Here is a 57,671-nt window from a genome sequence, read left to right on the forward strand (position 1 = left end):
ACCTATTTGCCCGAGATGCATGAGATATTTACAGATGCCAAACCGTACTATAATACGGACAACGAAAAATCGTACGTTCATAAAGCTTACCAGCATTGCATTAACATCTCGATAGATTATGGGGTGATGGAGAAAGCCAATAATGTTTATGTGCTGCCATCGGAGTTTGGCTGGAGCGACTTAGGTACCTGGGCCTCTATTTATGACCTTGCCGAAAAGGATTATGTAGGCAACGCTGTTATCCCATCAGAGAAGGTGATCATGTATGACTCATCCAACTGTATGGTAAACGTACCTGGCGAAAAGCTGGTGATACTGAAGGGATTGCATGACTTCATCGTAGTAGAATCCAACAACACCCTGCTCATTTGCCCCCGCGACCAGGAGCAGAATGTAAAACAGGTTGTAGCTGATGTGAAAAGCAAATTTGGGGCAAAGTATATTTAGGTTTTTAGTAAGTAGTTGATCTATTTAATCTTAATAACTAAAGCGCTCTTTCAATCAATCTACTCGCTAAAATTTAATAGCTTTGCTAAATGCCTGCACCAAAAAGCGGGATAAAAACAATATATGACTATTACAGAAACCTCCATTGAGGGGCTTATAATTTTAACGCCACGAGTTTTTAACGATGACAGAGGTTATTTTTTTGAATCGTTTAATGCTGATACCTTTAACAAGGTAGCGGGTTACACAGTTAATTTTGTTCAGGATAATCAATCGTTTTCAACAAAGGGAGTATTGCGGGGTTTACACCTGCAAAAGGGCGAGCACTCACAGGCTAAACTGGTTAGGGTAACACAGGGCGAAGTTCTTGATGTGGCTGTAGATTTGCGTAAAGGATCTGCAACATATGGCCAGTGCCAAAGCGTTTTGCTCACTGCCGAAAACAATCATCAGCTTTTTATCCCCAGGGGCTTTGCTCACGGATTTATTGTGTTTAGCAATACCGCTATTTTTCAGTATAAATGTGATAATTACTATAATAAACAGGCCGAGGCCGGCTTACATTATGCCGACCCGACACTGAACATCGATTGGCAAATGAGCTCCGATGAGTTGAATGTATCAGAAAAGGATCAGGAACTGCCTTTTCTGAAAGATATAGGCGACCTGGGTTTTTAAGTAAAACATGATCATGCAAAATAATATTATAGTATTTGGAGCATCGGGGCAGTTAGGGAATTGCCTAAAAAAGATTGCAATTGATAGGGGAGCAGATCACATTCATTTCCTGCCCGAAGATGAAGCAAATATACTTAGAGAAGACCTTTTGGTTAACGTATTTGAAAAATACAAACCAACATTTGCCATAAATTGCGCCGCGTATACAGCCGTTGATAAAGCCGAAGATGAGGTAGATTTGGCCCGAAGTATCAATAATACCGGAGCAGCTAACCTGGCAAAGCAATGCAATGCATACGACTCGACACTGATCCAGATCTCAACAGACTTTGTTTTTAAGGGTGATACACCTTATCCTTTAAAAGAAGATGATATTGCTGAACCTATAAGTGTATACGGCCTTACCAAATTGGAAGGTGAACAGGCTATAGCAGCAATTTTAAAAAAATATTATACCATTCGTACCAGCTGGTTATATTCTGAGTATGGCAACAATTTCACCAAAACCATGTTAAAATTGGGTGCCGAGCGGGATTTGCTGAAAATTATTGCAGATCAGGTAGGTACACCAACCTATGCTATTGATTTAGCTGGTTGTATACTTGATATTGCAGCATCAGGCAATGAAAGCTACGGTGTTTATCATTACAGCAATGAGGGTGTCACCTCGTGGTATGATTTTGCCAAAGCAATATTTGATATTTCAGAAACACAGGTAAAAGTATTACCCATTCGCACTTCAGAGTATCCAACCAAAGCACAACGTCCCGCATTTTCTGTAATGGATAAAACTAAGATCAAAACTACTTTTAATATCGAAATCCCCTACTGGAGAGATAGTTTGGCGGCTTGCCTGGAAAACCTAAGTCAATAGCCTACTAAAGAAAACCTGTAATTTATACAGCGATAAAAAGATAAAGCCCGACTTGAAAATAGCCGGGCTTTATCTTTTATCAGGAGCTGAGAAGATACTATAAAAGTATGGTTCCTGCGGCAACAGTTTCATTTGTGGCTTCATCAACCAATATCAGCGATCCTGTAATGCGGTTTTTGCGATACTCATCAAAAACAAGGGGCTGCGTGGTACGCAGGCGTACACGGGCCATTTCGTTCATTTTGATATCTCCGGCATTTTCCAGCTTTTCCATTGTATTGATATCCAATTTGTAATAAACCTCTTTTATAATGGCCATTACTTCGCGGGTAGTATTTTTAAGGTGATACTTAGCACCCGGGCGTGGCCCGCGGGTGCCCATCCAGCATAGCATAACTTCAAGGTCCTGGCTTACCTGTGGTTCGCTGTCATCTTTTATTATCATATCGCCACGGCTTACATCAATATCATCCTCCAAAGTAATTGAAACCGACATGGGTGCAAAAGCTTCCTCAACCGGACCTGAATAGGTATCGATAGTTTTAATTGCCGAGGTTAAGCCCGAAGGCAGAACGGTTATCTTATCGCCCGGTTTAAAAATACCACCGGCTATACGGCCTGCATAGCCCCGGTAATCGTGATATTCTGCAGCATGCGGGCGAATCACCGTTTGTACCGGGAAACGTGCATCGGTATGGTTTTCATCACTGCCAATATGAATTGTTTCTAATGTGTGCAATAAGCTTTCGCCTTTATACCATGGCATATTCACCGAGTCGTTAACTACGTTATCGCCTTCCAGTGCGCTGATGGGCACATAACGGATATCGGTAACATCAATTTTGCCGGCAAATGCATTGTACTGCTCAACCACCTTATTGTATGCTTCTTCCGAATAATCAACCAGGTCCATTTTATTAATGCAGACGATGATATGAGGAATTTTTAATAGCGAAGCGATGAACGAGTGTCTGCAGGTTTGTTCAACCACGCCTTTGCGGGCATCTATCAATACCAAAGCCAGGTTGGCGGTTGATGCACCGGTAACCATATTACGGGTATATTGAATGTGCCCGGGGGTATCTGCTATAATAAATTTACGTTTTGGTGTAGCAAAATAACGGTAGGCTACATCAATGGTGATACCTTGTTCTCTTTCTGATCTCAAACCATCGGTAAGCAATGAAAGATCGATATGCTGTAACCCTTTTCTTTCGCTCGACTGTTTTACGGCTTCCATCTGATCCTCAAAAATGGATTTGGAGTCGTAAAGCAATCGTCCTATAAGTGTGCTTTTTCCGTCATCTACACTGCCGGCTGTTGTAAAACGTAATAGTTCCATAATTCAATGTGTGTCGCCTTTAGGCACCCCACGCTATATTTTAGCTAAAAAGCTGATTGATCAATTTAAAAATAACCTTGTTTTTTCCTGTCCTCCATTGAGGTATCTGAGCGTTTATCGTCGCTGCGATTACCACGCTCGGTGCTGCGGGTGGCTGATACTTCGGCTACAATTTTCTCTAAAGTATCCGCCTCAGATTCAATACCACCTGTAATAGTAATATCTCCAAGTGTACGGAAGCGCATTAGCTTATTCTCTATAAACTCGCCATCACGCAGCGACAAAAACTCTGATGCAGGCAGCCATGTACCATCACGGTAAACTGCGTTGCGGTTATGCGCAAAGTATAAAGAAGGGATATCTATATTCTCTTGCAGAATGTAGTTCCAGATATCCATCTCGGTCCAGTTACTTATCGGGAAAACCCTGAAATGTTCGCCCATACGTTTGCGGCCATTAAAAATATTCCACAATTCGGGGCGTTGGTTCTTTGGGTCCCACTGGCCAAACTCATCCCGATGCGAAAAGAAGCGCTCTTTTGAACGGGCTTTTTCTTCATCCCTGCGGGCGCCCCCAATGGCAGCATCAATTTTATTATGTTCAATGGTATCTAATAAGGATACTATTTGCAGCTCATTTCGGCTTGCATTAATACCGCTTTCCTCAACCGCACGACCTTTATTTATAGCTTCCTGTACCGAGCCTACTATTAGTTGTACACCAAGTTTTTCAACCAGTTTATCCCGAAACTCCATAGTTTCCGGAAAATTATGCCCCGTATCAATGTGGATAAGCGGCATAGGTATTTTAGCCGGCCAAAATGCTTTTTGGGCCAGGTGAGTAACAACGATGGAGTCTTTACCGCCCGAGAACAGTATAGCAGGACGATCAAACTGTGCAACCACTTCCCTTATCACGTAAATGGCCTCCGATTCTAATTCCTGCAGATGAGTAAGATAATATTTATGCATGGTAACCTTAAATCCGCTAAATCTACCTAAATAGTAGGGTTTAGCAATAAAACTGCAATATTAGCAATTTTTATGCTAATGTTAAGGCTATTAAGTAGAATTTAACCTCAAAAATTAAGCTGATACAGAATATGCTCCGTTGGATAAATTATGAGCAATTATTAATAGCCGCATAAGTATCAACGTTATATATCCACCAATCGTTTAAAAGTGTAGTAGTTTATTACGATGTATACATTATACCATAATATTACAAGTTATAATGAAAAATAATTACTTTTAAAAAATCAGTATATACATACATTTGAATTTATGAAAGGGATCATTTTAGCAGGCGGATCGGGTACAAGGCTTTATCCAATTACGAGGGCAATAAGTAAACAATTAATGCCTATATATGATAAGCCGATGATTTATTACCCGTTGTGCGTTTTAATGCAGGCTGATATCCGGGAAATACTCATCATAACAACCGCCGAGGATAATCACGGTTTTAAGCGTCTTTTGGGAGACGGGACTGAATTGGGATGCAAATTTGAATACGCCATACAAGAAAAACCAAACGGGCTTGCCCAGGCTTTTGTAATTGGTGAGAAATTTATCGGCAACGACAAGGTCGCCCTTATTTTGGGAGATAATATATTCTATGGCACCGGTTTTAATGAACTAATACGCAGCTTTAATGATGTTGATGGAGCAGCTATTTTTGCTTATCACGTGGCCGATCCTGAAAGATACGGCGTTGTAGAGTTTGATGAAGATTTTAAAGCCTTATCTATTGAAGAAAAGCCGGTTAACCCTAAATCAAAATTCGCAGTACCCGGATTGTATTTTTATGATAACAGCGTGATCCAGATAGCGAAAGATCTGGAACCGTCGCCGCGCGGCGAGTACGAAATTACGGATGTAAACAGATTTTACCTGGACCAGGGTACTCTGCATGTTGGCGTAATGGATAAAGGTACCGCGTGGCTGGATACAGGTACTTTTGATTCGTTGAGTGATGCTACAGAGTATGTGCGGGTGATAGAAAAACGTCAGTCGACCAAAATTGGTTGTATTGAGGAGGTGGCTTATCGTCGTGGTTTTATTAACGATGATCAGTTGAAAGTGCTGGTGCAAAAATATTTGAAGAGTGGCTATGGCGCTTATCTGCAAAGTTTGCTGCCTTAAACTCAGGATCCGGTTTTAACGGTTTCGATCATTTTATGGATTACATCCGGCTCTCCGGCATTAAACCAAATAAATGATTTATCTTTCCTAAACCAGGTGAGCTGCCTTTTGGCAAAGCGCCTGGTATTTTGCTTAATCATTTCAATGGCTTTTTCCTGGGTTGATTTGCCATCAAGGTAATCAAAGATCTCGGAGTACCCTACTGTGTTTAATGCGTTTAAATGACGATGTGGGATTAAATCTGTTACTTCTGCCAATAAACCTTGTTGCATCATGATATCTACGCGATCGTTAATACGTTTATACAATATTTCGCGGGGGAGGTTTAAAGCCAGCTTTATTATATTGAACGGGCGTTTATTAACTGTGGATTGCCTGTAAAAGGATATGGGATTGCCCGAACTTTCAAAAACTTCCAATGCCCTGATGATACGTTGAGGGTTACTTAAGTCGACCTCTTTATAATAAACCGGATCAGCTGATTTTAATTTTTCCTGCAGATAGCCTATTCCTTTTTCTTCCAGTTCGAGGTTTAGCTTTTCCCTTGTATGTGGATCGGCGGTTGGCAGATCGTCAAAACCTTCACAAATGGCTTTGATATAAAGGCCGGAGCCGCCTGCCAAAATAACATGATCATGCGTTTTAAAAAGTTCATCAAGTAAAGCAAGCCCTTGCTTTTCAAAGTCGCCAACCGAAAACGCCTCGTTTACAGAATGTGAATCTATAAAATAATGTTTAACCTGGGCTAACTCTGCCGCACTGGGTTTTGCCGTACCAATACTCATCTCCCTAAAAAACTGCCTTGAATCAGCCGATACCACAACGGTATCATAATACATTGCCAGCTCAATTGCAGCTGCTGTTTTACCTACAGCTGTAGGGCCGGCAACTACAATGAGTGTTTTGGGAGTGGAATGGGGCATGGGTAATTATGCGGTAAAAAAAATGTCATTACGAGTTAAGATACCGAGACTCTAAAGGAGGGGGTGACAAATCGGCGAAAGACTTACGAAGTTTTTAAAACTTCGTAAGTCTGGGGTTTTACAACTTGTCATGGGGCGGAACGAAGCATTCACCGCACTGACGGGTATAAATATCTTATTAACTTATATTAATAATCATCACCATCGCGGTGTGGTTTGTCATCATCTTCAAAGCCCTCATCATCTCCAAATTCACCGCCGAATCCGTCATCTTCTTCCTCTTCGGCTTTTTCTTCGGGCAGGTCTGCATCAACATCTGTAACTTCCGAGAAGTCTTCGGTATCCTCAGGATTAAATGCCATCTCATTTAAAAAGTCGAAGTCTTCGTCAGCGGCAGCAGCTACCGTGGGCGTAAATACGTTACCAAACTGTTTAGGTGCTTCACCAACTGATTTAATTACGGCCGGATAAGTAGTGCCCGGTGTATCATTAAGAATGATCTTCATTAATTCTACGTGAAAATCAAACGGACGATCAAAATTGAAAGTGTAGTAAAATTTTTGGTGCGGATCATCGATAAAGCTTAACAGCTTTACATTACTCATCAGCGATACGCCACGGTCCTTCCTTTTTTGATTGGGCAGATAGGTTATTTCTTCACCTTTCATCCACTGATCATTGCTAATATAAAACGATGAAGGAAATTCGGGATTATAGCCGGTTGACTGATGTATTGCGCGGTGTAAATCTTCGAAGGTTTGATTCGATTTTACATCAATCTCCCGCATCACATCATCATAATCTTCGAAAGTAACCCTGAACCTGTATAGTGCCATTATTTTAGTAAATTTTTAGTGGGGACAAAAATAGTGTTTTAATTTAATTTTGAACTTGCCACAACTTTTAAGCCAATTTCTAAACCTTTGATAATTGTGTAGTTAATGGCAGCTTCGCGCGTATTCGGAATCTCACCTTCTAATATGGCTTCGCGGATCTGATTTTTGATAATTCCTACCTCACGACCCTCTTTTATACCAAAAAGCTGCATAATATCTATCCCGGTAACCGGTGGCTGCCAGTTTCTTATGCTATCGCGCTCCTCAACATCTTTTAATTTTTGCTGAACAAGCTCAAAATTGTTACGGTATTTTTTAACCTTATATTCGTTTTTTGTGGTAATGTCTGCTTTACACAACAACATCAGGCCATCAATGTCATCACCTGCCTCAAAAAGTAACCTGCGTACCGCCGAATCTGTTACGATAGATTGCGATAACACAATTGGGCGTAAATGCAGCTGAACGAGTTTTTGCACCTGCTTCATTTTTTCGTTAAGCGGTAGTTTTAACTGTGCAAATATTTTAGGCACCATACGCGCGCCCCTATCTTCATGCCCATGGAAAGTCCACCCGTGACCAGGCTCAAAGCGTTTGGTGGCAGGTTTGGCTATATCATGTAATATGGCGGCCCAGCGTAACCAAAGATCGGTAGTGGTTTCACAAATGTTATCAAGCACCTGCAGGGTATGGTAAAAATTATCTTTATGACCTTTGCCATCAATATAATCAACCCCGTAAAGGCTGGTCATTTGCGGGAAGATTTTGTGCAACAGCCCGGTATCAAACAAATAATTAAACCCGATTGACGGCACAGGCGACAGTATGATCTTATTAAGTTCGTCGGTAATACGTTCCTGGGATATGATGCTGATACGATCGGCATTATTTTTAATGGCGGCCACGGCAATATCGTGAATCCTGAAATTAAGCTGCGACGCAAACCTGATGGCCCGCATCATACGCAGCGGATCGTCGGAGAACGTTTCGGCAGGGTCAAGCGGTGTCCTGATGAGTGTTTGTTCCAGGTCGGCCAAACCGTTGAATGGGTCAAGCAGCGTACCAAAGGTATCGGGATTGAGAGAAATGGCCAGTGCGTTAATTGTGAAATCGCGGCGCTTTTGATCATCCTCCAAAGTGCCGTTTTCCACTATGGGCTTGCGGGAGTCCCGGCGGTATGATTCTTTGCGGGCGCCTACAAATTCAATTTCCAGGTCGCGGTATTTGAGCGAAGCTGTACCAAAATTTTTGTAGATTGCCACCTTTACTTTGAGTTTAGCACCCACCGCTTCGGCAAACTCAATGCCATTACCAATAATTACAATATCAATATCTTTTGAGGGGCGATTTAAAAAAATATCACGAACAAAGCCACCAATAGCATATACCTGTACATTGTGTTGTGCAGCAAGTTTGGATATAACAGAAAATACAGGATGCTGCAGGTGTTCTTTCATAGGAAACTCTAAATTCTAAGGGCTAAATCCTAATTTTTAGGTTTTAAAGCAAAGTGCAAAGGTAAGGTTATTTAAAATTTTAAGAAGCTGTCTGAAATAAATAAATCGCCACGGGTAAGTACACTAACAGCAATGATGAGCTGGTGTTAAGTTAACAACAATCTTAACTTTTGATGCTACCTTCTGATAAACTCAAAACGGCCATCCGGAGCCAGCTTCATAATGGTTGATGGATTTTTGATTTCCTTACTATGCTGATCAATGTTAACCACATAATCAACACCATCTATGATCTCCTGGTCAACCTGCGAAAAGTATTGAGGAGAGGGTTTGCCGCTGATATTGGCAGATGTGGATACCAGTGGCTTACGCAGGCGTTGTATCAACTGCTGACAAAACTGGTGACTGGTTACCCGTATAGCTATACTACCATCGGCGGCTATCAATGATGGTGAAATATTTTTGGCGCCGGGCATTACCAGGGTTAAAGGGTTTTCGGCGTATTCTATCAGGTCGTAAGCCAGGGGATTTACTTCTTGTACATAGCTCTCCAACTTGTTTTCGGTATCCAGCAGAATCACCATGCTTTTAGCTTCATCGCGCTGTTTAAGGCGATAGATCTTTTTTATAGCTTCAGTATTGGTAGCATCACAGCCAATGCCCCAAATGGTATCTGTAGGGTACAGGATAATGCCGCCTTCCTGCAGCACTTTAAAAGCGTTGGCAACTTCGTCTCTAAGCATGATCTATATATTGGCCTAAATTGTTCATAATTTCAAATTCGTTAAGCATTTCCATGCATTTGGGTACGTTATAAAGCTTGCAGGTATTGCGTACACAAGGTTCGCAGGTTAGTTTAGCATAACGTATTATGGATAAGTTTTGTTTATTGTATGGTGCGGTATTATGCTCGTTTCCGGCACCAAATAATACTATAACAGGTGTGCCCACGGCGTTGGCCAAATGGGCCGGCCCCGAATCTGTGGTTAATAAAGCCGCACTCCCGGCCATTAAGCTGCACAAACCGGGCAGGTTGGTTTTACCCGCATAGTTTTCAAGCCGGTCGGCATTTTCCGCTCCGGCAATCAGCTGGTTAACAAATTCAGATTCCTTTGGGGAACCTATAAGGCAAAATATTGTACCCGTAAAGGTGTTGGTTAAAGTATTGAGCAAATGTCTGCCTTTATCAGGCGGCATCCTGCGCGATGTAGCCTCAGAGTTAAAATTGACCAAAACACGGTTGGTTTGTTTTGGGGTACTTAAAGCCGGTATTAGCTCAACGTGTTTGTGCCGGATAGTTTCATCCGTAAACTGCTCAAGCAGATATAAATATTCATCAACCCGGTGAAGATTATCAGGTTTTTTATAAGAATTGGTAAGCAGGAAAAAACCGCCCTCTTTATCAAAACCAATTCTTTTTTTTGCAGATGTGGCCTTACCCATAACTAATGAAGAAAGGGAATGCGGCAGGTTAAAAAACAGATCGTATTTTTCTGCACGCAGTTTTTTACCGAAGCGATAAACACCTGGCAGGCCGCTGTATTCCTGCTTTGAAAAAAGATGGATAGTGGTTATTCCGGGAATAAGCGGGACTAAATTGCCCAGTTCGCTTTTAATGATAACATCAACCTGTGCTAAAGGATAAAGCTGCCTCACTGCGGCAATGAATGCGGTACTCATTACCACATCGCCAAGCCAGTTAGGCAGCCTTATCAGTATTTTCATTTATTGAGTTGATTATGTGAATGATTGATTAAGTGAATGGTTGCGTTATTGGATCTTTTCAAAATCTAACCACTCACTTACCCCAACTTAATCAACTAATTACTAAACAGCAACGTTGTTTTCCCTTAAAGCATCATTAAGGGACGTTTTTTTATCCGTTGATTCCTTGCGGGTACCAATGATTAAAGCACACGGTACCTGGTATTCGCCGGCGGGAAATGTTTTGGTATATGAACCCGGTATAACCACCGAACGTGCCGGTACCCGGCCCTTATATTCAACCGGGGTTGAGCCGGTAACATCAATAATTTTTGTTGATGCCGTTAAAACCACGTTTGCGCCTAATACAGCCTCGTGTTCAACATGTACGCCTTCAACCACAATAGCTCTTGAGCCAATAAAGCAATTATCTTCTATAATAACCGGGGCAGCCTGCAATGGCTCCAATACGCCACCAATACCAACACCACCACTTAAGTGTACATGCTTGCCAATTTGCGCACATGAACCTACAGTTGCCCAGGTATCAACCATGGTACCTTCATCAACATACGCGCCTATGTTTACATATGATGGCATCATGATAACACCTTTGGCCAGGTAAGCTCCATAACGGGCAATACCATGAGGTACCACACGAACGCCGGTTGCTTTATAGTCGGTTTTTAGTTTCATTTTATCATGAAAAACAAAAGGACCAACTTTAATTTCTTCCATACTGCGGGTTGGGAAATACAATACCACGGCTTTCTTTATCCACTCGTTTACGTGCCAGCGTGTACCTATCAGTTCGGCTACGCGAATCTCGCCTTTGTCTAAACGTTCAATAACGGCTTCAATGGCATTAGTATAGTCATTATAATTTAGCAGATTCCTGTCTTCCCAGGCATCTTCAATCAGTTTTTTAAGATCTTGCATTGATGAAATTAACTTTTGGCAAATTAAAGGAATTTTAAGGAGAATTGTTTGAATTAAGGTGAATGTGTTTGAGTAAAACCGGCAACCCGGTATTATTACCACCTAACCTCTTCCTGATTATGAACGCAATGTTCATTTCCTGCATTTTTATTGGCAATATCATCATTGCTGGTTTTTGTAATTGAATTTTCAGTATATCAGTGTTGGATATGCAGAATGCCTTTACCATAAATTCATCAAAAAAGACCTTCAAAACTGGTTGGATAAGCAGCGCTAATTTTTAGCGGATTGATTAGTTTTGTGCTATCCTGTAAAGTTATCATTCGATATAGCTTAATTGGGTCAAACAAAGACGATGGCTAAAAATTATAATTTTTATAAAGACATATTATTTGGAGTTGCTGTTGGTGATGCATTGGGAGTGCCTGTTGAATTTAAATCAAGGGAGGAAATTACTAAAAAACCTGTAACCGATATGATCGGTTACGGAACTTATAACCTACCGCCTGGTACATGGTCTGATGATAGTTCACTTACATTTTGCCTTGCTGATGCTTTAACGGGTGGTTATAACCTACAGGATATTGCAAATAACTTTGTAAAATGGCGCTATAATAATTTTTGGACGGCCCGGGGAAATGTTTTTGATGTTGGTATAGGTACGCAACAAGCTATTGAACGGGTTGTTAAGGGAGTAAAACCCGATTTGGCCGGTAGTTTTGATTCATGGTCAAATGGCAATGGGGCACTTATGAGGATTTTGCCTCTGCTGGTTTATATTAAAGATTTGCCTATAAACGAACGTTTTGCAATAGCAAAAGATGTTTCGTCGGTTACCCATGGACATATCCGTTCTGCAATTGCCAGTTTTTATTACCTTGAGTTTGCTCGGAAATTGCTAACGGGAAATGATGCGCATAGTATCTATCATGAAATAAAACATGAGGTATCATCGTTTTTGGATTCAACAAAAATTAACCGGGATGAGATCAAACTGTTCAATAGTTTATTGGTGGATAATATTTACGAACTTTTAATAACCGACATTAAAAGCAGTGGGTATGTTCTGCATACACTTGAAGCAAGTATATGGTGCCTGCTTACTACATCAAACTATAAAGAAGCTGTACTTAAAGCTGTAAATTTGGGGCTGGATACAGATACTACTGGTGCGGTTACAGGGGGACTGGCAGGATTATGCTATGGGTTTGAAAGTATCCCCGAAGAATGGATACTTAAACTTGCACGTAAAAAAGATATTGATGATTTAGCTGATAGATTGGCTAAAAAATTTGAGAACAATTAATTAAGCAATGCCCGAAAAAGAAAAATTAAGAATAGATAAGTACCTCTGGGCTATCAGGCTTTTTAAAACCCGTACCCTGGCTTCTGATGCCTGTAAAGCCGGGCGGGTAAAGCTGGATAGTAAGAATATCAAAGCATCGTACGAAGTAAAAATCGGCGATACTTACCAGGTATCAAAAGGACCTGATCGTAAAGTAATTAGGGTTACCGGCCTGCTCGAAAATAGGGTGGATGCTAAAAAGGCTATTGATTATTACATGGATATAACCCCGGTTGAGCAAACCCAGGCCTTTAAATCCATGTTTCACGCCCCAATACTTAAACGCGACCGCGGTGCAGGTCGGCCTACTAAACTCGACAGAAGGGAAATTGATGACCTGAAAGATAACTTTTTTGAGAGCGGAGAAGAAGACGAATAATTTGAAAATTCGGTTATTTGAAAATTTGAAAAAGAGAAGACTGGCATCTGAAATTTTCAAATTGCCTCAATATTTCATCTTATTTTCCTCATCCTGCCAAAGTTTAAAAACAGCAAGGGCTTCATTACGCAATAATTGTACAAACGGAAGTTTGCGGTTGGCCATGGGGCTTCCCAGCTCATGATATATTGCATGGTCATCAAAACCTATTTCAGCTGCATCAGCTTTGGTGTTGGCGTAGTAAACCTTATCAATACGGGCCCAGTAAATAGCGCCCAGGCACATAGGGCAGGGTTCGCAACTGGTATAAATTTCGCAGCCCGACAGATCGTAAGTGCCAAGCTCCTGGCAAGCCATGCGGATCACTGAAACTTCTGCATGAGCGGTTGGATCATTAGTAGGCACAACACGGTTAGCGCTGCGGGCCAGGATCATGCCATCCTTGGTGATGACAGCACCAAAAGGGCCACCCATGCCTTGCTTAACATTATATTCTGACAGCTCAATAGCTATCCGCATAAATTTTTCGTGCGCCATGTTTTTCATATTCCTCTAAATTAAAAAACCTCAACCGAAGTTGAGGTTTTTATAAAAATATTTATAATTTGAAAATGTGATATTTTGAAGATTTGAAAATGATTTTTCCTAAGAATTTTCAAATTAGCATATCTTCAAATTTTAAAATCGAAATTATTTTTTCTCTTTCGCGTAGGCGTCGTTAAGTCTTTTAATTACATCGCTGGTAACATCTAATGACGGGTCGCCATATAATACAACCGGGCTTGCTTTTGAATATAGCAATACCAATCTGTAGCCTTTTTCTTTAGCATAAGTTTTGGTAAACTCAGCAATTTTATCGTATTGTTTACTGCTTTCAGTTGCCTGCACATTTTGAAACTCGGCGGTAGCGTTTTGCTGGTAGCCTTGTAATTCCTGTTGCTTGCGTTGTAAACGTTGCTCGGTTGCCTGGCGCTGATCTGCCGGCAAAGTAGCCGCACTTTTTTGATACTCTGCAACCTCACGCTGAAAAGCCTGGCCTTTGTTCTGTAAATCGCTTTGAGAAGCTTTTCCTTTTTCTTCCAGGCGCTTATTCATATCTTTTGTGTACTCGTATTTACTTAATAAAGTATCAGAATTGATATAAACGATGGGTTCTTTACTGTCACTTACAGCAGAGGTAGCAGCGGCCGGTTTATCGGCAGTTTTATTTTGGTTACAGGCGGCTATGCTACCTGCAATTAATATCCCGAAGGTGAATTTTGTTAAAGTTGAAACAGTAGTTTTCATTATCTGACGTAAAAATTAAAAAAGTTTGACAAAGATAAACTTTCATTGCAAGTATCCTAATGGATGTGCAGATTAACTTCGTTGAGGGCTTCGCCGTTTTAGATTTCAGATGTGCAGATGAAGGGGGGAGATGTGCAGATATGAAGATTTCAGATGTGCAGATGAAGACACTGCGGAGCGGTACTGAAAGTGTTGCGTTGTTGCGTTCGCAACAGGTGAAACAGTAAAAAATTGCATCTATTTAGCAATCAGCAAATTACGAATTGTCATAAAACAGAAAACGCAACAAAACCGCAACAGTAGCCGCCATATCACCATTTTAACAATTACATAGCCTCACCTGCTACACATCTGAAATTTGCATATCTGCACATTAATACCTCATCTGCACATCTGAAATTTGAAATCTGCACATCTATCCAAACCTCGCTTTTTATCCACAATTATTCGTTAATCCCGGCTATTTTTCGTACTTTTGAAGGTTGTTGTACTAAATAAATATGAGCGAAGAAAATCAGGACAAATCCAATTATTCAGCAGATAATATACAGGTATTAGAAGGTTTAGAGGCGGTACGTAAGCGTCCGTCCATGTACATTGGTGATACAGGCGTTAAAGGTTTGCACCATTTAGTATATGAGGTAGTTGATAACTCTATTGACGAAGCCCTTGCCGGCCACTGCGACACAATAAAGGTTTTTATATTAAAAGATAACTCGATAAGGGTTGAAGATAATGGTCGTGGTATTCCAACTGCGATGCACACTAAGGAGCAAAAATCGGCTTTAGAGGTAGTAATGACCGTGTTACACGCCGGTGGTAAATTTGATAAGGATACTTATAAGGTATCGGGCGGTTTACACGGTGTGGGTGTTAGTTGCGTTAACGCGTTGTCTATCCATCTTACTGCGCTGGTTTACCGGGAAGGTAAAATCTGGACGCAGGAGTACTCAGAGGGAAAACCTTTATTTGATGTTAAAACCATTGGCGAAACGGATAAAAGAGGTACTACCATCATCTTTAAACCGGATGCTACTATATTTAGCCTTACCACCGAGTATAAATACGATACCCTTGCCGGTCGTTTACGCGAGCTTTCATTTTTAAATAAAGGTATCCGCCTAACGTTAACCGATGAGCGGATCCCTAATGAAGATGGCTCTTTGCCAACAGAAGAATTTTATTCTGAAGGTGGTTTGCGTGAGTTTGTAAAGTTTTTGGATGGCACACGTACAGCTATTATCCCCGATCCTATTTACCTTGATGGTATTAAAAACGGTATCCCGGTTGAGCTTGCTTTTCAATATAATGATACTTACTCTGAGAATGTTTTCTCATACGTAAATAACATCAATACCATTGAAGGTGGTACCCACGTAGCCGGTTTCCGCAGGGGGTTAACCCGTACTTTAAAAGCATATGCTGATAAATCGGGCTTGCTGAAAAACATGAAAATGGAAATTACCGGTGATGACTTCCGCGAGGGGTTAACGGCCGTAATTTCGGTGAAAGTTCAGGAGCCGCAGTTTGAAGGACAAACCAAAACCAAGTTAGGTAATAACGAGGTTATGGGTGCTGTGGATATGGCTGTAGGAGAGATCCTTGGTAATTTCCTGGAAGAAAACCCTAAAGAAGCCAGGCTGATTGTTAATAAGGTAATATTGGCCGCTACTGCCCGTGCTGCAGCCCGTAAGGCCCGCGAACTGGTGCAGCGCAAGAGTGTGATGACGGGATCTGGCTTACCGGGTAAATTATCTGATTGTGCCAATAATGATCCATCGCTGTGCGAACTATACCTGGTTGAGGGTGACTCGGCAGGTGGTACTGCCAAACAGGGCCGCGACCGCGAATACCAGGCTATTTTACCTTTACGTGGTAAGATACTTAACGTGGAGAAAGCCATGGAGCACAAAATTTATGAGAACGAAGAGATCAAGAACATGTTTACCGGCCTTGGCGTTAGCCGCGGTACACCTGATGATGATAAAGCGCTTAACATTACCAAACTGCGTTACCATAAGATCATCATCATGACGGATGCGGACGTGGATGGCTCGCACATTACAACCTTGATCCTTACCTTCTTTTTCCGTTATATGAAAGAATTGGTAGAGGCCGGTTATGTATACATTGCTTCGCCGCCGCTTTACCAGGTTAAAAAAGGTAAAGAGTTTGAATACTGCTGGAATGATGTACAACGCGATGCCGCTGTACAACGCCTTAAAGGTGCTGGTAAAGAGGATAGCGTACACATACAACGTTACAAAGGTTTGGGCGAGATGAACGATATCCAGCTTTGGGATACTACCATGAACCCCGCCACCCGTACACTTAAACGTGCTACTATCGAAAACGCTGCCGAGTGCGACCATACCTTCAGCATGCTGATGGGTGATGAGGTTGCCCCACGCCGCGAGTTTATTGAGCGTAACGCTAAGTATGCCAAGATAGATACATAGGAGCCCCCCCGGCCCCCTGAAAGGGGAGTCAGCGGACAAATATGCAAGTAAACAAAAAGCCTTCCAGATATGGGAAGGCTTTTTTGCTTTAATTCAAAATATCTGCAAATCAAAAGGCTCCCCCTTTAGGGAGTTTGGCGGCAAGATTTTAAATTTATATACATAATTTTGTTATGCATATAAATAATTTATACATTTGGGTATGAGCACAAACCCATTGTTAAAAGGCACCTTGCAAACCATTATTTTAAAACTGCTGGAAGACAATGCCGAAATGTATGGTTACGAAATTACCCAAAAGGTAAAGGAAGTTACCGCCGGCGAGATCCTGCTGACCGAGGGGGCGCTTTACCCGGCTTTGCATAAGCTGGAGGCTGATGGTTTCCTGGAAACTTTTACCCAGGTAGTTGATAACCGGGTGCGCAAATACTATCGCCTTACCGAAGAGGGAGGTAAAGAGGTTACCAGCAAACTTGATGAGGCTCGTTCGTTCATTGACCAACTGCAGACGTTGTTAAACCTTAAACCTGCTTTGAAATGATATCAGGACAAGAGCTAAAATGGATTGATACGCGTATGGAAATATGCGACATTAAATACCAGGAGATTTATGATGAGATCTTGGATCATGTTATCACGGCCATTGAAGAAAAACGTAAAGCGGGTGACCAGCAGGATATTAAATGGCTGTTTCAGGACGTAATCGACGAGCATTTTAAGGGCTTTTTTGGGATAGAAAAACTGGCTAAAGAACAGGAAGACGTATACAGGCAAGGTATGCAAAAACTTTGGCTGCAAAGCGCTAAACAATATCTTACATGGCCAATGTTGGCTTTTATAGTATTGGTATTGTTGATCAGCTTAAAGCTACCTGATATACGGGTGGTAAAAATTTTCTTACTATTAGGATGCTTACTATTGGCTTTTTCGCCGGTAATATATGCCTACTTGTCGTTGCCCGGTAAGTTGAATACTGTTAAAGGAAAAAAGTCGCTTTTGAGGTCACAGCTCATAACTAAAACGCAAATACCCGCGTTTTTGCTCAACGGAATGATCTATTTGCCACAGCTCTTTTTTATATTTAATAATGGGGCCGAAAATTGGAGCGTTTTTAAACATATCCCGTTACCAGTTTACATTACTATAATGATGTTTTTTGTGGTATTGAATTTAACAGCCATACGCTTTTGCAGGAAGGTGGTAGCGACCAAAGCCATAACATAACCCAAACAATAGTACAATCAAACCTTAAACCGTCTTTAAAATGATATCGGCAGAAGAATTAAAATGGATTGAAGAGCGTATGAAAACATACGAGATTAAATATGGAGAGATTTACAATGAAATTCTTGACCATATTATATCTGCTATTGAAAAAAAGCGTGTGGATGGCCACAACGGTAATATTGAAATCCTGTTTCAGCAAGTGGTTGACGGTCAGTTTGGCGGGTATGAGGGCATAGCAAACCTGGCGATGAACAAGGAAGACGTCTACAACCAAAACATCCAAAACCTATGGTGGCAAAGTTTAAGATACTATCTTACCTGGCCTATACTGGGGTTTACAATTGTAGTGCTATTACTAAGTCTTAGGCTACCGAATACGGAGCCGGTAAAGTTGTCAATGCTGATGGGGTGTATGTTGCTGGCCGGTTCGTCCGTTATCTATGCACATTTTTCGTTGAAGGAAAGGGTATTGAAATCTGTAGATAGCGGCCAACGCTTTTTAAGGCTCCACTTGATTAAAAAGGCAGCAACATCATTTGGCTTGCTTAATTGGCTGCTCTTTTTTTTGCCGGCCTATGCTGTCGACTATTTACATCCAATAATTCTGATGATGGTAATGATGCTGTACATATTGTTAAACCTTGCCGCTATACGCTTTTGCCAGCAATTTAAAACGTTAAAACCTATATCCCATTAATATGAAGCCAAACACCTGCCAGGACGAATTATTAAGCAGTTTCAATTTTATGAGTAACCATTGGTGTGGAGCTGTTTTTAGTTTATGCCCTCGCCTTTTTTAAATTAAGCAGGGCAGAATTTAAAGTGAAGGTGACCAAATAACAGTTACTATACTATTTTAAAGTCCTGCCTTTTTTAACGCGGGGCTTTTTTAGTTTAATAACCTGTTTACCATAATCAATCACTGCTTTATATTTCATCAGGATATCGCCGCCTAAAACGCCCAATACCTGTGGATGCCCCATTTGGCTATAGGCTATGTTAATGGTAGACAGATCTAAAACAGCCACCTCAAAATCATCTAACAATACCTTACCTATATACATGCCTCTGATGAGGGCGGTAAATGACTGCATGGTGTTGGTACCTAAGCCCGTTGACAACCGATCGCTTTCCAGTATCGATGTGGTTTCACTTGCTTCGGCCAGTATGGATTGGTCAAACGCGGTTTTGGATGCCCCGGTATCCACTACCATAATAAAAGCTTTGCCAAACAGGGTCACTTCTATCAGGGGATGAAAGCCATCGTCGTGCAGGTCGATGATCTGGAGGGGAATGGATGTCATAATTGTAGATGTGCAAATTATAGAGATGTGCAAATATGCAGATTACAATCAGCGATTCACAAATGTGTTAATTCATTAATTAAAAAGGATAACCAATGGCTAAGTTAAACACGGCATAGCGGGTATTAAAATTCCAGCGTTGACCATTTGTAGCGTATGGCGAGCGGAGTGGGTAACCAAGGTCTGTACGCAGTACCAGTACAGATAGGTCGAAACGTAACCCAAAACCGGCATCAACTGCAATATCATTCAAAAAATCTTTGCTGAAAGCGGCACCCTTTCGTCCGCCACTGTGCAACAGCCATATGTTACCTGCGTCAACAAACAATGCGCCACGCACTATGCTAAATAATTTTGGCCGATACTCCACATTGGCTTCAATTTTTATATCACCCGATTCATCAGGTAAAAAGTCGCCCCTGTTAACATTCACACTTGTGGCCGGGTTATATGATCCCGGACCTATTGAACGCGCCTGGAAACCGCGCAAGCTGTTCGGTCCGCCTATAAAAAACTGCTGGCTGTACGGTAACTGGGTGGAGTTGCCATAAGGTAAGCTAACGCCAACTATCAAGCGGCTTGCAAAGGTGCTGTTGGGCCCGGTTTTATGGAAAAACCTTATCTCGTTCTCCAGCTTAACGTATTGGTTAAATACTGCGCCAAACAACTTTTTTACTTTGCCTGCGGTAGTATCGGCACCGGTAACTAAGCCATATATATTGTTTGATAAGCCAACCTTACCATTGTAGTATAGTGTATTGGTTCGGTAATCTTCGGTAGTATTGGTAAAGGTGTAACCATAGCTTGGGCCCAGCGTAAACTGCTTGTCAATAACATGCTGTAATGCAGGGTTTGGGGTATTTTTGATACTATCCTTATAAAGCTGCGATACACTTTCGGGGTTTACAAATGATAAATTGAAGATGTTTAACTCATGACTGCGGTGAACATTCTCTTTCCACTGGTAACCAAACGATGCGTTAAACGAATTTAAGGTATATAGCTTTTGCCGGTTAACCAATGTATATCCCAATGTTAAGTTGGTACGCGGAATATAAGCGTTATCGGCTTTTGGATATATGGGGCTGATGAATCTTGGCCACGATATCGTGGTGGTGATACCGGCCTGGTATACATTAAAGCCGTTATTGTTACCGCCCAATTGCACATCTGTACTACCAAACAAGGTTATGGCTAAAGCTTCGGCACCTTTAAAGGCATTGCGATGTTTCCAGTTAAGGTTTACCTGCGTACCGGTGTAGTTGGCTGATGTAGTACGGCCCAGGATTTCCAGCTGTAATGATTTTTTTGGGTGTGGTGTTAAAAAGTAGTATACATCCAGCTTTGGCGAGTCGGGTGTTACATCCTCAAACCTGTTTTTTACAAATTTGTATGGCCCCAGGTTAATAAAGCGGTTTAAAGAGTTGTTATGGGTAGTACGGTTATATACGTCATTAGGGCGCAATAAAACCGTATTGGCAAAAGCATAACTGCTGATGGTTTTTCTTCGTTCAACAACGTTATACCAACGGTATGGCTTTGCTTTATCCATCATGAGCGAGGTATCCCTTAAGGAGTAACTTGGGTACACATAAATATTCCTGATGGTATAAATTTCCTGCGCCCTTTCTGCTATAGTATTTTTAACGGCCACAAAAATATCAACCTGGTGGCCGGCGATAGTACTGTCAACCTTCATGATCAGGTCCTCGGGTGCAAAAAAGTAAAAACCTTCTTCTTTTAACCGTGCATCTATCCGGATACGTTCGTTTTTAATTACATCGAGGTTGTAGTTTTCACCAGGTTTTAATAAGGTTTTAGCAGCTGTTCCGGCTATTGCGGTATCGATGCTTTCATAACCTTGCGGAAAGGTCACCTTCCTGATTTTGTATGCCGGGCCTGCCTGGGCGGTATAAACAGCTTTGGCCGTTTTACGCTTACTCACCGTATCGCCGGTAACCTGTGCCTGGAAATAGCTTACATTTTGTAACCGGTTTTGTAGTATGCTGCTGTTTTTTTCGAGGTCTACAGCGCTTACTAAAACAGGTGGTTCCCCAAATTTGGTGTTAAGCCAGTGAGCCAGTCCCTTGGTTTTTTTTGTCCTGGTTATATTATAGATATACAGTTTTACCCTCAAATCCAATATAGATCCGTTGGGAAGCGGCCTGAGTAAAGCTTCCAGATTATTGCTTAATGCTTCTTTATCGCTTTTTTTAATGTCTTTATCCGCAATTTTTACCTCTCCACCTGTATACAATTTCTGACCAGGTAGCAAATATTTGGTATTACTGCATGCATTCAGCAAAACAGTTAATATCAGTATATATCTTAAATTTCTGATCATGGGCTTAGCTTGTAGGTGTATTTTGTGCTTTTTGCGCAGCCGCTTTATCGGCGGCCTCTTTAGCTTTATCTTTTTCTTTTTGCTCCTGCCTGTATTTGCGGCGCATTTCCTTTTCTTCTTCGGTACGCTTGCGGAAAATCTCCCTGAAACGGTTATAATCAACCGTTAGGGTAAATCCTAAACCGGTTTCAACTATTTGGCCCTGTATCACAATAAACTCATCACGACGGTAAGCCCGCAGTGTATACCGGCCATCTTTGCTCAGTTTATAACCTACAGATACATCACCTGCTATATTAGTAGCTTTTTGCCCCTGCTGGTTACCCTCCAGGTTAAAATTATTACCAACGCTTACGGTAAGCCTGTCGTTAAGGAAGCGTTTAGAAAGACCTATGTTCAGATCTGTTCTGTTGGTTGCCGTGCCCGACGAGTAATCCTCGCCGGATGTTAATCCGAAATTCAAATCAACCCCCTCTATCAGGTTACCTGCCAGTTTGTTCAGTTGGTCTGTTAGCAAACCACTCACACTATTACGAATGGCGCCTTCAACACCTCCGCTACCAACTTTACTTTGCAGTGGGTTATCGCCAATAAAATGCCCTAATACCAATACCCCAAGCACTTGTTTATTCAGCTCATTAGGGTCCTGCCTTACCTGGCCCAGGCGGGTGTTCACGGTATTAACTACAGAGGTAGGTACAGTATAGTTGCCATCAGGAAGTACAATATCAAAGCTGATTTCAGGGGTAAGCAGTTGATTCTTCAGGCTAAGGTTAACGTTGAAGGGGAGTTTTTGCTTATACATGGTAGAGTTGTCTGTACCTGTAAGCTGGTTTTCAACCAGGTCGATAGGGGGCACATTGGCCACATAAGTAGCGGTCAGATCGATATTGGCGCTGGTTGGGTCGCCCGTCCAAACAATAGTACTTCCTTTTTTAAAGTTGAATTTACGTTTTTGAGCGGCGTATGACAGGTTATACGAGCCGGAGTTAACCACATAAGTACCTGTAAGGTTTATTTTCCCGCTTGGGTCTATACCGCCGTTTAGGTTAGCTTCGCCTTTCAGGTGAACAATATCACCATTACGTTCGTCAACCACAATGGTAAAGGCGGCATCTTTATCAATTTTTATATTGGCAGATACATCAAGCCCGGTAATATCCGATTTCCTGAGGGAGTCCAGTTGTTTTGCCAGCAATATAGAATCCATTTTGGGCGCGTTTTGATCTATAAATTCAACTACTCCTTTCCTGTCTTCTATCCCCGGATCGGTAGTTGGCAGTACAAACGTCATGTCGGTTTTAGGGTTTACTGTCAGGTTAGCATCCACAACGGGTTTCGCCATATTTCCGCGGATCCTGATGCGGCTATCTACATAAAGCTTACCGTAAAACAGCTTATTATCGGCCTGGGTAGAGTTAACAGCCCTGAAATTGGTAGAGTTGATATCAAGCCCGAAAGCGAAATCGGAATATGTTTTGGTGTAAACGCTACCGCTCACAACCGCCTTATTCCCCGTTGAATCAACCAAAGTAAAATCATTAAAGCGGATGCCCTCATCATTAAACGTGATACTCTCTTTCGGCATCCTGAAGTAGGAGTTGAGCATGGCTACATTAAAACCAACCGTATTAAAGTTTATATCGCCCCTTACGGATGGTGCATCGGTAGTTCCCGTTATTTTTAACTGCCCGGTAATATTACCCGATGCGTTACGCAAGCTGCCAAAGCTAAAACCTTCAATGCTTTTCATGCTCAGGTTAACTATATTCAGGTTCATATCAAACCTGCTTTCGGGTGTGGTATAATACATCCCATCCAGGTCAACCTGGTTGCCTTTACCGGTAATGCTCATATTGGCGGCATAGGCATTGTTGGTTTGGTTATTTACCTTTAGGGCGATGTTGCCTACCGTATCCCCTTTAAAATTAAAATCGTTTATGTTGATGGCAGCTGTAAATGCCGGGGAAGCCTGGAAGTTGCTTACTACAGCGTCGCCATTAATGGTACCGCCAATTTGCAGACTGTCCTGTTGGGCCATTTTAGTAAGTGCTTCTATTTTAAAGTTGCTGAATTTAATATTAAGCGGACTATTAAATTCCTGCGTACTGCTGTTAACGCTAAATACCTGGTTGTTGTTGGTAATAGCAAAGTTATGTGCCATGATTCCTTTTGAACCGTATTGGAAAAAGTTATCGGCACTAACGGTCCAAGGCAAATAATCAAGCAACAAGCCATCCTGGTTAAAGCTAAACTGGTACTCGTTTGGTAATATGCTGAATGTACCTGCTAAGCGGTAGCGTTCTTTTTTAGCAGCATCACGCATTTGCAGGCTTATACCAAGTTTGTTGTTTTGGGCGCTGCCCGATATGCTGGTATAAAGCAGATCAACAGACGAACCAACCTTTACCTCATCAACCGAGAGGTTGTAATTAAGCGCGTTGTTGCCTGTGTTGATATTTAGCGTTGCACGGTTTATGGTATTGGTGCCGTACACAACCTTTGGTATCGAGCCATTAACCACCAGCTCGCCGGTTGAACTGTTGAAGCTGCCTTTAAGCAATATCGGGTCGAGCTGTTTCAAGTCAGGGGCAAATTGGGTGAGCAACGGCGTTTTAATCAAACGCGCATCAAACACAAATTGCTGCGACGAGTATTTGGGTTTAACAGCAGGCGCTGTTTTAACTATTTTGCCACTTTTATTTTTTACAGCAACCTGTTGTCCACCGGCAATAGCAGTATTAAAGTATTTATTAATCACATCCTGTATGGCATCACCAATTTGGGTAAGCTTGTATTTACCGGCCATATGGGCAGTCATGACGGGGGTTTTTAATCGCAGCGTGCTGCTATCGGCATTGGCTGTCGAGATGAGGCTTACGGTATCCATCCGGATCCGCTGGCCTTTGTTTACCACTAAAAGATCAGTTGCTTTAATATTGGCATTCAGGTAATCCGGGTCGGCAGTAGGCACATCAGCAATTATCTTACCGTGAAAACGCATGTCGTCCTTCACAAAATTTAGCTTTTGCAGGTTAATGCTATCCACCGTTAAAGTGGCATTCACAGATGGATATTTTTTATTCAGGTTGGCTTTGGCATCCAGGCCGAAATTTATGTTCGGGTCTTTCATGCGGGCAATAGCGGTATAAGCGCCATTGCTTGAGCTGCCTTTTAAAGCCAGGTTTTGATAAGTATAACCTTTAACATAGGCCTTTGCCAAATTACCGTTAAATTTAATGCTGGCAGTTTTAGGATCGATGCCGTAACCCTCCAGGTTGGCGGTTAACGTTATTTTACCAACGGTTTGAGGCTGTTTGGTAAGTGCGCCAACATTAAGCTCATTAACTTTAATGTTAGCCTTATAGCTTGCTTTGCTTTTGTTTTGGCCATCTTTCATACTTGCAGCCAAATCTGCAGCGCCAAGACTCGATCGCAGGGCCAGTTTGGTGTTAAAAGTATACATACTACCTTTAAAATTACCCTTCAGGTTCATATTCTCGGGAATAGTCACGTTTGGGGGAATGCTGCCTGCCGGCGCAAGTTTGGTAATATCTGTACGGCTGGTATTAAAGTCGGTTATGGTAACGTCAAAATAGGCTTTATTCACATCGGGCAGACCTTTCAGTTTTGCTGCTGCTTTAATATGGGTATTGGTTAAGCCGGTAATCTCCAGGTTAGGGATGTTGAGGTTATTTACCTGCCCGTTTACCTTGCCGTTTATTTTAAATACCGTATTTGGCGACGATTTAAACGGCTCCATAGTTGCCATGGTGGGCATCAACAGTAACACATCCCTTAACCCTAAACGGCTGCCATCCAAATTGGCATTAATACCCAGCAAGCCGATGTTTTTGGTGATGGCCGTTATAGACGGATATCTTACCTGTACCGATTTTTGCAGCGTGGTTTGCGGTGTCTCCAATAGCAAATCGTTCATATAAGCATTGGTCGGTCCGTAAAAGAACGCGGTGCGGAACTTGTTGATCTTGAAGCCGCTTTTTTCGCTGAAGGAGAATGAGTTGATTTTGCCAGAAATAGTATCGGGATTGTAGGAAATATTTTCAGCATCAGCGTTCAGGCTGCGAAGGTCCATGTGGCCAAAATCAATGCCCTTTGCTATGGCTTTCTGAGCGTTATTGTCAAACTTAATGTTGTCGTTGTTGAAGCGTATCTTCCCTAACGCTATAGCCCAGCGTGATGATTGCGGAGCGGCTAATAGGGTATCAAGCTTTTTGGCGGTTTTAACTATTGCTTTGGTTACAGTTTGCGGTTTGGCCAGGCTTAAGGCTACTTTGGTGTCATTCAGCTCAACGTTTTTGATCCCCACTTTTTGGTGTTTCAGGTCTATCTTGTCCATCTCGACCAAAAACTTGCTGAGATCGACATTGGCGGTCATTTCGGTGCTGCGGTAGTCAACTTTTATTTTTGATACATCTATCACACCCAGGTTAAGGTCTAAGTTCAGGGGTTGCACCGCGGTATCAACTTTAGCAGCCTGGGCAATTGATGAACCTACGGGTGTTTGAATGATGCGCGCGTTAACGCCTGATAGGGTGATCCTGGGTATGGTAAATTTCATTTTATCCATATCAAAATCCTTTATCCGGGTATCAAAATGACCCAACAGAAATTTTACATCGTTGCCGGTTGTCAGGTCCTTGTATTTGATATTGATCCTGTCGAGGTTAATCTTATCGACAGAGAATTTCATTGTCGAGGCAGTATCAGTTGGCTTAACCTCTTTTTTCTGTTCGCTGGCAAAAGCTTTAATAATATAGTCGAAGTTGAAAACACTGTCGGCCCCACGGCTTACGTTTGCTGTAATGCCCTGCAGGTTAATTTCGTTTATCTCTACTTTGTTGTGCAGTAATTTAAACAGGCTGATATCCACCTTTAATTTATCACCGGCAATAAGGGTATCTTTTTTTTGATCTTCAAAGTAAACATCTTCCAAAACCAACAACTTAGGTAAGCCAAGACTGATATGCCCTATTTTTACCCGGGTATGGATCTTTCCCTGTAAAAAAGTTACCGCTTTATCTTTAGCGAAGTTTTGAACAGCGGGAACCTGTATTAAAATTACTACAAGAATAACCAGCAAAACTACACTGGTAAGAATCCAGAGTATTGTTTTGAGGGTTATTCTTATAAATTTTTTCAATTGCATTAATTTTTCAAGGGTGAAGATCAACTTGGTTAATATAATCAAATAGTATGCTAAAACCTCCTTTAAACGGCGAAGCTTTTATTAGATCCTTAAAAAATAATCTCTCCCCGCAGCGGAGAATTTTAACAAGCTTATTTTAGCCCCACCCGGAGGGCTGGATTGTTTTTAACTTTTCAACACCCAACATCACCAACTTGTTTTTTGGTAACTTTGTATTTCTACAGGATTTTTGCTGAAACGGATTTACTATGCCAGATTTTTCTCACTTACACGTACATACCCAGTTCTCGTTACTTGATGGCGCTGCCGATATATCAAAGCTATATAAAAAGGCCGCAGCCGACGGGATGAAGGCACTGGCTATCACCGATCATGGTAATATGTTCGGCGTATTTAAGTTTGTGGCCGAGGCGGGCAAACACAATGTGAAACCCATAGTAGGCTGCGAATTTTATGTAGTTGAAGACCGGCATAAAAAGCAATTTACCAAAGAGAAAAAGGATGTTCGCCGCCACCAGCTGATGCTGGCCAAAAATCCTGAGGGTTATAAAAACTTGGTTAAGTTATGTTCCCTGGGTTACATGGAAGGCTTATACAGCAAATGGCCCCGTATTGATAAAGAACTGATATTAAAATACCACAAAGGGATAATTGCTACTACCTGCTGTATTGGAGCATCGGTGCCACAGGCTATATTAAGGGATACCCCCGAAGCGGCAGAAACCGAGTTTAAATGGTGGCTTGACCTGTTTGGAGAGGATTTTTATATTGAGCTGCAACGCCATGATATTCCGGATCAAAACATTGTTAATAAGGTGCTGCTTACCTATGCAAAAAAGTATAATGTAAAGGTGATCTGCTCCAACGATTCGCACTATGTAGATCAGCAGGATTCAAATGCTCATGATATTTTGCTTTGCGTAAATACAGGTGATATGCAAAGCACCCCCATAGCTACTGATGAGGAAGGCGGTCGTGGCTATCGTTTTGGTTTTCCAAACGATCAGTTTTACTTTAAAACACAACAGGAAATGAGCCACCTGTTTAACGATTTGCCCGAATCTTTAGATAATACAAACGAGATTGTTGATAAGGTGGAAGTGCTTAAATTAAAGCGGGATATCCTGCTCCCCAATTTCGTTATTCCCCCCGAATTTAATATCCACAGCACACCCGATGCAGATACCCTTAACCAGTGGGAATACTTAAAGCATCTGACTTTTACAGGCGCCAAAGAGCGTTATAAAGAAATTACGCCTGAGGTAGAGGAGCGGATTAACTTTGAGTTGTTCACCATCCGTACCATGGGCTTTGCAGGCTACTTTTTAATTGTGGCCGACTTTATTAAACATGGGCGCGATATAGGGGTGTTTATTGGACCAGGCCGTGGTTCGGCTGCCGGATCAGTTGTCGCCTATTGTACAGGGATCACCAACATCGACCCGATGAAGTACAACCTCCTGTTTGAGCGTTTTCTTAACCCCGATCGTAAGTCGATGCCCGATATTGATACGGATTTTGATGATGCAGGCCGCCAGAGGGTAATTGATTACGTGGTTGAAAAATATGGTAAAAACCAGGTAGCGCAAATCATTACTTATGGTTCCATGGCTGCCCGTACCAGCATCCAGGATGTGGGCCGTGTATTGGATATGCCCTTATCCGAAATGAACCTGATCAAAAAGCTGGTTCCCGATACTTTGGGTATCACCTTAAGGGAAGCTATTGAACAGGTGCCGGAGTTAAAAGAGATTGTTAATGGTAACGATTTGCGTGGGCAGGTTTTACGTGAAGCCTCAAAGCTGGAAGGCTCGGTACGTAACACAGGCGTACATGCGGCAGGTATTATCATAGCGCCTTATGATTTAACCGATATAGTACCGGTTGCAGTTGCCAAAGACTCCGACCTGCTGGTTACCCAGTATGATGGACGCGTAATTGAAGACGCCGGCGTAATCAAGATGGACTTTTTGGGTTTAAAAACCCTCACCATTTTGAAAGATGCATTGAGGATGATCAAGCAAAATCATGGGGTACATATTGATATCGATTACATTCCCCTTGATGATAAGGAAACCTATGAGCTTTACCAGCGCGGCGATACCAACGGTACTTTCCAGTTTGAAAGTGACGGGATGCAAATGTACCTGCGCGAGCTAAAGCCCGATAAGTTTGAGGATTTAATTGCCATGAACGCCCTGTACCGCCCAGGCCCGATAGAGTACATTCCCAACTTTATCAGCCGTAAGCATGGCCGCGAACCTATTGTGTTTGATTTGGCTGATATGGAGGAATACCTGGGCGAAACTTATGGTATTACCGTGTACCAGGAGCAGGTGATGCTTTTATCACAAAAACTGGCCGGCTTTAGTAAGGGTGATGCCGACGTTTTGCGTAAGGCCATGGGTAAAAAGCAAATTGAGGTACTCAATAAAATGGAGTCCCAGTTTATGGATGGGGCTATGGCTAAAGGTCATCCCAAAGATAAGCTTACCAAAATATGGACAGACTGGAAAGCATTTGCCCAGTACGCCTTTAATAAATCGCACTCCACCTGTTATGCCTTTGTGGCCTACCAAACAGCTTATTTAAAAGCGCATTACCCATCTGAGTACATGGCAGCGGTTTTAAATAACCAGAACAATATGGAAAAGATCACCTTTTTCATGGAAGAATGCCGCAGGATGGGTGTACAGGTTTTAGGTCCGGATATTAATGAATCGGATATGGCTTTTGCGGTAAACAAAAAAGGCCAGGTACGTTTCGGGTTAACCGGCGTTAAAGGGGTAGGCGATAAAGCGGTTGAAAGTATTATTGAGGAGCGCGAAGCTAATGGCCCGTATACGTCTGTATATGATTTTGCACGGCGGTCCAACACCCGCAGCGTGAACCGCAAATCATACGAAAACCTGGTTTATGGCGGTGCTTTTGATGAGTTTGGCTATAACCGCGCGCAATTTTTTGCCAAAACAGATGTTGGTGTATTAACAGGTATTGAACGCCTTACTAAGTATGCCAACGATTACCAGAATGTGCAAAGTAGTTCACAATCGTCATTATTTGGGGGCTCAGTAGCCTCATACGTTCCTGAACCGGCTATGCCCGAGGCTGAAGAATGGCCGCTGATAGAAAAGCTGAAATACGAAAAAACGGTGATCGGGATTTATTTAACGGGCCACCCGCTCGATAATTATAAGGTAGAGCTTGAACGTTTTTGCAACAGCACCATCAGCGATCTGAAATTGATGCAAAAGGCCCGCTCCGGGGAGGGTGGTGAAGATATCATGGGCGCTTTTAATGAGCTGCGCAAGCGGGGCGAGATCCGTATTGGCGGCCTGGTAGGGAATGTTCAGCATAAAATGACCAAAACCGGTAAGCCCTTTGGTACTTTTGTATTGGAGGATTATAACGAATCGTACGAGTTTGCCCTATTTGGCGACGACTATGTGAAATTTCGTAACCTGATGATGGATGGCTACTTTTTGCATATCAAAGGCAACATAGAAGAGAAATTTCGCCAGAAAGATAACTGGGACCTGCGCATCCAGGTGATGGATTTGTTGTCCGAAATGCGGGATAAGCTCACCAAATCATTAACCGTTTGTATCGATATCAGCATGCTTAATAGCAAACTGCTGGATGATATACAACATATTATTAACGAGAATAACCAGAAATACCCCGTTAAAAACTGCAAGCTGCGCTTCAAAATCAATAACCGCGAAGAGGCTATGCAGGTGGAATTATCATCCAAAAATTTTAAAGTAAACCCGAGTGATGATTTGATTGAGGGGATATTCAATATTACAAATGTTCAGCCGGTGTTGGGGTAGAAAGTTTAGTAATAGTCATGTATATTTAATTAATTACTGACATAAAGGTTACAAGCAATTCTAGCTGCTGCAATAAAGATTAACTTAAATAAAAAGTATAATTATGCCGCTTTATACTGAAGATGCGTTGGGAAAATTAGACAAGGCTCTTAAAGTAATCACAGCAGATTTACATACGTTTATGAAAATCATGTTGTACATCGACAAATTTACCAAATTATCTTACAGCCCGGAAAGGTTCGAGGAATTAAAAGCACTTTGCAGGGTTATAATTGATCATGTTCCATTTATGATTTCTACGATTGAAAGGACCTATATAACAAGAGCCAGAAGAAATACAAAAGCTTTATTTTTCGCAAAAAAACAACTTTCTTACAACGAAAACCTAGATAAGATCCGACCAGGGAGGTTCAATCTGGGAAAAGAATCTGTTTTTTATGGTTGTCTGCCAACCTATCGTGAAAATGGTGAAAAGGTCAATTATCGTAACCAGTGTCCAATGTTTGAGGTTTGCAAAGAGATCATAACGCATGAGGGCCTGATGTTTCCAGTTTTTTTTACGCTTGGTTTTTGGAGGGTATCGAGACCCTTATCCGTGTTGAACCTCTGTCACGACGAGGAACATCTAATAGCTAACGCTATGATTAAAACACCCGTAAAAAGGTTTAGCGATAGCATTGCTGAAAGTTGTTCGCGGGAGGTATTTCGATTTGTTCAAAGCGTTTGGCAATATTTTTCCAAGTTGAGCCGCCAATGGGATGAAACTGATGCCCCTAATTATTATTACGTATTAACAGCCTTTTATGCAGCATTTCAGGAAAGCCACATTGAAAATACCGGCGAAGCATGCGACGGACTGATTTATCCAAGTGCTATGACACAGGCAAAAGGATTAAATATTGTTATAAAACCTGCGGCCGTAGACACAAAACTAGAACTCACCGATGTACAAATGTATACTTTGAAAAGCAGGTCGCTTCCTTATGATTATCAACCACTCGTCAAGGAGGTCAAAGTTTTAAATGAAGTTTTACCTTTCCAGAGACCTTTACTGTTGGATATAATTTATTTACATGTAACTGGCCTGAATGATGAATCTCGTGATTAGGTTGAACATAAAGCTTTTATATTTGATATCGTTACCTAATAGCTAAATTTGAGTGACAAGGAGTGGAATTATGGAAACCGAAATAATAAGGGAAAGACTACAGGAATATATCCGTTTTGCTGATGATAAAAAAATAGCAGCAATCTACACGCTAGTCGAATATGAGATTGTAGAACATCTGGATCTTTGGGAAGATAAAGACTTTTTAAATGAAATGGAAAGTCGGGTGGATGACTATGAAAGCGGTAAAGAAGAAGCTATATCCTGGGAAGAAGTTCAACAACACCTTAGGAATAGGAATAATAAATAGCCTCCGGTGTATCATCATCTCTTCTTTTTATTGATACACTGTTATAGATAAGGATCTATAATAGCCTCAGTTTTATGAGCACTGGCGTACCTTAAATAACTTATAATCGCAATTATAGGTGTTGTTATAAAAAACTGAAAAAATCCCAAACCTAAAAAACCTGTGCACCCAACAGCACATTTTATATTTGGAGGCAACCCCCACATTGAAATCATAAACGCACTAAACGATAGTATAATAACCAGCGCAAAGGATATTAATGTAATTGCATACAGCGGCAACTTGATTTTATCTTTAATCCTCATTCCCGATAATTTTACCTGAAAAATGAGTGGCAAAAAAGGGATAATCAGCGGTATAAAAAAAACTAACATATGAGTAAAGGCTTATTACTTATTAATACCAAAAATTCATTAAAAGTAACCCTTGTTAAAAACTCACAGTCACGCCAACGTTAAGTGGATAACTTATATTAATATAATTGTCACATTGTCAGGCTGTGTTTGTGGCAAGCTAATTGAATAGTATATATTTGTATTACAAAATTTAAAAATAAAAATCATGGCTTTAGAAATAACTGATGCAAACTTTGACGAACTTGTCCTGAAATCAGACAAACCCGTACTTATTGACTTTTGGGCAGAATGGTGTGGTCCGTGTAGAATGGTTGGTCCGGTAGTTGAAGATATTGCAAAAGAATACGAAGGCAAAGCTGTTGTTGGTAAAGTAAATGTCGACAACAATCCAGGTATATCAATGAAATTCGGTATCCGTAATATCCCTGCTTTATTATTCTTTAAAAATGGCGAAATTGTGGATAAACAAATTGGTGCAGTTCCAAAATCAGTATTAACTGATAAATTAGCTAAGCAATTAGCTTAATCCGTACAGGCATAAATTAAGTTTATCAACAACTTAATCCACCATATTTTACTTTAAAAAGCGTTGCATATTTTGGCAACGCTTTTTTTATGCCCTATATTAGCCTTATGCCCAAATTAAACAACAATCAGCAAATACGGCAGTTAGCCAATCTTGAGCTGCTGGCCCGGCAGGTAGTTGAAGGCTTTATAACCGGCCTGCACCAAAGCCCGTTCCATGGGTTTTCGGTAGAGTTTGCCGAACACCGTTTGTACAATAACGGCGAATCAATAAAAAATATCGACTGGAAACTGCTTGCCCGTACCGATAAACTGTTTGTAAAGCAATTTGAGGAGGAAACCAATCTGCGTTGCTATCTGCTGTTGGATACCTCATCATCTATGAACTTTCCCGAAAAAGGGATTAGCAAGCTGCAATTTTCTATATACGCCACGGCATCCTTAATGCATTTGTTTAAAAAGCAACGGGATGCTTTTGGGCTCTGCCTGTTTTCGGACAAAGTAGATTGGCTGAGCGCTGCAAAATCAACCACAACCCACCTTTTTCATTTATATGCCGAATTGGAGAAAGCATATAATAACCCGCAGGTAAATACGGTTACCAATATTACCCAGGTATTGCACCATGTGGCCAATGAGATCCACCAGCGATCAATGGTAATAATTTTTAGCGATATGCTGGAAAATAGCATGAGTCCTGATAAGCAGCAGGCTTTGTTTGCAGCGGTTCAGCATTTAAAGTTCAGTAAACATGAAGTGATTATTTTTAATATAAACGATAAGCATAAGGAGATTGACTTTAACTTTGATAACCGCCCGCATCACTTTGTTGACATAGAAAGCGGAGCCGAAATAAAGGTACATCCCGGCAAAATAAGGGATGCCTACAAAGCATCATTAACAGAATACAGGCATCAGCTGGAATTGAAATGCGCCCAATATCATATCGACCTGGTTGATGTTGATATTAATGAAGGATACCAAACCATGTTAAAAACATACCTGGTTAAAAGAAATAAAATGATATAAAGGAAGGTCTATGAAAGCGGGATGGGGGTATTAAATATCAATTTAACAGCAGTCCCTTTGCCCTTTACCGAATTTATTTGCACTTTAATGTCATGAAATGCGGTAATACTTTTAACAATAGCTAAACCTAAACCATAACTCTCTTTTTCATCGGTCTCAAGCTTTTCAAAGCGGTTAAATGCGCTTTCTATTTGTTTTTGCTCCATGCCCGCGCCGGTATCGGCAATAATGATGGTATACATTTCCTCTTTCAGTTCATCACTTATAGTGATCCTGCCTTCGGTGTTGTTATATTTTATGGCATTATTAATTATATTATATAACAGTGTATGCATTAGTGGGCGATTGCCCTGTATGGTGTAAATGTATTTAAGGTTATTGATAAAGGTTAAGCGTTTTTCTTCAATCCGGTCTTCCAGCTCTTCCTGTATCTCCATTACTACGGCTGCTATCATTACCATATCGGCTTTATCGTACTGATTATTTTCAACCTTCGATATCAGTAATAAACTGTTAATGATAGATTTAAGCCGGTTGAGCGTTTTTAGCGAAGCATGCATTTTATTCTCGCTGCCCTCGCTCAATTCTTCCTGTAGTAAAATATTCTCAAGCCTCGAACTAATAATGGATATAGGTGTAAGTAACTCATGCGAAACATTGGCGATGAATTGCTTTTCGAGGATGAACAGGTTGGATATTTTTCTCATCAGCGAACTGATACTATCGTCGAGCAGTTCAAAATCCTGTGTGGTGGTTTTTATTTTTTCATAATCAAAGTTCATGGGATCGTTTACCTTAATAAGTTTACGATCGATGATCTGGTAAAAGGGGGCCAATAAAAATTTAGTAAAAATCAGGTCGCTTATCAATGTCAGTACCAGGGCTATAATCAAAACCAGAATAGTAAACTTTTTGATAATTGATTTTAATTCCTCCACCGATTCAATGGCCACACCAATGCGGAGCATATAGGTATGCCCTTCAAAATTTAGCCGGTGGGTTAAAACGCGGTAGGTTTGAGTGTACTTGTCAAAATCGCGCGTTTCGGTAGTAAACTTTACTTCTTTTGTGATCTCGGGGTTGTATTTTGCCAGTGTAATGGTGATAAACTCTTCCTTCAAAATATTATAGTCGGTATAAGCTTTCTGGTCTTTTAAAATACTGCCGATCTCTTTTGACGATAGACTTTTTAAGGTTTCCTTTTGATCATTTTCCAGGCGAAGTTCGATATGATTGTAGGAAATTTTTTCGATAGATAACAGGATAAGCAAGCCCGTGAACAGGATAATAGCCACTTTGGTTAGCGTATTATAAAGGGCGAGTTTTACCTGTAGTTTCATTTATGACCTGTTTGGTTAAATATTTATTCGGTAACCAATGCTCCTTACGGTTTCAAACCAATCGATAGGAATGTATTGGGATAGTTTTTTTCGCAGGTTTTTTACATGCACATCCACAAAGTTCGAGTCGGAGTTTATCTCGAGTACATCGCCCCAAACGTGTTCAGTTAAGTTAGTGCGTGATATTACGCGGTTTTTATTGAGTACAAGGTAGTTGAATATCTCGAACTCCTTTTTGGTAAGATTGATTCGCTCCTCATTATACATCACCGTACGATTCTGGATATTAACTTTTAATCCTTTAATGTTAATGTCGTTACTTTCCAGCCGGTGCTTGCGGCGGGTAATGGCATGCATACGGGCTAACAGCTCGCTTAAAGAAAACGGCTTAGCCAGGTAATCATCGGCGCCTTGCTCCAGGCCCGATACCCGATCGTCAACCGCGCCGCGGGCAGTGAGGATAATAACAGCATCCTCGCGTTTATCTAAACCTTTGAGCATCTTTAAAAGGTCGAAACCATCGCCATCAGGCAAGCCCAGATCAAGCAGGATAAAGTCATAATTATTTACAAAGATCTTTTCCTCTGCCGATCTTTTGGTGCGTGCGTGTTCAACTGTAAACCCTTCGTGGCTTAAAAACTCATCAACCTCAAGGGCCAAACCTTTTTCGTCTTCAACAATTAATACATTCATAAGCGCGCAATTTACAAAAGGTATAGATAAAAAGATAAAAGACTTATTGACAAAGAAAAAGGAGAAAAGATAGCCAACTAAGATTATATGCTTCCTTTAAGACTTTAATAAAAATATTTACGTTTGTCTATTTAAAATTACCAAAATCAATTTGAGCCAAACGCTGTTACCAAGTAAATACTATTCTTTTATATGAGACTTTCCATTGAACGCAAACCCATAAGAGTTAACCCCGACCCCAAACGAGTAATTGCAAGATTCTTTTTCAATGGTAACGATCGTGCTAAAGAAGTAATAGAACGCGTAATGGGCATCAGCGAGGAAATTGCCTTTGGTATTGTATCGCCGCTGTTGCAGGAATACTCCAAACGTCACCGTAATATAACCCGGGTTTTAAATCGTCATTGCAGCAAATTAAAACCGCTATTTATAGAGTTGAATATTGATTATGATACGCTTACAATTAGCCGTAAATTGCTTATCGGTTCTTATTTTACACACGAATATTCTATAGAATCTGCTGCATTCTTTAATCCATCTATTGTTGAGGATCCGGATCAGACTGAACTTGAAGACGGACAACGCCGGGTTATCATCAGTTTCAGGGCGGTAGGCGAGGGACATATTTCATCTATCACGTTTCGCCGTGGATTAATTGATAAGTTTAATAATATTACCATTTTACCTGCGGGTAATTATATCGATGAGGCCGAAATTGTACGCAACGCGGTTTATAATAAAAAACTCTTTTTTGATAAAGCAGCCATAACCCAGATAGATATTGATGTTTTAAATGAGCTGGAATCAAAGCTCGACCATCATTTTGAATACGCCAACCTGCGCCGCATCATTATCGAATCGCAAAGACTACAGGAAAGCGATATGAAAAAACTGGAATATGATAAAATACTTTGGCTGGCCGATTCATATTATGAGATTGTTTTTTCATTAGATACCGATATTTCCGATAGGGTAATATTCCCCATATCTGAGTACGAGCGTAAAGGTATTGAGGATGCCCGTTTTGTTCAGTTCACTAATGAAGATGACAGTTCTGTTTATTATGCTACTTATACTGCTTATGATGGTTCGCTCATTATGCCTAAGCTGTTGCAAACCACAGATTTTTATAATTTCAAAATAATGCCCTTATATGGTGCAGGTGCTCAAAATAAAAACCTGGCCCTGTTTCCGCGTAAAATAAATGGCAAATTTGCAATGATATCCCGTATTGATGGCTGTAACAACTACATCATGTACGCTGATAAGATAAATATATGGGAAAAGCCAATCCTGCTGCAGCAACCTAAATTTACCTGGGAATTTATCCAGATAGGTAATTGCGGTTCGCCTATAGAGACTAAGGATGGCTGGCTCGTAATAACCCATGGCGTAGGGCCTATGCGCCGCTATGTATTGGGCGCAAGTTTATTAAAGCTGGATGATCCGGCTATTGAAGTAGGCCGCCTGCATGAGCCGCTCCTGATCCCCAATAGTGATGAACGCGAGGGCTATGTGCCTAATGTATTATACTCCTGTGGTGCCATAATACACAACGACAAGCTGATTATCCCATATGGGGTATCAGATTCCTCAACTGCATTTGCCGAGGTGAGCCTGGCGGAGCTGTTAACTAAGCTAAAAGAGGATAAAAGCGAATAACCAGCTTTTGTTATTAGGTCAAATAGTACTAATTTAACCACATATAATAAATTAATTAGGTGGTTATAATAAAACGGGTAAGCGGCCAACTGGCCAACAGGTTGCATTTTTTTTCGTATTTTATTGCTAATAGTAAAGCGTATAACTATTCATTACTGATAACCTGTTTTCCCGAGTTTTATGAACTGTTTACTCCGGTAGCTGATAATACACTTAAAGTAATCATCACCCCGCAGGGCACATGGCAAAATATAATAAACAAAATTTTAAATAAGCTTCACGCTGTTGCGTTAAAACTCAGGGTTAAATTTCCTGGCCTTGTTTTTCATTCCATTCCCGAAAATGATCTGCAGCTATCACAATATGATATGAATGCTCCCGCATTTTTAAAATTGGTGCGACACCAGGTTGTAGTACCCGAAGGATGGGTTTACAGGGATTATACAAATTTTAAAAAATATCTGCCCGAAATCAGGAACCTGTTTTCGCCAAAGGAAGAATTCAAGGAAGCGGTAAAGCACAATATTGATTTGGCACGTAGCGTGGGTAATATATTAATAGGCGTACACATAAGGCGTGGCGATTATATCGATTTTAACGGTGGCAAATGGTTTTATAACAACCAAGTATATATTAACAAAATGCGCGAAGTAGAACAGCTTTTTGTGGGGAAACAATGCGTGTTTATTATATGTTCACAGGAAAAGCTTGACACGAACGAGTTTAGCGGTTTCAAAACAGTCATTGCCGAACGGCCGGCAATTGTCGATTTATATTTGCTTGCCGAATGCAACTATATATTTGGCCCCCCAAGCACATTTACAGGCTGGGCATCATTATACAACACCGTACCTGCTTACTACATGGAATCGGCGGACGAGAAAATCACCATTAATTCGTTTAAGGAGTTTTTTGATTAACCCTATCGCCAGACAGTACTGATTTTTTTAAGTGTAAACTTCTCAAAAATCTCAATAGCAAATTCTTTGCGGTCACCTTTTTCTGATTTCGAACGTAATTACTAAGGCTTAGGAGCTTTAACTGCGATGTATGTTGTGGCTTAATTAACAGCAAGTTATGAAAATGATTAATTCTGGAGGCCCCCATTTAAGGAGTTTCTTGATCGGGGGCAAAAAATGTAACTATAAATCGTTGTCATCAATTTATAATGTGTTTGTTAAACCCTGCTAAATTGCTCAATAGCTATGCCGCATGTTTCGTTCTGCTTTCGGCCTTCCATAACCATCCTAAATAATAAGCCGTTATTTCAACTTTGTATCCTGGTTTCTTGTCGTTCATTTTCAAAAATGGCATTGCAATTCAATATGACAGGTTAGTAAAAATTTTTAAAAAAAACACGAGTTTGGCATATCCATTGATGTAATAATAAAGGTGGCCCTATTTAATTTTACAGTGCGCGTTATAATTTATTATATGATTAAAAACTTATAAAACAATGGATCATTTTAGAGAAATAAAAAACAGCTTAACCTGGCACAATGAGGGCAAATTTGAAGTTGAGCTGATTAATGGTATTATTACCAAACTTAATTTTTGTGAGCCTGGAAAGGGCCCTGAAGACTTAGGCAAGTCTCTTACTTCAACCAACTACAAATATTTGCAGTCGGTTTATTCATGCCTTGGCGATCTGTTCAATTTTATTGAAGAAGAAAACAAAAAATTAGGTTACAGCTATGCCCGTAAAGCCGAAGTTTTGCAACACCAGCAGGAAGAAGTTCAGGAGGAAGTTACCGAGAACACTTATCCACTGCTTGGCGAAACCAAAATAAGGCCGTTAAATGATTTTATAAATCAGCCAGAGTCAGGTAATTCTTCCGATGAAAACGGATTGATAAGGGATGCCGGGTGATAGTTTACGGGTTAAAAGCTTAAAGCCCTTTTTAGTATTGTGATACTTTAAAAAGTACCGCATTAGCTTGTTTATGGCTTTTTTCGTCACTATGCACGCTTTCAGCTATCTTGTTTTCCAGCCAGTATCTTCTCATATAATTCTAAATAATCTGCCACCATCTTATCGCTTGAAAACCGGGAATCTGCCCAATTATAGCAATCAATCCTTTTGATTTCACCCAGTTGTGCCACTGCTTCAACCGCTTCATCAACCGTATTAACTAAAAAGCCTGTCTGTGCATGCCTTATCAGCTCCGGCATCGATCCTTTATTAAATGCAATTACCGGCGTACCGCAAAGCATAGCTTCGGCCACACTCATTCCGAATGGTTCATTAAAACTGATGGGGTGTAACAAGGCAGCGGCTTTACCTAAAAGTGCTCTACGTTTATCCGGCCCGGCATGGCCAACATATTCTATTTCACCAGATAAAAAAGGCTCTATCTTTTCGCGGTAGTAAATCGCATCCTGTATAATACCCGCTATGAGCAGCCTGCGGTTACTTTTTTGAGCTATTTGGATCGCTTGGGCTGTGCCTTTGTCCGGATGAATGCGGCCAAAGTAAAGCAGATAATCCTCCGGCTTTTCATAAAATTCAAAATCGCGGGTATCCAGGCCGTTATAAACCGTTGCCATGTAGTTAAGCTCCGGGTTGCGATCTGCATTGCTGATGGATACATAATTACCTATGTGGTTATACTTTTTATAAACCGGGATGATCTTTGATGATGAAAAACCATGTATGGTAGTGATAACGGGTGTTTTGATGAGCCCCGAATAAGTAAGTGGCAAAAAATCAAAATTGTTGTGAATAATATCAAACCCGCCGGCTTTTTCCATCAGGTTACTTATGTGCAGGCACTCCAGTACTTTGGCATCCTGGCTGCGGTCTTCCTCATAACCTGCTGCACAAACGGCATCCAGTTTACCTGCGGTTACAGAATCGGCCGTGGCAAAAAGTGTAACTTCAATACCCCGCTTTATTAACCCTTCGGCAATATTTGATGCAATTTGTTCCCATGGCCCGTAATGCCTGGGTGGTGTGCGCCAGGCTACAGGTGCTAAAACAGCTACCTTCATTTAGCAGATCTCCAGTTTTTGCCCATATTTGTTGTATTCGTATTCCAGCTCAAAGGCTTTCAACACAGTTAAATGCGATATCAGGTAAGCCAGCGTACTTTCGGCACCCTGGTTACGGTTAATGCCTTTTGGCAGCAAGCCATCGCAACAACCTTTGGTTTCATGGTCATACAAAGGGGCGCGCAGCGTGTTTTCGCCCAGGAACCATTTGTAGCACAGGAACATTTTTTCAACATATTGCGGTACCCTGAAGATCTGGTAAGCCTGGAAATGCATCAACACCATGGCCATAGTTTCAATGGCCTGCTGATCAAACGTAGGGAAGGTACCGCCACGATAATACCAGCCATCGTTACCAACCGGGCTTAAATAACCGTTAGATAGGGTTAGCTTATCTAAAAATGCCATGGTTGTAAGCGCTATTCTTTTGGCATTATCGTTACCTGTAATTTCGCAGGAATGCAAAAGTGCAAGCGGTAGTATGGCGTTATCATAGGTCATTTTTTCTTCGAACCATTGCCAGTCATCTGATTGCGTGTTTTCATATGCATCTATAAGTGGTTGAGTAAGGTCGGCCAACATTTTTACCATACTTTCGTCTGTAGGGAAAACCTTTAAATACAAACTTACACCAATAATAGTGTTGGCCACTCCCCGTAAATGTTTTAATGCTGCAAAATGCGGTATCGATTTATGGAAGATCTCTAATGCAAACTCCCTGTATGAATTACTGGCTGCGCAACTTATCAAATAACCTAATGACCAAATGGTGCGCCCGAATGAGTCCTCAGAACCCACCTCATCCAGGTAGCGCCTGTCAAAGCTTAGGAAGTTACGGAAGTTACCGTCATCGGTTTGCATGTAGTGAATATAGCTTAGGTAGATAGGGAGCAATTCAAAAGCTTCGTTGCTTTTATTGCGCTGGTAAGCCATCAGCGCCATAATGAGTGCACGTGCGTTATCATCCAAACAATAGCCCTCTTTTAAATTGGGGATACCATATTTGGCATGCTGTACTATACCGGTATCATCGGTTAAACGCAATACATGTGTTAAACTGAATTTAGGGAGTATTTCGGGGTCAACAATGCTATTCTTTAATATTTTGTCACTAAAATCAAACCTTGAAACCGATTCCTGTGCTGCTTTAATAAATTCGGAACCAATTACCGGCCAGCGCAGGTGGAGGCCATATTGATAGGCGTTTTCTTTTAATTCCAGTAAAACGCGGTCCTGGTCCAGCAATTCAATTACGGTTTCGGCAAGCGCTTCGGAGTTTTTAAAATCAAACAACCTTCCGCGGTTATCAGCTAAAAGTTCGGTAGCGTGCCAGTATGGGGTTGATACAACGGCAGCACCTGCACCTACAGCGTATGATAAGGTGCCGCTGGTAATCTGTGCCTCGTTCAGGTAGGGGGTGACATATAATTCGCAGGCAGTAAGGTAATTTATCAGTTCTTCCTCCGGGACAAATTTGTTGATGAACGCAAGGTTTTGTGATACACCTAATTGCGCGGCCAATGATTTCAGGTGATCGCGGTATTCTTCGCCCGAACTTTTGATAACGCCAGGGTGTGTGTTCCCCAATATCACGTACATCACATCGGGATGTTTAGCTACAATTTTAGGTAAGGCTTTTATAACGGTTTCTAATCCTTTATTGCGGCTTAGTAAACCAAATGTTAGCATTACCCGGTGGTTTTTAAATGTGCTGAGATTTTTTACCGGGTTTTCTTCCAGCGCTTCTATATCCGGCACACCATGCTCAATGATCTGGATCTTTTCGGCGGGGATCTCATAAATACAAGTTAAAAACTCTACAGCCCGATGACTCATTACGATGATCTTTGAAGATTGCTCGGCAATTTCACGGATGATGATGCGCTGAACATAGCTGGGATCTTTTAATATGGTATGCAGTATGGATATTAAAGGTTTCTCTAACCGGTTTATCAATGGCAATATGTAAATGCCGCTTTCGCCACCATAAATGCCAAACTCATGTTCCATAATACAAACATCAGCATTGCTGGTGTTGATATAATTGGCTGCCTTGATATAGTCCTTTTGGTGATTTTGACGGATAACGTATTTTACCTCCTCGGGATACTCGTATTCCTGGACGCTTTCCGAATCATTTAAAGCAACAACAAAGCCGCCTTGTAACAGTGATGTCCTTTCAGGAAAGTTCGCGTTGATAGCACACATTAAATTTTGATTAAATGTGGCTAAACCGCATTCGCGGGGAGGATAGGTAGATATATATGCTATTTTCATGTTTGGTAGAAATATTAAAAACTGTGGTACAGAAAAAACATCAATTTTTAATTGTTTGTTTACTCCGGTGGCTATAAAAAAGGGCATTAGTGCTCTTGATTATAAAGATAGAGGCGCCTGCAGCGTATTTTTATGGCTATGTGGATAAATGCATAAACCATACCAATTTAATTAAAACTAAATTTTATAAGGTATTATTTAATATTGATGACCTAAAAGTTACCAGCAGCAAATGGAGAATATTGCTTACAGATCAGGCTGTGCAGTAGTTTATGGCTTCTATAATTACCTCACACGCTTTTTCAATTTCACCAGGTTTGATGATGAGTGGCGGGGCAAGGCGCATAGAATTGCTGCAATGCAAAAACCAGTCAGTTATTACGCCATTTTCAATACAGCGGTCAATTATTTTTTTATTAAGTTCAAAATCTTCAAGTTCGATGGCCAGCATGAGCCCTTTTCCCCGAATTTCCTTTATGGCCGGGTGAACCAGCAACTTGCGTAACTGGGTTTCCTTTTCGGCTACGCCCGATGCCAGGTCGTCATTAATCAAAACTTCCAGGGCGGCCAGTCCTGCTGCGCAGCATACCGGGTGGCCACCAAAGGTGGTAATATGGCCTAAGATAGGGTTTTCTTTTAAGGAATCCATTATATTGTTGGATGATATAAAAGCGCCGATGGGCATTCCTCCCCCCAGGGCTTTTGCCAGTAACAATATATCGGGCACAATGCCAAAATGCTCAAAAGCAAAAAGTTTACCTGTACGGCCAAACGCAGCCTGTATCTCATCTAAAATAAGCAGTGTGCCTGTTTCATCACACCGTTTGCGCAAAGCCTGCATGTAGGCAATGTCAGGTACCCTGATGCCAGCCTCACCTTGTATGGTTTCAACAATAACACAGGCGGTTTCATCGGTTATATGCGGCAGATCGTCGGCGTTATTAAACCGGATAAAGGTAACACCAGGCAGCAAAGGCCGGTAGGCCTGCTTAAATTCCTCGTTACCCATTACACTTAAGGCCCCGTGCGAACTGCCATGGTACGAATTATGAAAGGCTACTATTTGCTGCCTGCCGGTAAAACGCTTGGCCAGTTTTAAGGCCCCTTCAACGGCCTCGGCGCCCGAGTTGGTAAAATAAACTGATTGCAGGTTCACAGGAAGCAATGACACCAGCTTTTCGGCAAAGCGTACTTGCGGTGTTTGTACAAACTCGCCATAAACCATCAGGTGCATGTATTTATCAACCTGTTGTTTAATGGCCTCTTTTACGTATGGATTGCCGTGCCCCAAACTGCTTACGCCAATGCCCGAGATGAGGTCAATAAAGGCCTTGCCCGCTGCATCGTACATATAAATACCCTCGGCACGCTCAAATTCCAGTAATAAAGGGAAATTGGTTGTTTGCGCGTTATTAGCCAAAAAAAGCTGACGTAGGGTAGGCATAAAAGTATTAGTTTCTAAGTCTTGAGTTATTGGCCCAAAGATAAGTTAATTGTGAGGTAATGCCAGTGAACTTTTAATGTGAGAAATCTAAAACAAAACAAATCGCCGGCAATTCCCCCTAATGACTAATGACTAATGACTAATGACTAATGACTAATGACTAATGACTAATGACTAATGACTAATGACTAATGACTAATGACTAATGACTAATGACTAATGACTAATTCCCCGCCCGTTCGCTGCGTTCGCTGAGTTGTTTAATGAGTTCGTCGTTAAATTCCTGTTCGCTTTTGTAAAGCTTGCTTACTTTTTCGGGTGGAAGTATTTTTGAAAAAGAGTCCCGGTAGCGTTTGCGTATAGCTACCATCTGGCTTTCGTAGTAAATTTCCTTGTCTATTTGCTCTGTACCATTAGAGGAGGCACTGGAGTTGTTTAAACGTTTTAAGATGCGTACAGCAGTTAGCTCCTGTTGATATTGGCGGTATAGCGGCCAAAACTTAGTTGATTCACGGTCACTAAGATCAAGCTGTTTGCTGATAAAATTGTTGCGTGCGGCCTCAAGCTTAGCGCCCATTCCATTTTTCTTAGGGCGTGCGGCGTTCTGCCTGGCCGGTGCCAGGTTGTTAACCTGCGCGTAGGATTCAAGACCGGCAGCTATAATAAATAGTATTAAAAAAATATGCCTGATTAACTTACCCATTAAAACTCCTTAATTAATTAGTATCTATATAATCCGACAGATCTTCGTCCAAACTCTCGCTGTTAATTTTTTGTGAGCCATCCATCAGTGTACGGGTATCGCTCGCATCCATATGCAATTGCAGGTAGTTTTTAATTTCGGCTACAGGCACAGTTGATAACTCCTGGTGCAGGTAAGAGTGGTTATGATCTGCAGGTGTCGGGCTTTTCAAAACTACACCTATGCCAAGAATTAAAGCAAAACAAGCCGCAGTAGCATACCTAAAGGTAGCCGAAGCAAACATTTTGCGAATAACGCCTCTCTTTTGAACTGTAGCCTGCAGGTTAATCACCTGGGCAACTTCTTCAACCTGGTTAACAGTTTTATTTAAAATGCTTTGGTTAAGCTGCTCAAAATAATTTGCCGGCACAGTAAAGCTTTCCTCATTTAAAAGCTCCTCCACTGCAATCCTGCTTTGAATATTGTTGCCCAGCTCATCAAAATAACCTTCGGGAATCGTAAAACCTTCATCCTGGTTATTTAAAAGTTCCTCCACTGCAATCCTGCTTTGGATGTTAGTGCCCAGCTCTTCAAAATAATTTTCGGGAATGCTAAAGCTTTCAGCTTCATTATTCACGTATTGTTCAATGGTAATCCTGCTTTGGATATTGCCTGCCTGTTCCTCAAAAAAATTGGGAGGGGTAGTAAAGCCGGTGTTCCCGGTACCTAAAGCCGATTCAATATTTACACGACTTTGTATGTTGCTGCTTAATTGTTCAAAGTAATTTTCAGGAACGGCAAACCCTGTAGATGAGATTTTTAGCTCTTCCAGCCTAATGCGTGATGTTATGTGCTGCGCTAATTCATTGAAATAGCCAGACGGCACCATAAACGGGTTGTTTGTGTTTACCTGTTTAAGTGATGTATAATCATCCAGCCATTCCCTATTGTCCATATCGCTTTTCATACATAACTATAGATGAACAAAGTGCTAAAAGGTTTAACGTAAATCTGAATTAATTCTGAATTAATCTTTAGAAAGCAAATAAGTCTCTATTTTTTTAACTGCAAGGTGAAAGGATGCTTTTAAAGCACCTACACTTGTACCCAGCACTGCCGAAATCTCTTCATACTTCATATCCTCATAATATTTCATATTGAATACGAGTTTCTGTTTTTCTGGCAGCGTTAGCAACGCCTCCTGTAATTTGCGTTGTGCCGCGTCGCCGTTAAAGTAGGTCGAATCGGCCAGTGTATCGGCCAGTTCATAAGCAACATCATCCAACGAAACATTATTTTTTTGTTTTTTCTTGTTCAAAAAAGTAATGCATTCGTTGGATGCTATGCGGTACATCCAGGTATAAAGTTGCGCATCGTTTCTAAAACCCAACAGGTTTTTCCAAACTTTTACAAAAACATCCTGGGTAAGATCATCCGCGTCGTCATGGTCAATTACCATTCGGCGAACGTGCCAGTAAATTTTTTGCTGGTATTTTTTAAGCAACAGGTTAAACGCTTCGTTACGCGTTTTTTCGTCCTGGAACTTGCTTAAAATCTCTGAATCTTCAACCTGCACCGACATTTTATAATTTTTATAGTTAAATGCTAATTAAGCATTTTTGTTTTCTTTCGATAACCTTTTTTGCGGCAAGCACAATATGTTCTGCATCAAGGCCGTATTTGGTCATCAGTTGCTCAGGTGTGCCGCTTTCGCCAAAGCTATCATTTACAGCGATGTATTCTTGCGGGGTAGGGTTATGTGTAGCTAAAACCTGTGCTATGCTATCGCCTAATCCACCTAAACGGTTATGCTCTTCGGCAGTAACCACGCAACCCGTTTTTGCTACCGATTTTAATACTGCTTCGGCATCCAAAGGTTTAATAGTATGGATGTTAATAATCTCGGCATCAATGCCTTGCTCTGCCAGTATCTCGCCTGCCAAAATTGCCTGCCATACCAGGTGACCGGTTGCAAATATACTAACATCGGCCCCTTCATTCACCATCCATGCTTTTCCAATCTCGAATTTTTGATCAGGATCTGTAAAAATAGGAACAACCGGGCGGCCAAAACGCAGGTAAACCGGGCCTTCATATTCGGCAATTGCCATAGTGGCAGCTTTGGTTTGGTTATAATCACAAGTGTTGATAACCGTCATCCCCGGCAGCATTTTCATCAGGCCGATATCTTCCAGTATCTGGTGTGTTGCACCATCCTCGCCTAAAGTTAAACCGGCGTGCGATGCGCAAACTTTAACGTTTTTGTTAGAGTACGCTATTGATTGGCGAATCTGATCGTAAACCCTACCGGTTGAGAAGTTGGCAAAAGTACCTGTAAAAGGTATTTTACCACCAATGGTCATACCTGCAGCAATACACATCATGTTTGCTTCGGCAATACCCACCTGTACAAAACGCTCAGGAAATTCCTTAATAAAATCATTCATTTTTAACGAACCTATAAGGTCGGCGCAAAGTGCAACCACCTGGTCGTTTTTTCTGCCGGCTTCCAGCAACCCGGCGCCAAAGCCCGAGCGGGTATCTTTTTTTTCTGTGTAAGTATATTTTTTCATGAGAGGCCTCACTCAACCCTCTCCAAAAGAGAGGGCTACTTTGTTTAATTGTGGTTAATGATAGTTATTTATTTTCGCTCCCCTTTAGGGGAGCCGGGGGGCTTAATAATCGCCCAAAGTTTCTTCCAGTTGAGCCAGTGCTAATTTCAGTTGCTCATCGTTTGGAGCAACACCATGCCATTTGTGGCTGCCAACCATAAAATCAACGCCATAACCCATTTCGGTGTGCATTAATATCATGATAGGTTTACCATTACCGCTGCGGCTTTTAGCCAATGCCAAAGTTTTAACCACATCAGCCATGTCATTGCCTTTCATTTCCAAAACATCCCATCCAAAAGCTTCCCATTTGGCATGTAAATCGCCAAGTGATAAAACAAGTTTGGTTGGTCCATCAATTTGCTGGCCGTTTACATCAATAGTTGATATCAGGTTATCTACCTGGTTATGCGGCGCAAACATTGCTGCTTCCCAAATTTGTCCTTCCTGTAATTCGCCATCACCATGTAGTGTATAAACCAGGCTTTTATCGCCATTTAGCTTTTTAGCCAAAGCAGCGCCGATAGCCACAGATAAGCCCTGGCCTAATGAGCCGGAAGCAATACGTACACCCGGTAAATGCTCATGTGTGGTAGGGTGGCCCTGTAAGCGCGAATTAAGCTTACGGAAGGTTGCCATTTCGGCTTTATCATAGTAGCCCGCATGCGCCAAAGTGCTGTAAAACACCGGCGAAATGTGGCCGTTTGATAAAAAGAAAAGGTCTTCGCCAATACCATCCATATTAAATTTAGGATCGTGGTTCATCGCCTCAAAATACAGGGCGGTAAAATACTCTGTGCAACCTAATGAACCACCCGGGTGGCCAGATTGACAACCATGTACCATGCGTACAATGTCGCGCCTGATCTGTGACGCGGTTTTTTCTAAGTCTTTAATAGTTGATTTCATTATAAATTTAGGGAACTGAGCTGCTAAAGTAAAAATAATTATTGTTCTTTTAACACTTATTTTACTAAGTCGAGCACTTGTTGTGATGAGTTCTTGGTATCTACTTTACTAATCAGGTGGGCAATAATGCCATCGCCATTAATTATAAAGGTGGTGCGGGCGGTGCCCATGTACTGTTTGCCGTAATTGTTTTTCTCAACCCAAACGCCATAGGCTTCAACAATTGCCTTTTCGTTATCGGCTATCAACGTAAAAGGCAGGCTATATTTGGTCTCGAATTTTTTGTGCGATTTTTCGTCATCGGTACTTACACCAATCACCTCGTAGCCCTTGCTCAGCAGCGATTGATAGTTATCTCTGAAATCACATGATTCGGCCGTGCAGCCGGGAGTATCATCTTTCGGGTAAAAATAAAGGATCACGTTTTTGCCTTTATAATCAGCTAATGAAACGGTTTTCCCGTTCTGGTCTTTTGCTATAAAATCCGGGGCTTTATCGCCTTCTTTTAATATTGACATTGTTTGGGTTGTTTATCGGTAAAAATCTGCGGTAAAATCTGCAAAATTATTTTTGTTATCGGCAACGGTAAGCTTAAATACGTGTTTACCAGATGCAATATCGCCGCTAAAGGTATAACTTAGAATTTTACTTTTATAATCCAATTCCATTAAAACCCATTTATCGTCAATGGTTCCAATGTAGCTTTTTATGCCCGAAAGGTTATCGCTTATCCTAAAATTAATGCTGCGGGCCATTTTCATATTACTGCCGTTGCTGATATTTAGCGGGCGTATTACCGGTGGTATAGTGTCCAGCTTGATATAAAAATCGCCAAAACTACTCAGCTGCGATTTTACCCAGCCATCCTGATAATAACCGCCCTGGCAAAAGCCCGCAGTGCTTACAATAACTGCTTTATCGGCATACTTACTTAAATCGGCTTCGGGCTTTATCCAAAGCTCATAACTATCATGAATTGGGGTTAAGCGGTTATGGATATGGTGTACCGATGAATACGCTGAAACCGGTTTTGGTGAATTGGAGTAGACAAAATCCAGGTCGTCATATAAATTGCCGGGCATAACGGTCACTTTTACCTTATCGGTACTAAACTCGCTTTTTTTATCATAGTGAAATAAAGTACCTGCTATTTTATTGACAGCAGCGTTGAACTGACTTGCCTGTACTTTTAATTTTAATGATGACGTATTACCAGCTACATCTTTTACAAGGTATTCAACTTCATGTATTGCATTATCATTAAAGGTTATAATACCCCTGTTGATAGATTGCGGGTAAAGCGAAATATGGCTGCCTGGCATAATAAAGCATTTCTGCATCCACCGGTGCGATGAGGTAAAAGCAGGATAATCGATATAGGCATTAATGGCGTGGGTTTGATCGAACGCAAAGCGTTCAACTGCAAAGGTATATACTGTTTGGCCATCCAGTTTCAGCTCCAGTGAATAAATACCATTATGATTTGCAGATGTACTGTTCATATCGGTTGTATTTATACCGAAACCAATATTGCCGCTTAAATGTAATACCTGGGGTTTTGTTAAGTGATAATTACCATTTGCCCCGTTAACGGCCATAAATTCACGCTGTGTTTTTTCGCTGAATGGATTGCCGTTAAGGTGATAAATACCTATGGAAGTGATGGTGGGGGGCACTTTGTCCGGAATAGTTAAGCCAAACAATTGCGGGTTGATGGTTTCTTCGGTTTGTGTATCCCTGATCTCGAAATGTACATGAGGACCGGCAGATGCACCTGCATTACCCGATATGGCTACAACTTCATCCTTACAAACAGGCACCTGGGCCGGGCTTAATTTAAAGTCGGCCTCAAAGGTTTGATGCTCGTACTGGTAAGCTTTTATCAAACCTGCAACCGCTGGTGTAAAGCTTTGCAGGTGACCATAAACGGTAGTATATCCATTGGGATGGGTAATATAAATAGCCCGCCCAAAACCGCCAAACTGAACCCGCACCCTTGAAATATAGCCGTCATTTGCGGCATATACCGGGTAGCCTGTGCGCTGGTTGGTTTTAAAATCGAGCCCGGAGTGGAAATGCTGTGGCCTTAACTCGCCAAATGAACCAGCCGTAGTAGGGGGCAGATCAAGCGGATAGCGAAAATAATTTTGAGGGTACGGCCTGCTTTGGATGATAGTAGTTTGCGCCGGTAAATTTAAACAAAGGCCTATGCACAAGGCGCAGATAACAATAGTTCTTTTTTTAATCATGCTTATTTAACGTAAAAATCAAGCATTTTCTCATCCTCTAAATAACCTTCAAGCCTGTCGCCTGGCTTTACTTTGCTTACACCTGTCGGGGTGCCGGTAAAAATCAGGTCGCCTTTTTTTAGGGTGATGTGTTTGGATACAAAGGCTATAATGCTTTCAAAAGAGAAAAGCAAATTGCCGGTATTACCCTGCTGACGGGTTTCGCCGTTTACATCCAGCTTAAAGTTGATATTATAGATGTTGGTAAACTTTGCTTTTGGCACAAATGCGCTAATTGGCGCCGAACCATCAAAAGCCTTGGCCAGTTCCCAGGGGAGGCCTTTTTCTTTATGACGGCTTTGTACATCGCGGGCGGTAAAATCAATACCTAAACCAATTTCTTCGTAATAACCTGCGGCAAATTTTTCGCCAATATATTTGCCCTCCTTGCTTATTTTGAGCACTATTTCGATCTCGTGGTGGATATCTTCCGAAAAATCGGGGTGATAAAAAGGCTTGTTATCTTTTATAATGGCAGTATCCGGTTTCATGAAAATAACCGGGGTTGCAGGTACAGGGTTATTCAATTCTTTGGCATGTTCGGCATAGTTGCGGCCAATGGCAATTATTTTCATATGGAAATGCTATAAACGCCAAAGCTAAAAAAATTGATGGGTTTGTGGTAGTGCGAGAGTAGGAAATAACCAAATGCAAGCGACGGAAATGTGCGAATTTACTCTTGAAAGGGGGGGTGAAATTCGACTCCGCATTGTGCATTTACGGACTCTGCTACGGAAATGTTTTATGGGAACGAAAGGATATCATTTAACATAACCTAGGGATAGAAGCGCATACCGCCTCCCCGTTGGCGGATTAAGGCCTGCGCAGTATGAGCGCATAGCCCGGATAGCAGGTGTTGTCAAAATTGTCCTACGTTTTTGCGCGAATTTAAATTTACAAGCAATTTAGAAAGTCTACAAAACCGAGATCCGTTTAATAACCGATTCGGTACCGGCCACTACGCGTACAAAATAAAAGCCGCGGCTAAGTTTGTTGTTAATAGAGTAGGTAATATTATGATCGCCCACCTCAACCCTTTGATTAAACACGGTGGTAATATCATTGCCCAAAACATCCATTATTTTAACGGTTACGTTGGAGTTACGGCTAATGGAGTATTTAAGGTTAAGCTGGTCGGTTACGGGGTTTGGGTACAATTGCACATCATTAAGCAATTTATCGTCGGCGCGCGATACATTCACTTTTACGGCTGATGTTACGGCAGGTTTTAACGGTGGCAATGCCAGGTGAAGACCGTTCTTTAAATAGGAGGGCTTACCTCCCTTGGTTTTAGTTACGTGATAGGTGGTATCTCCTTTAAGCTTATTTGCATAAGTTTCCCTATGAGGCGCAACTCCGTCAGCAAATGCAAAATTCATAAAAGTTGCCATCGCAACTAATATGAGCCATGCATGTGTGTAAGTAAAAGAATAAGTAATTTTTCGCCTCATTATTAAGATTCCTTACAAAAGTATAAATAATGCCCTGATGACCTAAGAAAATGACGTTTTTGTAAAACTTTTTAACAAAATTTAACAACCAGGGCTGTTTTTAAGGTATAGACATGCAATTTACGTATACGTTTAATGATTATTTAAGTTTAATGGAAAAAATTAATATTTTTGCGGCTTCACAAAAGCAAAATAGTGTCAAACCACAAAGATCTGCATAAACTGTCGGCGGCTGGCCTCCTCATCAGTTTAGGAATAATTTACGGTGATATTGGTACCTCCCCATTATACGTATTTAAAGCCATAGTTGGTACAAACCAAATTTCCGAAACTTTAATACTGGGAGGAGTCTCGCTAATTTTTTGGACGTTAACATTACAAACTACGTTGAAATATGTAGTGATCACATTGCGTGCCGATAATAAAGGCGAGGGTGGGATTTTCTCCCTGTTCTCGCTTGTACGCCGAAAGGCAAAATGGCTTATTGTGCCCGCGGTTATTGGTGGCTGTGCCTTGCTTGCAGATGGTATCATTACTCCGCCAATCACCATATCGTCGGCAATTGAAGGTTTGCAAACCTATTATCCCCATTTGCCTACTGTACAAATTGTTATGGCCATTATTACCGGGCTGTTTATTATTCAACAGTTTGGTACATCGCTGGTTGGTAAAGCTTTCGGGCCAATTATGTTCATTTGGTTTACCATGATGGGCGTGTTGGGGATCAGTTATATTGCTCATTCACCCGGCATCATCAGAGCGCTAAACCCCTATTATGCTTATGAATTATTAAGTTCGAGCAGCAGTCATAGCGCCTTTATTATTTTAGGAGCTGTGTTTTTGTGTACTACAGGTGCCGAGGCTTTATATTCAGATCTGGGGCATTGCGGTAAGCAAAACATCCGGATAAGCTGGATATACGTTAAAGCCTGTTTAATTCTTAACTACCTGGGCCAGGCAGTTTGGTTGCTGCAAAGAAATGGCACTGTTATGGACCTGAACGCCAATAACCCATTTTATAAAATTATGCCCGATTGGTTCCTGATATTTGGTATCGGCATAGCTACTGTTGCCGCCATTATTGCCAGCCAGGCGTTGATATCGGGATCGTTTACGCTTATTGCTGAGGCTGTGCGACTTAACCTTTGGCCAAAGGTGCGTATCAATTATCCATCAGAACAAAAGGGTCAACTGTATGTACCCAGTGTTAACTGGCTGCTTTGGGCAGGATGCCTGGGTGTTGTACTGATATTTCGCCACTCGGATAAAATGGAGGCGGCTTATGGTTTAAGTATCACGGTGGCCATGCTCATGACCACAATACTGGTATCTAAATTCCTGAAACGTAAAAAAGTACCGGATTATATTATTAATATATTTTTAGCTGTTTACCTGGTTATTGAAGGTACATTCCTTACAGGTAACCTGGTTAAATTTTTACATGGCGGCTGGTTTACTTTATCAATAGGATTTATATTGTTCACCGTAATGTGGACGTGGCACACCGCCCGCAAAATCAGAAACCGTTATGTTAAGTTTGTAGGTATTGATGATTATTACAACATTATTAATGAACTAAGCGCCGACGAAAGCGTACCTAAATACGCATCGCAGCTGGTTTATTTAACCAGCGCCAATTTTAACTCCGAAATTGAATCGAAAATAGTTTACTCCATATTACAAAAACAGCCTAAGCGTGCCGATGTATATTGGCTGGTTCACGTTGACGTAGTTGATGAGCCTTACAAACGCGAATATGAAGTCGACTTTTTAGTACCAAACAAACTCATCCGTATCGACTTTAAATTGGGTTTCCGCGTTGAGCAGCAGATAAACCTGTTGTTTAGGAAAGTGGTTGAAGATTTGGTTAAAAAGGGTGAGGTAGATATTACCAGTCACTATAAATCACTAAATAAACACAAGATTGTTGGCGATTTTAGGTTTGTGGTGATTGAAAAAGTGTTTTCACGCTCGCATAGCTTGTCGTTATATGAGCGGTTCATCATGGATTTTTATGTTTACCTAAAACACTTAAGTTTATCAGAAGAACGTGGTTTTGGCCTCGACCTGAGCTTTGTTACGGTTGAAAAAGTTCCATTGATGCTTTCGATACCTGAGGCTATTGAAATACACAGGGTAAATTAGGCTCAAAGCTTCACCCTGCCCTCTCCAAAGGAGGGTTCTGAAAAAATCATATAAACAAAAAAGCCTTCTGCAAACGAAGGCTTTTTTGTTTGCAGAAGGCTTTTTTAAAAAAGACGCAATTCAAGTCCTCTCCTTTGGAGAGGATTTAGGTGAGGCTCTTCAGTATTACTACAGATTGTTATTTCATATTTACTGTGTTGAATTATCACCAGTGAAGAAGAAAATAGAAATTACCCTTTTAGCCCTTTTTTTTACCGCAAACCTTTTTGCCCAGGGAGTTGATCTTAACCTGCTTAAAAGCATCAACGGCCCTGCAAGTGGTGCCGATAAAACCTGGAAGTTTATAAGCGATAAAGCTATTATTGTAAACATAGCCGCACCGGTAAGTTTAATTGTTGCGGGCTATATAAATCATGATGATGAGCTTAAAATAAGCGGACTGCAAACTGCAGGTTCATTTATTGTTGCAGGCAGTGCAACTTATTTGCTCAAAAAAGTATTTAACCGCGATCGCCCATTTATTACGCATCCGGATATGATTTACGCTAAGGAATACCCTACAGATCCATCTTTTCCCTCGGGGCATACCGCGTTTGCTTTTTCTACGGCTACTTCGTTAAGTTTGGCCATACCCAAATGGTATGTAATAGCGCCTTCGTTTGTTTACGCAAGTGCGGTTGGTTACTCGCGATTATATCTTGGGGTGCATTATCCAAGTGATGTTTTAGGCGGTGCGGTGGTAGGTGCCGGTTCGGCGTATTTGACCTGGAAATTGCAGAAGTGGATTATGGGGAAGAAGAGGCCTCACCCAACCCTCTCCAAAGGAGAGGGCTTTTGATTTGCAGGGAGCAGGCCTCACCTGGGTAAAGAATTAGATTTTTCTGTCGGGTTGTTTGTCCAATATTTCCTTTACTTTCAGAAATACATTTTGGGGATATTAATACTTCATCATTTGTAAACCGAATAACATGGAAACCCAATTCATTTAAAACATTGGTTCTTATTTCATCTTGTTCTTTTGTAAATTGGTGGTACCCGCCATCTACTTCAATAACCAGCCCTTTACCCAAACAAACAAAATCGGCGATATAGCCATCAATAGCATGCTGCCTTCTTATCTTATAACCGGTATTACTATTTCTTAAAAGTTGCCATAATATACACTCTGCTTCCGTAGGATTTAGCCTGTTTGATCTGGAGTTTTCTTTAAGCACCTCCCACAAAACAAGGTCCGCAGTTTCAAACCCCCAAGCCTTAATTTTTATCCCATTAATATTTGTATTGTTTTTACTCATAGCGTTTTGCTAAACGTTTGGTATGTGTATGTATCATGCAAATCAGAACCCTCTCCTTTGGAGAGGGCAGGGTGAGGCTATTGTTCCAGAGCCTTCCTCATATACCCCCTTACCTCATCATTAATATCTTCCTTAAAATACATCCTGAAGTAATGGTTATGATCGTTGGTGCCGGGGACGGTTTTAATTTTGGTGAAGCAAAGATTATCGGCGTAGATCTGGTTAAAAGGAAATACCACATCAATAAAATTTTTGCCTAACTGGGTTACATAGGCAAAATTGGTACGCAAGCCTAAAGCGATCATGCTTTTGGTGGGATAAACCTTGATGGGGGCCAACTGCAGGTATTCATTCACCAGGTGATCAAATAGTTCTATCGTATGTTCCGATTTACCCTGCAAAAAATCGCCCAGGTTACGCTCCCGGCAGGAATGTACCTGGTTGGTGTTTGTAAATTCCCGGTTGCAGATGGGGCAGGTCCACATAAGCGTTAAGTGGTTTTAGCCTCCCTGCCCAATACACTGTTTTTGTAGCTGTAGGTGAAGTAGATAACCAGGCCAATCACCAGCCATATAAGGAAGCGTAGCCAGTTGGTATAACCAAGTTCGGTCATCAGGTAAAAACAGCTCATAAGGCCCAAAACCGGTATCAGCGAGAAGTTTTTAAGGAAGCTATATATACTTATTACAATGATGAGTATAAAGAACAGGTAATTAGGGAAATTATATAAAAAACCATCTAATCCTAAGTGATACTTTTTAACATCACTGATAGGGGTGATCCTTAGCGCGGTGTTAAAGTTATCATCCTCAAGATCTTTAAAATACTTTGTTTGGGCAACCGTGCCGCTAACGTTTTGCTTGCCATAAAGCATGGTGCAGGTAGTAAACAAGGCTGCATTATCAGCAGCATCCAGGCTTTCGATAATTGCAGGTTTTTCTTTTAGTTTTTTAAACTGCATCATTTCAACCTGGGGGGCAGGCTTTAAATAAAAAAGCGAACCCAGGATGATAATCGTTATTAGCGGAACAATAAACTTTCCGTTAACATACGGTAAATGGAACTTGCCTTTAACCGCAGCTTCACGGGGCAATAATAGTACCCCACCGCAAACTAATACAAATGCAAACAGGGTACCTATACTGGTTAAATCGGTAACCTCGGTAAGGTTCATGAACAGGGCCGGCACGGCTACCACAAAGCCGGTAACAACAGTTGCAAATGCCGGTGTATGAAATTTGGGATGAATACGGGAGAATGCTTTAGGCAATAACCCATCGCGGCTCATGCTCATCCAGATACGCGGCTGGCCTAACTGGAATATCAGTAAAACGCTTGCGGTAGCAATTACCGCGCTTATTGATATTATGTAGCTTACCTTATGTAAGCCCACTTTGGCAAAAACAAAAGCAAGCGGATCGCCAACCTGCAGTTCTTTATAGCTTACCATGCCGGTAAGTACAAGCGCTATAAGGATATATAAAACAGTACATATAATAAGCGAATAGATCATGCCCCGGGGCAGGTCGCGCTGTGGTTGTTCGCATTCCTCGGCCGTAGTCGAAATGGCATCGAAACCGATATAGGCGAAAAATACACCTGATACTCCTTTCATCACGCCGCCAAAGCCGTTTGGCATAAATGGATGCCAGTTGGCTGGTGTAACATAAAAAAAGCCTACCACTATAACCGCTATAACTATCAGTACCTTTAATATCACCATGGCATTTGTTGCCTTCTTTGTTTCGCGGATGCCGATGTAAACCAGGTAGGTAATAATAAATACTATACCTAAAGCCGGCAGGTTGGCAATCAGTTTAAAACCGCCAATACCCGGCGCATTGTCCCAGGCCATGGCAGCG

At 41.4% G+C, this 57,671-nt stretch carries 51 protein-coding genes and 1 pseudogene (1 of these 52 running past the window's edge); 21 read left to right on the plus strand and 31 right to left on the minus strand.

Annotation, left to right across the window (positions count from 1 at the left end; all coding sequences use genetic code 11):
- The 3 genes and pseudogenes from AC1DO4_RS16810 to rfbD form a co-directional block, all read left to right on the plus strand.
- A pseudogene (locus AC1DO4_RS16810) lies at positions 1-447 on the plus strand (mannose-1-phosphate guanylyltransferase); the annotation flags it as partial.
- Positions 448-570: 123 nt separating this feature from the next.
- The gene (gene rfbC / locus AC1DO4_RS16815; RefSeq protein ID WP_477417850.1) at positions 571-1,125 is read left to right on the plus strand and encodes a dTDP-4-dehydrorhamnose 3,5-epimerase; all 555 of its coding nucleotides are present in this window, start codon (positions 571-573) and stop codon (positions 1,123-1,125) included.
- Positions 1,126-1,138: 13 nt separating this feature from the next.
- Positions 1,139-1,999 carry a dTDP-4-dehydrorhamnose reductase gene (gene rfbD, locus AC1DO4_RS16820; RefSeq protein WP_477417852.1) on the plus strand — a complete coding sequence of 287 codons (861 nt, stop codon included), beginning with the start codon at positions 1,139-1,141 and terminating at the stop codon, positions 1,997-1,999.
- 97 nt (positions 2,000-2,096) lie between these two features.
- Here rfbD and AC1DO4_RS16825 read toward each other — a convergent pair whose 3' ends face one another.
- Positions 2,097-3,341: a sulfate adenylyltransferase subunit 1 gene (locus AC1DO4_RS16825; RefSeq protein WP_477417854.1), complete on the minus strand. Its 1,245-nt coding sequence runs from the start codon at positions 3,339-3,341 to the stop codon at positions 2,097-2,099.
- 65 nt (positions 3,342-3,406) lie between these two features.
- Complete coding sequence (gene cysD, locus AC1DO4_RS16830; protein ID WP_477417856.1) at positions 3,407-4,312, minus strand: sulfate adenylyltransferase subunit CysD; 906 nt, start codon at positions 4,310-4,312, stop codon at positions 3,407-3,409.
- 312 nt (positions 4,313-4,624) lie between these two features.
- Here cysD and rfbA point away from each other — a divergent pair, with 312 nt between their 5' ends.
- A complete protein-coding gene (gene rfbA, locus AC1DO4_RS16835) occupies positions 4,625-5,485 on the plus strand; it encodes a glucose-1-phosphate thymidylyltransferase RfbA (RefSeq protein WP_477417858.1) in 861 nt (286 codons plus the stop codon).
- A gap of 2 nt (positions 5,486-5,487) precedes the next feature.
- Here the strand turns inward: rfbA and miaA are convergent, their stop codons facing one another.
- From miaA to AC1DO4_RS16865, 6 genes are all read right to left on the minus strand, one after another.
- Positions 5,488-6,408 (minus strand): tRNA (adenosine(37)-N6)-dimethylallyltransferase MiaA, encoded by a 921-nt coding sequence (miaA, locus tag AC1DO4_RS16840; RefSeq protein ID WP_477417860.1) that lies wholly within the window; start codon positions 6,406-6,408, stop codon positions 5,488-5,490.
- Between the two features lie 188 nt (positions 6,409-6,596).
- The gene (locus AC1DO4_RS16845) at positions 6,597-7,244 is read right to left on the minus strand and encodes an IS1096 element passenger TnpR family protein (RefSeq protein WP_477408363.1); all 648 of its coding nucleotides are present in this window, start codon (positions 7,242-7,244) and stop codon (positions 6,597-6,599) included.
- A 38-nt stretch (positions 7,245-7,282) separates the two neighbouring features.
- The gene (locus tag AC1DO4_RS16850; protein WP_477417862.1) at positions 7,283-8,701 is read right to left on the minus strand and encodes a CCA tRNA nucleotidyltransferase; all 1,419 of its coding nucleotides are present in this window, start codon (positions 8,699-8,701) and stop codon (positions 7,283-7,285) included.
- Positions 8,702-8,877: 176 nt separating this feature from the next.
- Entirely contained in the window at positions 8,878-9,444 is a 567-nt protein-coding gene (locus AC1DO4_RS16855) for an L-threonylcarbamoyladenylate synthase (protein WP_477417864.1), read from the minus strand.
- Entirely contained in the window at positions 9,437-10,426 is a 990-nt protein-coding gene (locus tag AC1DO4_RS16860) for a glycosyltransferase family 9 protein (RefSeq protein ID WP_477417866.1), read from the minus strand. Before AC1DO4_RS16860 ends, AC1DO4_RS16855 begins: the two co-directional genes overlap by 8 nt.
- 102 nt (positions 10,427-10,528) lie before the next feature.
- Positions 10,529-11,344, minus strand: a complete 816-nt coding sequence (locus AC1DO4_RS16865; RefSeq protein ID WP_477406903.1) for a 2,3,4,5-tetrahydropyridine-2,6-dicarboxylate N-succinyltransferase — start codon at positions 11,342-11,344, stop codon at positions 10,529-10,531.
- A gap of 355 nt (positions 11,345-11,699) precedes the next feature.
- On the opposite strand from AC1DO4_RS16865, the gene AC1DO4_RS16870 reads away from it, so the two are divergent.
- Positions 11,700-12,650: an ADP-ribosylglycohydrolase family protein gene (locus AC1DO4_RS16870; RefSeq protein WP_477417868.1), complete on the plus strand. Its 951-nt coding sequence runs from the start codon at positions 11,700-11,702 to the stop codon at positions 12,648-12,650.
- Positions 12,651-12,657: 7 nt separating this feature from the next.
- Positions 12,658-13,068, plus strand: a complete 411-nt coding sequence (locus AC1DO4_RS16875; protein WP_477417870.1) for an RNA-binding S4 domain-containing protein — start codon at positions 12,658-12,660, stop codon at positions 13,066-13,068.
- Between the two features lie 66 nt (positions 13,069-13,134).
- Here AC1DO4_RS16875 and AC1DO4_RS16880 read toward each other — a convergent pair whose 3' ends face one another.
- Positions 13,135-13,614, minus strand: coding sequence for a nucleoside deaminase (locus AC1DO4_RS16880; protein WP_477417872.1), 480 nt, complete (start codon positions 13,612-13,614; stop codon positions 13,135-13,137).
- A gap of 144 nt (positions 13,615-13,758) precedes the next feature.
- Complete coding sequence (locus AC1DO4_RS16885) at positions 13,759-14,355, minus strand: OmpH/Skp family outer membrane protein (protein WP_477417874.1); 597 nt, start codon at positions 14,353-14,355, stop codon at positions 13,759-13,761.
- Between the two features lie 500 nt (positions 14,356-14,855).
- Between AC1DO4_RS16885 and gyrB the strand changes: the two genes are divergently transcribed.
- The 4 genes from gyrB to AC1DO4_RS16905 all read left to right on the plus strand — a co-directional run bounded on the left by gyrB (position 14,856) and on the right by AC1DO4_RS16905 (position 18,738).
- Complete coding sequence (gene gyrB, locus AC1DO4_RS16890) at positions 14,856-16,814, plus strand: DNA topoisomerase (ATP-hydrolyzing) subunit B (protein WP_477417876.1); 1,959 nt, start codon at positions 14,856-14,858, stop codon at positions 16,812-16,814.
- A 202-nt stretch (positions 16,815-17,016) separates the two neighbouring features.
- Entirely contained in the window at positions 17,017-17,355 is a 339-nt protein-coding gene (locus AC1DO4_RS16895) for a PadR family transcriptional regulator (protein ID WP_477417878.1), read from the plus strand.
- Positions 17,352-18,038, plus strand: coding sequence for a hypothetical protein (locus tag AC1DO4_RS16900; protein WP_477417880.1), 687 nt, complete (start codon positions 17,352-17,354; stop codon positions 18,036-18,038). Before AC1DO4_RS16895 ends, AC1DO4_RS16900 begins: the two co-directional genes overlap by 4 nt.
- Before the next feature lie 40 nt (positions 18,039-18,078).
- Complete coding sequence (locus AC1DO4_RS16905; protein WP_477417882.1) at positions 18,079-18,738, plus strand: hypothetical protein; 660 nt, start codon at positions 18,079-18,081, stop codon at positions 18,736-18,738.
- Between the two features lie 154 nt (positions 18,739-18,892).
- Here the strand turns inward: AC1DO4_RS16905 and AC1DO4_RS16910 are convergent, their stop codons facing one another.
- The 3 genes from AC1DO4_RS16910 to AC1DO4_RS16920 all read right to left on the minus strand — a co-directional run bounded on the left by AC1DO4_RS16910 (position 18,893) and on the right by AC1DO4_RS16920 (position 26,853).
- Entirely contained in the window at positions 18,893-19,345 is a 453-nt protein-coding gene (locus tag AC1DO4_RS16910) for a retropepsin-like aspartic protease (protein WP_477417884.1), read from the minus strand.
- 79 nt (positions 19,346-19,424) lie between these two features.
- Positions 19,425-21,689, minus strand: coding sequence for a translocation and assembly module lipoprotein TamL (gene tamL, locus AC1DO4_RS16915; RefSeq protein ID WP_477417887.1), 2,265 nt, complete (start codon positions 21,687-21,689; stop codon positions 19,425-19,427).
- A 4-nt stretch (positions 21,690-21,693) separates the two neighbouring features.
- On the minus strand, positions 21,694-26,853 hold the full coding sequence (locus AC1DO4_RS16920; RefSeq protein ID WP_477417889.1) for a translocation/assembly module TamB domain-containing protein: 5,160 nt from the start codon (positions 26,851-26,853) through the stop codon (positions 21,694-21,696).
- Between the two features lie 254 nt (positions 26,854-27,107).
- Here AC1DO4_RS16920 and dnaE point away from each other — a divergent pair, with 254 nt between their 5' ends.
- The 3 genes from dnaE (at position 27,108) to AC1DO4_RS16935 (ending at position 32,110) form a co-directional block, all read left to right on the plus strand.
- Positions 27,108-30,692: a DNA polymerase III subunit alpha gene (gene dnaE, locus AC1DO4_RS16925; RefSeq protein WP_477417891.1), complete on the plus strand. Its 3,585-nt coding sequence runs from the start codon at positions 27,108-27,110 to the stop codon at positions 30,690-30,692.
- A 103-nt stretch (positions 30,693-30,795) separates the two neighbouring features.
- On the plus strand, positions 30,796-31,800 hold the full coding sequence (locus AC1DO4_RS16930; RefSeq protein WP_477417893.1) for a hypothetical protein: 1,005 nt from the start codon (positions 30,796-30,798) through the stop codon (positions 31,798-31,800).
- 70 nt (positions 31,801-31,870) lie between these two features.
- Entirely contained in the window at positions 31,871-32,110 is a 240-nt protein-coding gene (locus AC1DO4_RS16935; protein ID WP_477417894.1) for an addiction module protein, read from the plus strand.
- A gap of 41 nt (positions 32,111-32,151) precedes the next feature.
- Here AC1DO4_RS16935 and AC1DO4_RS16940 read toward each other — a convergent pair whose 3' ends face one another.
- Positions 32,152-32,484, minus strand: a complete 333-nt coding sequence (locus tag AC1DO4_RS16940) for a hypothetical protein (RefSeq protein ID WP_477417896.1) — start codon at positions 32,482-32,484, stop codon at positions 32,152-32,154.
- Between the two features lie 187 nt (positions 32,485-32,671).
- Here AC1DO4_RS16940 and trxA point away from each other — a divergent pair, with 187 nt between their 5' ends.
- Complete coding sequence (gene trxA, locus AC1DO4_RS16945) at positions 32,672-32,992, plus strand: thioredoxin (protein WP_183566163.1); 321 nt, start codon at positions 32,672-32,674, stop codon at positions 32,990-32,992.
- Between the two features lie 107 nt (positions 32,993-33,099).
- Positions 33,100-34,020, plus strand: a complete 921-nt coding sequence (locus tag AC1DO4_RS16950) for a DUF58 domain-containing protein (RefSeq protein ID WP_477417899.1) — start codon at positions 33,100-33,102, stop codon at positions 34,018-34,020.
- Positions 34,021-34,028: 8 nt separating this feature from the next.
- Here the strand turns inward: AC1DO4_RS16950 and AC1DO4_RS16955 are convergent, their stop codons facing one another.
- Both AC1DO4_RS16955 and AC1DO4_RS16960 read right to left on the minus strand, forming a co-directional pair.
- Positions 34,029-35,360, minus strand: coding sequence for a sensor histidine kinase (locus AC1DO4_RS16955; protein ID WP_477417901.1), 1,332 nt, complete (start codon positions 35,358-35,360; stop codon positions 34,029-34,031).
- A gap of 15 nt (positions 35,361-35,375) precedes the next feature.
- On the minus strand, positions 35,376-36,053 hold the full coding sequence (locus tag AC1DO4_RS16960) for a response regulator transcription factor (protein WP_477417903.1): 678 nt from the start codon (positions 36,051-36,053) through the stop codon (positions 35,376-35,378).
- Positions 36,054-36,245: 192 nt separating this feature from the next.
- On the opposite strand from AC1DO4_RS16960, the gene AC1DO4_RS16965 reads away from it, so the two are divergent.
- From AC1DO4_RS16965 to AC1DO4_RS16975, 3 genes are all read left to right on the plus strand, one after another.
- A complete protein-coding gene (locus AC1DO4_RS16965) occupies positions 36,246-37,715 on the plus strand; it encodes a glycoside hydrolase family 130 protein (RefSeq protein ID WP_477406143.1) in 1,470 nt (489 codons plus the stop codon).
- A 59-nt stretch (positions 37,716-37,774) separates the two neighbouring features.
- Complete coding sequence (locus AC1DO4_RS16970) at positions 37,775-38,635, plus strand: alpha-1,2-fucosyltransferase (RefSeq protein ID WP_477417905.1); 861 nt, start codon at positions 37,775-37,777, stop codon at positions 38,633-38,635.
- Positions 38,636-39,171: 536 nt separating this feature from the next.
- Positions 39,172-39,585 (plus strand): hypothetical protein, encoded by a 414-nt coding sequence (locus tag AC1DO4_RS16975; RefSeq protein ID WP_477417907.1) that lies wholly within the window; start codon positions 39,172-39,174, stop codon positions 39,583-39,585.
- 101 nt (positions 39,586-39,686) lie between these two features.
- On the opposite strand, the gene AC1DO4_RS16980 is transcribed toward AC1DO4_RS16975, so the two are convergent.
- Both AC1DO4_RS16980 and AC1DO4_RS16985 read right to left on the minus strand, forming a co-directional pair.
- Complete coding sequence (locus AC1DO4_RS16980; RefSeq protein WP_477417909.1) at positions 39,687-40,706, minus strand: glycosyltransferase family 4 protein; 1,020 nt, start codon at positions 40,704-40,706, stop codon at positions 39,687-39,689.
- The gene (locus tag AC1DO4_RS16985) at positions 40,707-42,983 is read right to left on the minus strand and encodes a glycosyltransferase family 4 protein (RefSeq protein ID WP_477417911.1); all 2,277 of its coding nucleotides are present in this window, start codon (positions 42,981-42,983) and stop codon (positions 40,707-40,709) included.
- Between the two features lie 89 nt (positions 42,984-43,072).
- Between AC1DO4_RS16985 and AC1DO4_RS16990 the strand changes: the two genes are divergently transcribed.
- Positions 43,073-43,252 (plus strand): hypothetical protein, encoded by a 180-nt coding sequence (locus AC1DO4_RS16990; protein ID WP_477417913.1) that lies wholly within the window; start codon positions 43,073-43,075, stop codon positions 43,250-43,252.
- On the opposite strand, the gene AC1DO4_RS16995 is transcribed toward AC1DO4_RS16990, so the two are convergent.
- The 10 genes from AC1DO4_RS16995 to AC1DO4_RS17040 all read right to left on the minus strand — a co-directional run bounded on the left by AC1DO4_RS16995 (position 43,237) and on the right by AC1DO4_RS17040 (position 52,369).
- Entirely contained in the window at positions 43,237-44,427 is a 1,191-nt protein-coding gene (locus AC1DO4_RS16995) for an aspartate aminotransferase family protein (protein ID WP_477417915.1), read from the minus strand. The genes AC1DO4_RS16990 and AC1DO4_RS16995 overlap by 16 nt on opposite strands.
- A gap of 223 nt (positions 44,428-44,650) precedes the next feature.
- Positions 44,651-45,130, minus strand: a complete 480-nt coding sequence (locus tag AC1DO4_RS17000) for a hypothetical protein (RefSeq protein ID WP_477417917.1) — start codon at positions 45,128-45,130, stop codon at positions 44,651-44,653.
- Positions 45,131-45,143: 13 nt separating this feature from the next.
- Positions 45,144-46,076, minus strand: a complete 933-nt coding sequence (locus AC1DO4_RS17005; RefSeq protein ID WP_477417919.1) for a hypothetical protein — start codon at positions 46,074-46,076, stop codon at positions 45,144-45,146.
- Positions 46,077-46,136: 60 nt separating this feature from the next.
- A complete protein-coding gene (locus AC1DO4_RS17010; protein WP_477406771.1) occupies positions 46,137-46,691 on the minus strand; it encodes an RNA polymerase sigma factor in 555 nt (184 codons plus the stop codon).
- A 16-nt stretch (positions 46,692-46,707) separates the two neighbouring features.
- Entirely contained in the window at positions 46,708-47,682 is a 975-nt protein-coding gene (locus AC1DO4_RS17015) for a transketolase family protein (protein ID WP_477406773.1), read from the minus strand.
- 102 nt (positions 47,683-47,784) lie between these two features.
- Positions 47,785-48,630: a transketolase gene (locus tag AC1DO4_RS17020; RefSeq protein ID WP_477417921.1), complete on the minus strand. Its 846-nt coding sequence runs from the start codon at positions 48,628-48,630 to the stop codon at positions 47,785-47,787.
- Positions 48,631-48,686: 56 nt separating this feature from the next.
- A complete protein-coding gene (gene bcp / locus AC1DO4_RS17025; protein WP_477406777.1) occupies positions 48,687-49,148 on the minus strand; it encodes a thioredoxin-dependent thiol peroxidase in 462 nt (153 codons plus the stop codon).
- A gap of 12 nt (positions 49,149-49,160) precedes the next feature.
- The gene (locus AC1DO4_RS17030; RefSeq protein ID WP_477417923.1) at positions 49,161-50,879 is read right to left on the minus strand and encodes a M23 family metallopeptidase; all 1,719 of its coding nucleotides are present in this window, start codon (positions 50,877-50,879) and stop codon (positions 49,161-49,163) included.
- Between the two features lie 2 nt (positions 50,880-50,881).
- Positions 50,882-51,493 (minus strand): fumarylacetoacetate hydrolase family protein, encoded by a 612-nt coding sequence (locus tag AC1DO4_RS17035; RefSeq protein ID WP_477417925.1) that lies wholly within the window; start codon positions 51,491-51,493, stop codon positions 50,882-50,884.
- A gap of 339 nt (positions 51,494-51,832) precedes the next feature.
- Positions 51,833-52,369: a T9SS type A sorting domain-containing protein gene (locus tag AC1DO4_RS17040; RefSeq protein ID WP_477417927.1), complete on the minus strand. Its 537-nt coding sequence runs from the start codon at positions 52,367-52,369 to the stop codon at positions 51,833-51,835.
- Between the two features lie 195 nt (positions 52,370-52,564).
- Between AC1DO4_RS17040 and AC1DO4_RS17045 the strand changes: the two genes are divergently transcribed.
- Together AC1DO4_RS17045 and AC1DO4_RS17050 are read left to right on the plus strand one after the other, a co-directional pair.
- Complete coding sequence (locus AC1DO4_RS17045) at positions 52,565-54,514, plus strand: KUP/HAK/KT family potassium transporter (protein WP_477417929.1); 1,950 nt, start codon at positions 52,565-52,567, stop codon at positions 54,512-54,514.
- Between the two features lie 211 nt (positions 54,515-54,725).
- Positions 54,726-55,352 carry a phosphatase PAP2 family protein gene (locus tag AC1DO4_RS17050; protein WP_477417931.1) on the plus strand — a complete coding sequence of 209 codons (627 nt, stop codon included), beginning with the start codon at positions 54,726-54,728 and terminating at the stop codon, positions 55,350-55,352.
- Here the strand turns inward: AC1DO4_RS17050 and AC1DO4_RS17055 are convergent.
- From AC1DO4_RS17055 to AC1DO4_RS17065, 3 genes are all read right to left on the minus strand, one after another.
- Entirely contained in the window at positions 55,300-55,809 is a 510-nt protein-coding gene (locus tag AC1DO4_RS17055; protein ID WP_477417933.1) for an endonuclease domain-containing protein, read from the minus strand. The two genes, AC1DO4_RS17050 and AC1DO4_RS17055, sit on opposite strands and share 53 nt — an antisense overlap.
- Before the next feature lie 77 nt (positions 55,810-55,886).
- Positions 55,887-56,294 (minus strand): DUF5655 domain-containing protein, encoded by a 408-nt coding sequence (locus tag AC1DO4_RS17060; protein ID WP_477417935.1) that lies wholly within the window; start codon positions 56,292-56,294, stop codon positions 55,887-55,889.
- 5 nt (positions 56,295-56,299) lie between these two features.
- Positions 56,300-57,671, minus strand: partial view of an amino acid permease gene (locus tag AC1DO4_RS17065; RefSeq protein ID WP_477417937.1) — the 3' portion only. The gene runs 560 nt beyond the window's last position; only the last 1,372 of its 1,932 coding nucleotides appear in the window; its start codon lies off the right edge, out of view — the gene reads right to left on this strand; it ends in the stop codon at positions 56,300-56,302.

This window comes from Mucilaginibacter sp. P5_A6 (assembly GCF_056400585.1).

Bases quoted from the DNA above. Each gene is read 5' to 3' on its own strand.
- rfbC (WP_477417850.1), top strand. From the start codon at position 571: ATGACTATTACAGAAACCTCCATTGAGGGGCTTATAATTTTAACGCCA.
- rfbD (WP_477417852.1), top strand. From the start codon at position 1,139: ATGCAAAATAATATTATAGTATTTGGAGCATCGGGGCAGTTAGGGAAT.
- AC1DO4_RS16825 (WP_477417854.1), bottom strand. From the start codon at position 3,341: ATGGAACTATTACGTTTTACAACAGCCGGCAGTGTAGATGACGGAAAA.
- cysD (WP_477417856.1), bottom strand. From the start codon at position 4,312: ATGCATAAATATTATCTTACTCATCTGCAGGAATTAGAATCGGAGGCC.
- rfbA (WP_477417858.1), top strand. From the start codon at position 4,625: ATGAAAGGGATCATTTTAGCAGGCGGATCGGGTACAAGGCTTTATCCA.
- miaA (WP_477417860.1), bottom strand. From the start codon at position 6,408: ATGCCCCATTCCACTCCCAAAACACTCATTGTAGTTGCCGGCCCTACA.
- AC1DO4_RS16845 (WP_477408363.1), bottom strand. From the start codon at position 7,244: ATGGCACTATACAGGTTCAGGGTTACTTTCGAAGATTATGATGATGTG.
- AC1DO4_RS16850 (WP_477417862.1), bottom strand. From the start codon at position 8,701: ATGAAAGAACACCTGCAGCATCCTGTATTTTCTGTTATATCCAAACTT.
- AC1DO4_RS16855 (WP_477417864.1), bottom strand. From the start codon at position 9,444: ATGCTTAGAGACGAAGTTGCCAACGCTTTTAAAGTGCTGCAGGAAGGC.
- AC1DO4_RS16860 (WP_477417866.1), bottom strand. From the start codon at position 10,426: ATGAAAATACTGATAAGGCTGCCTAACTGGCTTGGCGATGTGGTAATG.
- AC1DO4_RS16865 (WP_477406903.1), bottom strand. From the start codon at position 11,344: ATGCAAGATCTTAAAAAACTGATTGAAGATGCCTGGGAAGACAGGAAT.
- AC1DO4_RS16870 (WP_477417868.1), top strand. From the start codon at position 11,700: ATGGCTAAAAATTATAATTTTTATAAAGACATATTATTTGGAGTTGCT.
- AC1DO4_RS16875 (WP_477417870.1), top strand. From the start codon at position 12,658: ATGCCCGAAAAAGAAAAATTAAGAATAGATAAGTACCTCTGGGCTATC.
- AC1DO4_RS16880 (WP_477417872.1), bottom strand. From the start codon at position 13,614: ATGAAAAACATGGCGCACGAAAAATTTATGCGGATAGCTATTGAGCTG.
- AC1DO4_RS16885 (WP_477417874.1), bottom strand. From the start codon at position 14,355: ATGAAAACTACTGTTTCAACTTTAACAAAATTCACCTTCGGGATATTA.
- gyrB (WP_477417876.1), top strand. From the start codon at position 14,856: ATGAGCGAAGAAAATCAGGACAAATCCAATTATTCAGCAGATAATATA.
- AC1DO4_RS16895 (WP_477417878.1), top strand. From the start codon at position 17,017: ATGAGCACAAACCCATTGTTAAAAGGCACCTTGCAAACCATTATTTTA.
- AC1DO4_RS16900 (WP_477417880.1), top strand. From the start codon at position 17,352: ATGATATCAGGACAAGAGCTAAAATGGATTGATACGCGTATGGAAATA.
- AC1DO4_RS16905 (WP_477417882.1), top strand. From the start codon at position 18,079: ATGATATCGGCAGAAGAATTAAAATGGATTGAAGAGCGTATGAAAACA.
- AC1DO4_RS16910 (WP_477417884.1), bottom strand. From the start codon at position 19,345: ATGACATCCATTCCCCTCCAGATCATCGACCTGCACGACGATGGCTTT.
- tamL (WP_477417887.1), bottom strand. From the start codon at position 21,689: ATGATCAGAAATTTAAGATATATACTGATATTAACTGTTTTGCTGAAT.
- dnaE (WP_477417891.1), top strand. From the start codon at position 27,108: ATGCCAGATTTTTCTCACTTACACGTACATACCCAGTTCTCGTTACTT.
- AC1DO4_RS16930 (WP_477417893.1), top strand. From the start codon at position 30,796: ATGCCGCTTTATACTGAAGATGCGTTGGGAAAATTAGACAAGGCTCTT.
- AC1DO4_RS16935 (WP_477417894.1), top strand. From the start codon at position 31,871: ATGGAAACCGAAATAATAAGGGAAAGACTACAGGAATATATCCGTTTT.
- AC1DO4_RS16940 (WP_477417896.1), bottom strand. From the start codon at position 32,484: ATGTTAGTTTTTTTTATACCGCTGATTATCCCTTTTTTGCCACTCATT.
- trxA (WP_183566163.1), top strand. From the start codon at position 32,672: ATGGCTTTAGAAATAACTGATGCAAACTTTGACGAACTTGTCCTGAAA.
- AC1DO4_RS16950 (WP_477417899.1), top strand. From the start codon at position 33,100: ATGCCCAAATTAAACAACAATCAGCAAATACGGCAGTTAGCCAATCTT.
- AC1DO4_RS16955 (WP_477417901.1), bottom strand. From the start codon at position 35,360: ATGAAACTACAGGTAAAACTCGCCCTTTATAATACGCTAACCAAAGTG.
- AC1DO4_RS16960 (WP_477417903.1), bottom strand. From the start codon at position 36,053: ATGAATGTATTAATTGTTGAAGACGAAAAAGGTTTGGCCCTTGAGGTT.
- AC1DO4_RS16965 (WP_477406143.1), top strand. From the start codon at position 36,246: ATGAGACTTTCCATTGAACGCAAACCCATAAGAGTTAACCCCGACCCC.
- AC1DO4_RS16975 (WP_477417907.1), top strand. From the start codon at position 39,172: ATGGATCATTTTAGAGAAATAAAAAACAGCTTAACCTGGCACAATGAG.
- AC1DO4_RS16980 (WP_477417909.1), bottom strand. From the start codon at position 40,706: ATGAAGGTAGCTGTTTTAGCACCTGTAGCCTGGCGCACACCACCCAGG.
- AC1DO4_RS16985 (WP_477417911.1), bottom strand. From the start codon at position 42,983: ATGAAAATAGCATATATATCTACCTATCCTCCCCGCGAATGCGGTTTA.
- AC1DO4_RS16995 (WP_477417915.1), bottom strand. From the start codon at position 44,427: ATGCCTACCCTACGTCAGCTTTTTTTGGCTAATAACGCGCAAACAACC.
- AC1DO4_RS17000 (WP_477417917.1), bottom strand. From the start codon at position 45,130: ATGGGTAAGTTAATCAGGCATATTTTTTTAATACTATTTATTATAGCT.
- AC1DO4_RS17005 (WP_477417919.1), bottom strand. From the start codon at position 46,076: ATGAAAAGCGATATGGACAATAGGGAATGGCTGGATGATTATACATCA.
- AC1DO4_RS17010 (WP_477406771.1), bottom strand. From the start codon at position 46,691: ATGTCGGTGCAGGTTGAAGATTCAGAGATTTTAAGCAAGTTCCAGGAC.
- AC1DO4_RS17015 (WP_477406773.1), bottom strand. From the start codon at position 47,682: ATGAAAAAATATACTTACACAGAAAAAAAAGATACCCGCTCGGGCTTT.
- AC1DO4_RS17020 (WP_477417921.1), bottom strand. From the start codon at position 48,630: ATGAAATCAACTATTAAAGACTTAGAAAAAACCGCGTCACAGATCAGG.
- bcp (WP_477406777.1), bottom strand. From the start codon at position 49,148: ATGTCAATATTAAAAGAAGGCGATAAAGCCCCGGATTTTATAGCAAAA.
- AC1DO4_RS17030 (WP_477417923.1), bottom strand. From the start codon at position 50,879: ATGATTAAAAAAAGAACTATTGTTATCTGCGCCTTGTGCATAGGCCTT.
- AC1DO4_RS17035 (WP_477417925.1), bottom strand. From the start codon at position 51,493: ATGAAAATAATTGCCATTGGCCGCAACTATGCCGAACATGCCAAAGAA.
- AC1DO4_RS17040 (WP_477417927.1), bottom strand. From the start codon at position 52,369: ATGAGGCGAAAAATTACTTATTCTTTTACTTACACACATGCATGGCTC.
- AC1DO4_RS17055 (WP_477417933.1), bottom strand. From the start codon at position 55,809: ATGAGTAAAAACAATACAAATATTAATGGGATAAAAATTAAGGCTTGG.
- AC1DO4_RS17060 (WP_477417935.1), bottom strand. From the start codon at position 56,294: ATGTGGACCTGCCCCATCTGCAACCGGGAATTTACAAACACCAACCAG.